A 57,671-nucleotide genomic window follows, 5' to 3' on the forward strand; every position below is an offset into this window, starting at 1 on the left:
CCGGCGGTGCGGGACGAGGGTGTGACCCCGCCGCGCATCCCGACCGAGGAGTCCGGACCGCAGCAGCCACAGGCCTCGGCCCCGCAGAGCGGGGAGGCGGGAAGTGGCTCCCAGGGGCCGGGACAGGGTTGGGGCGGCTCCGGGTTCGCGACCGAGAACGGTGGTCCGCCGGTCACCCGTCCCGTCGACGGCCCCCCGAGCGAATCGGGAGCGACCGCGGCTGAACCGCCAGGCTCCTTCGGCCACCGAGAATCTGGCAGCGACTACGAAGTTTCCTCCTTGGGCGGCAGCACGCTCGGAGACGACCGTGCATCCCTGCCGAGCGGGAGGGACGACGGTTCGTCCACCGGGAGCAGCTCAGCGGGGGAGGGCCCGGTCGGGCTGCGCGGTGGAGGGGGCGAGGAGTTCGGCAACCGGACCACGACGGAGAGCGACGGCGCGTCCCGGTTCGGCAGTGGCGACCAGGTTTCCATCATTCGTCAGGACGGTCTGACGGACGATGCTTCGTCCCTTGGGGACGGGGCCCGCGTCGACAACGCCAGCACGGTTTCGGGCATGTCGGCCCATGATGAGCACATAACCTACGCTCCTCCCGCGGCCCAGCCACCGGCCGGACGGTCCGGCACCGAAGCGCCGTCCGGAAGCGCTGGGCGGCAGGATTCGGGAAGGAGCACGGAGGGGGCGCCGCCCGTCCTCAGGGGATTCGAGACGCCTCCGATCTCCGAGTCGTCCGGGGTACCGCGTACGGAGCAGCTTGGTCCGCGGCCTGCTGATGTGAGGGGTGAGGTCGAGACCCCGACGCCTGGTATTGAGCAGGCGCCGACACGGCCCGAGGGCCTGGAGTTGCCGCCGCAGCAGGACATTCGCGGCCAGCTCCGCAATGTCGAGTCGGGGCCGCCTGAGTCGTCGTCATTCGGCGAGCCCGGTCTGACACATTCGGCTGACTCGCCGGGTCCGATTCACCAGGGCGTTCCGGAGCGTCCGGCGGAGAGGGCGGGGCAGGTTCCTGAGCATGTTGCGGAGGCGCCGCCACGGCTCGACAGCGCCAACCTGGAACAGGCGCAGCAGCCCGGGGGACGAAACGTTCGCGACTGGCTCGATCAGGTCGAGTCGGGGCCGCCTGAGTCGACGCACCCGGCGGAGTCGCTGGGGCCGATTCACGGGGGCGTGCAGGAGCGTCCGGGGGACTCGCCGGGGCAGACCCCTGAGCATGGTGCGGAGCGTCCGGCGGAGTCATCGGGGCAGACGCCCGAGCCCGGCACCGCCGGGCCGATCCGGAATCTTCACGAGTCCGGCACGGACGTACAGACCCCTCAGCGGTCGGGCGAGTCGGTCGTGCGGCAGGGGCCCGAAGGCGCCCCGGAGGCAGCAGGTTCTCAGCGTTCCGTTCTGCCGGTTTCCGACAGGAACGGCATCCCAGGCCCACACGATGTCCGGACGACTGGCCGATCCGAGGAGATCGCCCAGGGTTCGCAGTACCGGGACGAGGCGCCTCCCGCCGCCACGCCGGAGGAGTCGGCCACGCCGCCGCTGGACCGGACCGGCTCCGAGGACTCCTCCCCGGTCACCCCGATCCCGGCCGCCCAGCCGGCGGGGGCGGGGGGGCATGCCCTCCCTGGAGGGGTGGTGCGTGGCAGTGCCGAAGGGCAGTCGCCGACCGCCCCGAGGCCGCTGGTGGCATCCGAGGGTGGGAACGTCCAGAGGCCTGGAGTAGTACGGGAAGGGGCAGGGCCCTCTGAAGAGGTGCTGTCCCCGAGGCCGGCCACCGAGAACGCTGCTCCCAAGCCGACGGCAGGCCGGTCGGCCGCGGACGCCGCCTCTTTGACGAGCCGCGACGGCGTACGGCCCGACGGCGTACGGCCCGACGGCGTACGGCCCGACGGCGTACGGCCCGACGGCGCCGGGCAGACCGCCACGGCCCAGTCGTCGGTTGCCGGGCCCGCCGCGGAGCGCTCGACGTCGACGGCGGGAGCGGAGCGCTCGACCGCGGGAGACGGAACATCCCCGCCGCCCCGGCCGCCCGGCCCGCGGCCGGAGGTGCGTCCGTCGGAGCCCGGGCACGAGAACCACACCGGTCCCGCGGAGCCGGAGACAGGTTCCACGGAGTCGGCCCCCCAGCACGGGCCGCCGCTTGCCCATGAGAACGCGCTTGTCCAGGAGGCGCGCTTCCAGGCGTGGAGTCGTGCCAAGGACGAGATCGTCCGCACCACAGAGGAGAGGTTCACCGACGAGGAACAGAAGGCCCAGCAGCAGGAGAAGGCCGACCAGGCCCTGAACGCGGCTCACGAGGCGTACCAGCTGGAGAACACGCACGGGGTGCCCGAGCCTCGACCGGACCGCCCGTCCTGGCGGCAGACGGTCGAGACCCGTTTCAATGAGCGGTGGCAGGCCGATCTGGAGGAACTGCAAGGCGGCCTGATCTCCAGGGAGCAGTTTGACGAGAGGTTCGGGCGCCTGACCAGGGCGCTGCCGGACGACTTCGAGATCGCCGCGGCGGCCGACAGCGCGCGGATCACGGCCGAGCGGGCCTTCGACACCGCTATGGACCAACCGGACGGGTCGTCGGTCAGTCTTCCGAACACCGTGCGGGATCGGGCCCGGGCGGAGTTCGGCGAGGAGGCCGCGGCCGAGGTGTACAAGGCGGTCGCCGGCTTGCGGCACGGGCGGATGGATCTGGCCACCTGGGACGAGGTGCACCAGAGGGGCAATGAGCAGCTCGAGGAACTGAATCAGGGGCTGCGTACCCGGCTGGAGCTCGAGGCCGCAGCGGATGAGATTTTCAACCGGGCCGGTGCCCTGTCGGGCGTGGATCCGAAGTATCTGAGTGAAGTGCGGACCGAGTTCGCCCGGGATTTCGCGGCGACCACCCGGCAACTGCCGGACTCGAGCGGCCCCGAGACGCGCAGGCTCCCGCATGACGAGTGGACGCGGCAGCGCCACCAGCTCGAACCGGCGGTGGACCAGCTGATCGACCGCTGGCGTGGGCGGTTCGACGCCAAGGTCGTCGAAGACGGTCTGCGGTCGGAGACCGAGCGGAGTCTCACGCACTACAAGCCTTTCTGGCGCGACGTCTCGCGGCACGACGACCGGCTGTTCGACAGCGTGGACGACGCCGAGGTGCTGGCCCGGTACCACGAGGATCTGCTGGAGGCGGCGGAGGGGGAACAGGGTGCGGGCGCGCCTGGGCAGCGGTCGGCTCAGGAGTGGGCCGACCACGTGAACCGGCTGAATGGCGCGCAGGAGCGGATGAACGGCCAGCTGCGCGCCCGGTTCGAGAACGAGGCGGGTCTGCTGCGGCAGTTGCGGGAGGCGGAAGGCCGGTTGCGGGACCTGGACGCGAGTGGTGCGGCCGCGGATCGGGTCCTGGAGGACCTCCGTGGGGAGCTCACCCGTGGTTACCGGGAAAGGGTCGGCTGGCCGGACCGGGGCGTGTGGCCCGAGGAGCAGCTCTTCGAACGTGAGCTGCTGTTCCGCAGGGATGTTTTCGAGCCTGCCGTCCGTTCGCTGCCGGATCGTCTGCAGTTCGAGCGAGGGGCGGAGCAGGCGTTGCAGGAGGGGGCTGTCCGGCTCCATGACGTGACGTCCACCCTCAGCGAGACCGGTCACGTCACCAGGAAGCACGCGGTGAGTGATGAGACGTTCGACGAGCTGATGCAGGGCGCCCGTACCGAATTCGCGACGTCTTATCACGAGATCTACGGCCCGGAGCAGCAGCGTGACGTGCATGCCTGGCTGGACGCGGAGAAGAACGGGGACGACGCCTTCGGCAGCGCGCTGGCCCGCAGGGCGGCGGAGGCCGAGTACGAATCGCCGCAGGCGGTGCGGGCAAGGGTGGATGAGGCCGCGGCACAGGCCGCCTGGCGGGAGGGGTTGCTGCGGAGCTACCGCGAGCTCGCCGGCAAGGGGTGGGCACTGGAGGACCTCCAGAAGTCGGTCGGGCTGGATCCGGAGGGGCTGAGGTCGCCTCAGGCGCGCAGGGGTTATGAGCAGGGCCTGGAAACGCTGCGGGAGGAGTTCTCGGCGAGCTGGGACACGGCGCGGCAGCAGGGTCCCGATGACGCCGGCGCTGCCCGTCAGGAACTGGTTCAGGAGACCCGGGAGCGCTGGGAGGCCCTGGCGGAGGAAGCCAGGGCGAGCGAGGAAGCGTACCGGCAGTGGCAGGCGAACCCGGCCTGGACGCTGCGTTACCCGAAGCTGGACATCAGCCGTGACGAGTTCCGTGCGTCCTTCGCGGAGGAGGACGCGCCAGGACCCCAGCAGGCCAGGGAGCAGCTGCTGGTGGAGGAACCGGCGGGTCACCTGGGGGCCGAGCAGCTCACGACCCACGCGCCCGAAGAACCCGCCGCGGGCACCCGCACGGATACTCGTTCACCGGCCCGTTCGGCGGCCGACGCCGCGGCCGTCGAAGAGCTGGCCGCGATGCGCGACACCGTCGAGGCGCGTGACCAGGCAAACCAGTATTTCGACTCCCGTCGCGATGTCTTCCCGCACTTGCGGAACGGTGATGCGGCCCGGCACCTGGAGCCCCTCCGCAAGTGGTTCGCGGAGACCAGGTCCGGGTTCCCGCTCACGCACGGACAGCCTGAGCCGGACGAGCAGCTGGGCCGGGAGCTGGATGAGAAGCTGCGGCAGGCGAACGACGAGCTGGCCGCGCTTCAGCACACCCGTAGCCTCTTCGACCAACACGTCGTCCGCGGCTCGTCGCTTCTGCAGTCGGTGGAATTCCGCAGGACGCCGCAGTTCTCCCAGCTCGTGGGGGACTTCCAGCAGGCCGTGATGGGCGAGGCGGGCCCCATCGGCGCCGAGTCGATCACGCAGGTCGAGCCGGACCCCGCCCTCATCGAGGAGTTCGAGCGCCGGTACGCCGAAGCTCGCAACGCCTTTTTCCGTGACGCAGCATCGTTCGCCGAAGCCCTCCGCACCGGTGGCGAAGGGCCGACCCCCGACCTGGTGGCCCCTCGTGTCACCTGGAACGGTCCGACGCGGGCGTGGTACGCGGGGCAGCTGGACGGACTTCGGCAGCAGTATGAAGCCGAGGCCGCCGCGGCGGCTTCCCTGCCGGACCAGGCGAATGCGCTGCACCAGTTGCAGGAGCAGGTCAGTGAGACGGCCAAGCACCTGCGGGCACGGGCCGAGTGGGCGGCTCACCTCAGCGACGAGCTCGAGCAGCACTCCGCGCTGAGGTGGTCCAAGAACGGTGCGTGGGACCACAACCTGTCCTCGTGGTACGACCGGGAGAAGGCGGCCGTTGCCGAACCGCTGCTCCGTCGGCTGGCCGACCGCGGGCCGGGCGTCCTGGAGGACGTCAGGGCGGAGCTCGACCGGCGCGTCGGTGCACTCACCAAGGTCGCCGAGTCCAGGCACATGATCTACCAGGACTTCCAGGGGCTCCTCGCCGACGCCCCCGAAGAGCAGATCCCGCTGTCTTCGCCGCACACGGTCGGCTGGGCCAACGAGCAGATCGACGCGGCGAGGCAGGCTTACGTCCAAGCACGTGAGGCCGCCGCGGCGGCGGACGGTGCGTTCGTTCCGGCTCCGTCCCACGTCCCGGCGGCTGATTGGCGGACCCGCACCTGGGAGACCGATCAGGAGCAGCTCCGGGCCACGTACGAGCAGCGGCTGGCCGAGGCAGCGGCGACGGAGGAGTTCCAACAGCAGCGTGCTGCGGAACGGCAGGCCTTCGACGGACTCTTCGACGAATGGGCCGTCGGCAGCCGTCATGGATTCGACGCCGCGCGGCTTGGCCAGATCCGGGATCGGGCCTGGGACAGCCAAGGCCGTTGGGCCGACGCCGACTCCGGTGTCGCCCAAAGCCCCTACCAGCGCGCGCACGCGGCCTTCGACGCGGAAGCCGTACGCCAGACCGCGCTGGACAGGGGGCAGGCCGAGTACAACGCGAGCTTTCAGGAATGGCTCAACTCGCTTCACGACCCGACGGACCTGGTGCGCGAAGAAGAGGCCCAGCACATCGAGGCAGTGTGGAAGCAGGTGGGCGCGCGCTTCGACGAGCAGCTGCTCGCGTCCGTCAACCGGATCTTCCCGGATAGGTCGGACATCCTCGGCGACCTGAACGCGAGGGTGGAGGAGGCCGAGAACCTGCTGCCGTCGATGGTCGGCGATTCGCTGTGGAACCAGTTCGCCCTGCGCCTGGGTTACGAACAGACGCAGTCGCGTCTGGAGTCGGATGTCAACCGGCTTGCGGACTCCTACCAGGACTCCATCGGCCGTGACGGCCGGGCGCTCCTCGCGGCTGTGGGGATCACCGACGAGAGCGGCCGGGGACTGCGCGGCTCGATGTCCGAACCGGTCGGCGAGATCTCCGCCGCGGGCAGGCTCGCCGTGCTGCGCGAGGCACACAAGGCTATGGACGAGGCCTTCACCAAGGAGATCGGCCCGGCGGCCCGCAGGCTGTGGCGCCGGACGGGGGACGAGGAACACCCTCCGCGGGGCGATGTGTCGTCCCTGCTGGAGTCGTGGTACTCGCGCATGGCAGCGGGTCTGCCGGCGCAACTGGCCGTTCAGGCGGCCCGCGAGCAAGCGGTGCGAAACGCGCTGCGGGACACCGAGGCCACCGTGGACTCCTGGGCGGCCGAGCCGCCCGCCCTGAGCGAGGCGTTCCGGGAGCGGTTCGACATCCCGTCCGGCAACGTGCCCGCGCCCTTGCTGCGTGGCTTGCAGACCAGCATCGCCGCCCACCTCAATGCCGAGTTCGGCAGGATCTTCAGCGGCGATCGTCCGCTGACGGAGAAGTTGGGCGACTGGACGGCCGCGTACGACGACATCACCGCACCCGACCGGGTCCACGCGCTGCTTCTGCGGCAGCAGGCACGCGGCGCCGCGCTGAGGTCGGCAGCCGCCGTCTTCGACGAGCAACTCGAGGCATGGCAGCAGGACAATCCGGACCACCAGCTCTCCGAGGCCGACGTCACGCGGGCGCGGTCGGACTGGGACGAGCGGACGGCGTCCGCCTTCGACCTGGTCTTCGGCGGTGTCGGGTCGCCGAAGGACATGACGGGGCGCCTCTGGGCGTGGGACGCCCAGCAGTCCCGTGAGACGGACCTGTTGCCGGCGTACTTCGCCTTCGAAGCCGGTGTCGCGCAGGTGGTGCGGGGCGCGGCCGACTCCTACGACGCTCTCAGCGCCGGTCACCGCCTTGACGAGGATCTGCGGGATGAGTTCCGCGGCGATTTCATCGACTCGTATCAGCGCTGGTTCGCGCCGCAGCCGGTCTCGGGACTCTGGGCGGCCCGCGTGGCCGCGCAGGCCGATACGTTCACCACGACACGCCCCGAGAACGCCTCCCAGGCCGGGGACGACGCCGCTGCCCTCCACACTCCGCAAGAGCCCTCCGAGACCGTCCAGGAACCGTCGTCGGCCGCCCCCGGGCCCGTGGCGGATTCGCTGGAGGACAGCGGCCGTCCGGCGGACGGCGCGATCCAGGACTCGCCGGCACCGCAGCCGCACCTCCCTGGGGAACTCCCCGTTGTGGAAGCCGACGAGGTGCTGTATCGGGCCCTTGCTCCGTATCTGCCGCAGACGACAGAGGCGCCCGGCTCTGACGGTGCCCGGTCGGGGTGGATACCGGCCTCCGCGGTGGTGGATCACGCGCGGGCCTGGTGGTCGCAGATGGGGGTCGCGCCGGCGACGACTCCGGAGGCGCTGGCGGCGGCGGCGCAGCGGGTGGCCGACCGGTTGTCCCGCGGCGAGTCGCCGGTGCCGTACATGCTGGAGGACGCGACAGGAGGTCTCGCCGACCCGCTGCGCGGTGGGCTTGTTTTCGGTGTCGAGATCAAGTTCGAACTCCCCGCGGACCTCACTCACGAGCAGCGGAAGGACGCATTCGCCGCGATCATCAGCGATCTCCGCGCGGCCGGGCTGACTACGCAGACCGCGATAGGCGAATACCACGACGCGGCGGGGCGGGGTTATACGGAGGCCAGGGACGGGTGGTTCCTGGAGAAGGACCCGTCGGTGCCCGCGGGCGCTGAGTTGATCAGCCCCCTTATGCGGGACACTCGCACGGGGTGGCAGGACCTACGGACCGCCCCGGGCATCCTGCGCAAGCACGGCGCGACGGTCACGCGCAGGACCGGCGGCCATGTCAACGTGAGTACTCGTCAGTTCGGTACCGATGTGCGTCGGTACGACGATCTGCGTCAGAGGTTCTCCGGGAGCCATGCCGAGCATTACCGGACGTCGAAGAACCCGCAGTTCGAGGCACACCGCGGTCAGAAACATGCCCGGCCGCTCCCTGAGCAGGCGCCCGGGGGATATCACGCGGTCTGGGACACCCCCAGTGGGAGGAACGAGGACGCGCTGAGCTTCAAGCGGGTCGAGGGCAAGGGCACCGATCATGTGGAGTACCGGGCGTTCGACGGGACTCTGGACGAGGGGAACATCCAGGCCAACATCAAGGAGGCGTTGGGCGAGGTATACGCAGCGCTGCGGTTGGCTGACGACCCGGATCGGCGGGCACCCGCCTACGCTGCGCCTGACAGCCACGCCGACGTGGTGCAGCCGGTGCTCCGTGCGGGGAACGGGCCGGGCGAGGTCACGGTGTTCGGGCCAGACGCGCCGGAGGTCACCCAGCGTTTCCGCGACAAGCTGGACACATACTTCTGGCGGGCTGAGGACCGTGAACAGCAGATGGCCAAGTTCGCGGTCACGTCCTGGTACGGCGGCCTGGGGACTCGCCAGTCCGATGACGCTGCTGCCGGCCTGCTGAATCCGGTCCGCGTTCCGGGCCTGGAGAAGCTGACTTCCCTGGGCAGTGTCTTCGTGAAATCTCTGCCCGGCGCCGCGGTGTTCCGGTCCGCCGAGGGCCTGTCGGACCGGGGGGAAGCCGCGACGGCGGACAGGCTGCGCGCCATGTTCGAGGGCGGCGACGCCTTCGTGGCGCTGGTCGCGTTCAACCGCCCGCCCTATGTGCCCAACGCCTTCGGTTTCGGGGGAAGCCAGCGGATGGGGGCCGCGGACTTCATCACCATGCTGCCCCACCTCGGCTGGTCGCCGGGGACTCCACTGGTGATCGCCCACCCTGTCGAGGACACTCCCGGATCTCTCGTCCAGTGGAGTTCCGACGTGGCCACCGAACTGGGACAGCCGGTCTATGTCCCGGCCAGCGCCGATGAGTACGCCGGCGTGGTGGAACTGCCCTCGGGCCGGTTGGCCGGCATCCCGGGCCTTGAGGTGTTCGGCCCGGTCGGTGGCACGGTTGACGACGACGGCGACACGGTCACACTGCCGCCGACCGCGGTGCTGAGGGTCCGGCCCGCGGGTGCCGTCGGTGCCGGGCCGGCCGAGGCGTGGCCGGCGGGGACCGGGTATGTGCGCTACCCCTGGGGAGAAACCCCGGCCGACGACACGCAGACCGACATCGCGCCGAACGGTGCGGCGCTGACCGCCGACAGCGATGCGAGCACCCGGCTCCCGGTCGACCTCCAGCCGTCCGAGGACACCCAGCCCGCGCCGGACTTTGAGCGTTGGGCCAACGCCCCGGACGCCGACGATGACGCGATGTCGCTGTCTTCGGATGAGGGCCAACTGTCCGCCGCACCATCCACCGAGCGGCAAGGTATGGCTGGGCCCCCGCAGTTCGCGGTGTGGGGGGCCGACCCGGCTGTGTCGGCGTTCCCGGCTGTCCATGAGCCGAGGTATCCGGGCCTCTACGCCGGGCCCTCGCCGGTACACGACGAGTACGTGCGGCGGTCGGCGGACTACGGGCGTGCTGCCGCGAAGGTGCTGGCGGCCGATCCTCTGGTGTCCGAGTACGCGCGGGTGGCACTCGGACGAATGGTGGGCGACGTCCAGCGACGGTTTGCCGGCGACAAGCGTGCGGACGCCTTCGCGCCCCACCTGTGGGACCCCCGCTTGGACGAGAAGAACCCGGCTCCGTTCGACTCGTTGATGGCAGGGATCGAGCAGCTCGCCGCGGTGTACGCGCAGGAGCTGGAGGGGTGGCCGGCTCCGGTTGGTGTGCGGCCGAGGAATGCCGCGTGGGATGCCGCCATGGAGCGGCGTGGGTATCAGCCCTATGCGAAGCTGACGGAAAACGAAAAGCAGCTTGAGCAGGCGCGGCAGATCGAGTTGATGATCGGCGTCTACCGGCATCTGAAGGTCCCGCACGAGGATGTGCTGGAATTCCGGGAAGCGCTGGCGGGATGGTATCTGCAGAATGAGAACGCGCTGCCGTGGGAGTGGTTCCTGGATGTCTCGCATCACGCCGGAGTGTGGGACAAGGAGGTGGAGCCCGATCCATGGCTGACGGATCTTTCCCGGGTGCACGGGTGGATCCATGGCGTACTCGACCCGATGGATCGGTTGCCTCATGGGTCGCTGAAGGACGATCGGGCGATATGGGGCGTGCTGGCGCAGTTGCCGCATGTCCCGGTATACGAGCGGATGACAGAGGCGTTGCTGAGCGGGGAGGTCACCGGTCAGGGCGATTGGGTCCACCCCCTCCGCGTCCTGGGTAAGGGGCTGAGCCACCAGGCCGATCCGGGCGCTGACGTGGATCTGTGGCGGAGGCGTCGGGAAGCATTGCGTGATCTGCTGGACCATAACCCCGGGGCTCTGCATGCGCTGAGAAATGTGAAGCCCGGGCACGCGATGGCGTTGACGTTGGCCTCCGGTCAGGACGCGACGTTCTTCGAACCGAATCTCACGCTGAATCGGCTTCGAGCGCTGATCCGTCTGGCGGGGCAGCGTGCGAAACCTGACGATCGGTCGTCGTGGCCGGCACTGATGCTGCGTGATCCCGCAATCGATGCGGTGGTTGAGCGGTCCGGAGCCGCGGCGGAGGTGAAAGCGGCGGTTGACGCTTTCGCCGACTCGGTGGACGAGCGGATGCTGGCCGAGGTGCGCGGGCACATGTCGATGGGCGAGGAGGCGATGGAACTGCTGCTCGCCGAACCGGCGGGCGGCGGTTTCCTGTACTATCCGCGGTTCTTCCCTGGCTCGTTGTTCGGAGGTCCGAAGCCCTATGCGGCCGAAGACAAGGAGTCCAGGTTCGCGCCGTTCGAACTGGGGACGTCGAACCGTGATGTCGCCATCGCGACACTGAAGGAGCGGGCGGAGAACCTGGACCTGAGCAAGTGGCATCCGGCGCTCGTGAAGGTCAAGAACCAGGTGTCGCTGTTCAAGAATTCGATTTTCTCTCGGACGCCCGAGGCGTTTTCAGTGCAGACGCCTTATCCGATGTGGGTGCGGAACATTCCACAGGAGGACGGTCGTACACACGGTTACTCGTGGAGTGCGAAGCATGACCTGTGGTATTCGGAGATCACGGTCGCAGAGGTGGAACGGCCGTCGAAAACCCCGTGGGACAACGATATCCTGCTGCGAAACGTCTACTCGGAATCCGGCGTATTGGTCGGGCTGAACGGCTTCAACGCCCGGGACGCTGCCAGAAGGCGAATATCGACCGCGTACTTCCCGAATTTCCCCGGTTACGTGGTTGCCGACCGGCACATGAATACCGTGGGCCCGCTGCAGCCCTGGCCGCAGCCGATGACGCAAAAACGGGGCGCCGGACCTGTGTTTGTTGTCAAGGTCTCGCACGGCCTGGAGCACTCGACAAGCGGATTGGGACGGTTCGGTCCGAAGCGCGTGAGCGGTTCACAGGACGGCCGCTCCACCGCACGATGGATGGCGGCCGCGGGGATGTCCGAGGCCACTCCCTTGCTGATGTGGCCCTGTTTGGTCGGCAGCGAGGTTCCTGGCGTGGAGCCAGTGGCGCAGTTGTCGGCCAATGAGCATCCTCCGCAGCGACTCATCTACGCCGCGAACGTGCCCACGGGCGATCAGAACTTCAAGAGAATGGGCACGGTGGGGAATCCCTACCTGCAGCCCGGTTGGGGGGCCCCCGAACCCCGGGTCGCGCCGTTCCTGTCGCGGCGCCACAACGGTTCGGGCGCGCAGGCAAGGGTGACCGATCCGTACTTCGCCGGTCAGTCGGCGCGCTATGGCACCGGTTTCGCGGAGTGGGCTTCGATCGCGGCGGATTACGAGGGGGCGCTGCGAGAGCTCTGGTCGAGCGATCCGGTGGCGCGTGAAACCTTGCGAGACTTCGTGTCGGCGCTGTCCGCAAAATACTCCCCGGCCCTCGACCGGAGTGGACTGGCGGGTCTGTCGTTGAATGAGCTGATGGTCGCCGCCGGTGGCGTGCTGTCGGCGGGCGGACATCTCAAGGATCAGACCACGCTGGCTGCTGACGAGGCCGACAAGGCGCGACTCCTGGGTGAGCGCGGGATCAGGACAATCAGCGGCCGGGCGCAGAGTACGCAAGAGTTGTACCGGAAGTACGCGGAGCTGGGTCTGGACAGCGCCAAGTTCCCGTTGTTCGTGAAGGGCGTGCTCGGCTGGGGCCTGTCCCGCTATCCGCTCTCCACGCTGCTGAGCGATCTCCACGCGTCCGGGATGAGTGCCAATCAGGCCGCGCTGACCGCGGCGCTGGCCGGAAGCGCGGTGCACCTGTACGGCTTGGTCGACACCGTGTTCGCCCCACGGGACGGACTGCCTGCCGGCCCTCTCGCGAACCGCTTGCGCCCGCCGCACTGGCAGTTGTACTCCAGGCTCCTGTCGTGGCCGGAGGCCGCCGGCGGTATCCGGGTGCCAGATGGTCTGAGGATGTCTGTGCGGGTGCTGTCGATCGCCGACGACCTCCCGCTCATCCCGGCGGGTTCGGAGGCCGTTTTCGGCGCGAGCACATGGGCGGCGAGGCACCAAGCGGTTCGTGACGCCTCGTGGATCGGCCCGGACTCTCCGCTGGACGGGCTGGATGCGGCCCACGTGAGCGCTTTGTTCGCGCTCAGTGACGATGCGAACGAACCGCTCTTCGGGGCGGGACTCGAAGATCTGCCCGGCGCCGAGCGCGAGCAGGAGCTGGAAGAGGTGGTGAAGGATCAGCTAGCCGCGGCGATGGGCGGCGCGCGCCTCCCGTCCCCGCTCCGGCAGTCGGAGATCATCGCGCTGGTCGAGGCGGCGGCAGCGGCACGCGAGCAGCAGGACAGGGTCCGGTTCGGCGAGATTCGCGACCAGTTGATCGCTCTCATCACCCCGCTGGCTCGGCGGCTTGCCGTCATGATCCCCGTAATTGCGGGGCTGGCGACGGAGGGGCTGGCGGCACTGCCGCCGGTGAACCGCCCGATGTTCATCGCCTTCCCGGTCCCGGGCGATGAGGCCGTGTCGAGCCTGACGGCGTCGCAGCTGCGGCCGCGCCAGCGGGTCTGGCCGGATCCGGAGGCGGCGCTGGCCGATCTCGAACCGGTCCCGCACGGGTGGCAACGGGGCGTGGTGATGGTGGAGAAGTCCTCCGCCCACGACATGACCCCGCTGGCGTACGACCCGAGCAAGAAGCAGATCCGGTACGCCACGCCGCCGGATCTCCTTTACCAGTCGCACGGGCTGGTGAAGGACCCCGCCGGTAACCCGTACGCGGCGTTCCGGGCGGTCGAGGTGCCACTCGCCGACCCGCTGGCGGCGCTGAACGCGGTCAAGGCCGTCGCCAACGCGGCCCAGGTCCAGCCAAGGGCGCGACGGGGTACCAACGCGAGCACCCAGCGTCCGGCTGAGACCCGGTCGGCCGAGGACACCCGGCCCACGCCGGCCCATCCCGACTCCCTTTACCGCAACTCCTCCGACCTCCGGGGGCCGGCAGCCGGGGACCACAGCGGGGCGCCCAGCGCCGACCGGACCGGCGCGCCCGCGGCCGAGCAGACCACGTCGGAGCCGCAGCCGGACGAGGCCAGGGACGTCGCCGAGCCCGCGACCCCGATGGCCGGCAGGCTCCGGCTGCCGCCGTACGTGGAGTCGATGGAGAGTGCGGGACTCGGCGGTCTGTCAGGGCTCGACAACCTGGGGTGGGTCGCCGAGCGGGTAAGGAGGACGACCGCCGGCGGCGATCCGGGGCCGATCATCGCCGAGCTGAAGTCCCGCACCGGCGCCTTCCTGGGCGAAGGCGTTCCCTTCCAGGTCCTGGGCGGGGACCGCAGGTATTACGACGTGACGGTCTCCATCAGGCGCGCTGCCGACGAGCCTCGGCCGCTGATCGACCTGCTCGGCGACGAGAAGACCAAGGACAAGGACGTGGCGGGTCTGCACTCGCTGTCGTCGTCCACCTCCCGCTCGACGAAGTCGACGCACGGCTGGGCGCTCAAGGCGACCGGCCTCGTCCTGCTTCCGACGCCGAAGCCGGGCGTGCTCGCCGGCGCCACGGCCGAGATCAACTGGTCGTTCGGCCGGACGTCGAGGGAGACGAGCTCCCAGGAGACCGCGTCGTACAACCGTCTGCTGTCCAGCCTCGGCGGCTCGGTGGACGTACCGCGCAAGGTGACGGTGACTGTACGGACCCAGAAGGCGGGCGTCCCGGCGGCCACGGTCATCAGCGGGAACGCTTCGGCGAGGACCCGGGTCCCCATCAAGGAACTGATCCCGGACGGTCCGAGGTCGTGGGACCGCCCGCTGGAGGGGCTGTTCGCGCGGGCCGCGCGCGCGGTGCAGTTCGCCGAGTCGCTGGACGTGCTGGCGGTGACCGAACCCGGTGGCCAGTTCGAGGGCGGCAAGGGTCTGTTCGACGTCATCCGCTCGGCGCTGCACCCCGCGGTCACCGCGCCTGGTGCCCCGGGCCGGTCGGCGGCGTTCAAGGACGGGACAGCAGCCAAGCTCACCGAGGACCTGCACGCCTACCTGAAGAAGTGGACGCCGTCCGGCGAGCTGCTGAGCAAGGACGGCAGCGTGCACGGTGCGTACCGGGCGCACGCCGAGATCCTCGCGATCACGCCGAGCCATCCCGTCGGCGACATGTTCTCCCGCCCCTCTCGGCAGTCGGACCGACAGCAGTCGACGACACGGACTCACGGCCTCGGCGGCCGCTTCGGGCTCGGCCCCGCCGTCGGTCTGCTGACGATGCCGGGTGGTCCGCGGCTCCGGCTCGCCGTGTGGCCCACGGCGACGGCGGGATCCAACCGGCTGGTCTCCTCGTCTTCCTCCGTCACGACGGTGTCCGGTCGGCAGATCACCGGGCCGCGGATTGTCTACCGGGCCCGGGTGCGGGTGCACGTGGAGGGCACCGGCGCGCGTTCCAGGGCGATGCGGGCGGGGCGGGGCGGCGGGCCGACGTACACGGACGTGACCGCCTGGCTGAGTCTGCGCCCCGAGGAGGCGGTGTCGCTGATGCTGAAGCTGCTCGACGGCATGCCGACGATCGCCCCTCTGCTGCGGCAACCGGGGTACGAGCGGACGCTGCCCTTCGGCCCGTCGAGCGCGAGTGTGGGGCCGGGGTACGAGCGGACGCTGCCCTTCGGCCCGTCGAGCGCGAGTGTGGGGATGTCCTCGGTGGACACCGCCCAGCTTCTCTCGGAGCTTGAGAAGCTCTTCGCGGACGACCCGCGCCTGGCCGGGTTCCTGCCCGGGTTCGGCGCTGCCAACAAGTCCGGTCTCTTCACCAGCCGTTCCGACCAGCAACGGCAGCGTCACAACTACCGGGTCCTGACTGACGCGCTCTCGCCCGACAACGTCTCGGAGCGCAAGGGCACGGGGTTCAGCACGGGCATCCCCGTGCGGCTGCACCGCAAGGGCAGGCTCGACAACGAGTACGTCCTCGTGCGGGTCAAGCTCCGTGAGGAGACGAAACCGGATTACCGGGGAGACATAGCCGACTGGAAGCAGCGACACACCGCCAAACTGGCGAAAAGCGGACAGAGTGGCCACAGTGTCGAGGACGGCTTCTCGGTTAACGGCACGCTGTCGGCCAAGCCCGTTCCGGGACATCTCTACCTGACACTCGCCGCCGCTCTCGGCTGGTCCAGCGGCCGGGCCGGCCAGGGCGGTCCGAACACCGAAGTCCGGAAGTCGACCACGGGGTCACCCGACTCGAGCGTGTTCGGCATGACGGTCGGGTTCGACGTGGAGATCACCTTCGTCGAGCGGGAAAGGAACTGGCGGCGGTACGCGCTGCCGGGCCGTCCCGGCCGGCAGACCCCGCCCACGACGACGGTGGCCCGCACCGGCGCCGCCGCCGACGCGGCGGACGACGTGCGCCCGTTCGACGTCGACCCGGTGAAGGTGCGGCTGACGACCCCGACCGCCCTCACCCTGTCCCCGTCCCAGCGGCATCTGCCGCACATCCCGGCGGAGACCCGGGACGTCCCGGTGCCCGAACTGACCGGCATCAACATGATGTACGACCGCCAGTGGGCGGCTCCGGCGCGTGAGAAGCGGGAACTGAGGCAGTGGCTCGCGCTGGAGATCGTGGGCCTTGAGGGGGAAATCCCCGAACTGGCCCAGCAGTTGCTGACCGAGGCCGCCGACGGCGACGACGTGTTCACTGTCCCGGGTCTGGAACCGGCGCTGTGGATCGAGGAGCGACTGGGCTCCGACGCGCTTCCGGCGGGTCTGGAAGAGGGCACCAGGAGCGCCTGGCTCGTCGACGGGCTGCGCTTCGAGCGCCGGTGGGACACCGTGACCGGTTCGGTGGGTACCCGGTTCCATGTGCTCAGCCCTTCCGTGATGGAAGTGCTCGACGGACCGGCCACCGAACAGTGGCTCAGCGGCGGGCATCAGGCCGTCGGTGTCAAGAACGAGGCCAGGTTCGTGAGGACCTCGCTGATGGCCGCCGGTGCCGGGACTCCCTCCGAGTCGACGTGGATGCTCGGCGGCCTGGCCCCCAACTACGGATTCAACAAGTCCGCCCAGTCCTCGCTCATCTCCGCCGGTTTGATCGACCGGATCAGCTATACCGAGGCCGATCACCGCCTCGTGCTGCTCCAGGCCGACGTCGAGGTCCTCATGGCCGCCGAGGCGAAGGTGGGCTTCGACGCCGCGAAGCTGGAGACCGGTGGCCGGCTGCTGTCCCGGGCCGGCGCCGCGCTGGTGACCGAGGAGTACGCACGCGCCATCGGTCTCGGAGCGCAGGTCGACGAACGTCTGCGGGCCAAGGGGATCACTCCGCCGGTGCCCGTCGCCGAGGTCGCCGAGGTCGCCGAGGACCGGCCCGAGTCGGCTGCCGCCGCCTCCCCGGGGAGGCGGACGGCCGAAGGCCCGAGGGACCGAGGGTTCATTCCGTTGCCGACCATCGCCGAGGTCGCCGAGGACGGGCCCGAGCCGGCTGCCACCGTCTCCACGACGGAACCGGCGCCTGCCGCCGCCGAGCCCGGGACGTCGGCGTCTTTGGCTGAGTCCGGGACATCGCTGTCCCAGGCTGAGCCAGAGACGTCGCTGTCCCAGGCCCAGGCCGTGACGTCGAAGACCGCCCCCGATTCCGCGGCCGGGCTGCAACTGCCGGGCAACGGACCGCTGGGGCTGGGCGACATCGAGCACGCGCCCGACTTCCTGCGGCTGCTGCCGGCCCTGCGCAGTCGGCTGGCCGACAGAACCGGCACGGACGCCGAGGAGTCGCTCCCCGACGACCTGCTGCCCGAGCGGTTGCTCGACGACAGGCGGCACAACACCGAACGCCTCGGGAATGTGCTCAACGGCGCCACGAGTCTGCTGGCAAGCCTGCTGGACGGCAGCGTGACGGTGGAGCTGTTCCGGCAGGACAAGGGCAGGCGCACGTTCTGGGCCGAGCTGGTGCTGAGCCGGGAGGAGGGCTCCTTCGACAGCCGTCCCCAGCAGGGCCGGGCGATCTCCTTCACGACGACGGCCGTGCTCGACGATCAGACCGCCACGTCGGAAGGCAGGGGCTCGGGGCTGGACGTCCCCCTGTTGCTGCTCGGCGCCGAGAGCGGTGTGGCGGGGGTGCCGGCGGTGGGGAGCGCCGCCCAGCATTCCTTCGGCGAAACCGTGCGCAACGCGCTCATGGCCAGCGTGACCCTGACCATCCCGGACAAGGCGGGGATGGTCAGGGTCAGGATTCCGGTGTCGGCACGGTTGGACCTGTACGACGGGCCACCGGAGAACACCGCTCCGATCGCCACGGTGGAATTGGAGGCGCCGCCTGCCGCCGAGGACGGCTCCACGGTCGACGACGACCGCTACCTGCTGTTCCGTCTTCCGGAGTCGGATCTGCGGGCGCTGGCCGGTCTGCGTCCGCCACGGGCGCTGCCCCCGCTCGGCGGGCGGTCCGCGCCGCTGGTTCCGCTGCCGCAGTGGCGCGTCGCAGGCGTGCAGCTGCCGTACGAGGCGCAGGCCTACCTGTTCCAGGGTGCTCCCCGGGTAAGGGCAGGAATGGCCGCCTTGGCGCGGAAACTGGGGGCGTCCTCGAACTTCCACGCCATCGACAAGTCCGCGGCGTACACCGTACGGGAGGAGGTGTCCACGGAGTGGCTGCAATCGGCGCTGCCGGTGGGGTCCACCACCGGGATCGGGTTGCCGCCGACGTTCGTCAAACGGTTCTTCGGCACTGAGGACCTGGACGTCGCCCTGTACACGCGATTCACCCACGGTGAGGTGCTCGCAGCGGGTGAGACGGCGCTCTTCGAGTCGGTGTCGGGTGCCGAGCCGGGCACGATGGCGATGTCCGAGCAGGGGCAGGGCGGCACGTTCGGAGAGAGCGGGGGCGTCTCGGGGCAGGGGCTCCCCGTGCCGGCCTGGATGAACTACGCCCTCACCAACGTGCACGACTACGAGCCGGGCCCGGTCCGCACATCCGCTCACGCGGTCAGCGGGGCCTCGCAGCGGACCGCCGGAAACGCGACCGCACTGGCCTTCGAGGGGCCGTCCGCGCTGGTGCAGTTCACGGTCGATCTGCGGCTGGTCGCCAAGCGCCGGGACAACGTCGGGCACGCGCTGGGGTTCAAGGACACCCAAGCCGAACTGGACGTGCCGATCGCGCACCCCGTCCCGATCCGGCTCACCCGGGCCTCGGCGGAGCTGATGCTGGCCGCGGGCGCCATCACGGACCCCGACCACCACGTGCTGCGCTCGCAGATCAGGGTGGAGAAGGTCCTTGACGGTGAAGGGCGGCCCTCGGGGCTGACGTCGTTCACGCCCGAGGAGGGGTACCGCAACGCCGCGTACCGGGATGTGGCGACGTACCGGGAGTACACGCAGTGGGGGAAGGACGCCGACGGTAAGCCGGTCCCTGCGCAACGCCCTCTGCCGCTGGCGCCGGACGCGAAGCTGCAGGTCTGGGGCTCGCACGGCGACACCGGTGGGCGTTTCAAGGGAGTCACGCAGGACGGGAAGACCCTTTCCTTCGACGCGGACGGGCTGGGGGCGATCCTCAAGGCCGAGCTGGCGGCGGACACCACGGACATCCTGCTGGCACCGTGCGTGAGCGGTTGGGACCCCGAGACGCTGAAGGAGACGGCGAAACGGATCCGCGAGCGGACCAACATCGGGGTGCACATCTCCGATGGCGGCGATGTGACGGTCAGTCCGCCGGAGGGCGACGATCCGGGCCGGATCCACACCCACCCGAAGCCCGACGGCAGCCCCGCGGACTTCATGTCCGACATCCCCGCAGGCCGCCCCCCCGTCCTCCTGACGCCGGTGGCCTCGGCGCGCCGGCCCGCCTACCCGCCGTCCCGGTACCGCAATGCCACCGGCCCGCAGGCCCAGCACCACCCGTCGGTGGTGGTGGCCGAGGGCGGCCCGCGGCGGTTCCCGTTCGGCGAGGCCTACGTCGTCGAGTTCGGCGGCGACGGCAGGACCGTAGGTCTCCCGTTGAGCAGCGCCGACGCCGACGCCTTCTCCTCCGCGCTGGCCACGCTGCCGCCGGACGCGGCGGTGGTCGTCACGGGCGCCGACCTGACGGGCGAACCGTCGCAGGATCCGCTGGTGTCGCCGATCGCGGGCCAGGACCTGTCCAACCGCTCGAACCGGTGGATCTGGGCCACCAGGAACGGACAGGACCCGACCGGGGCCGACGAATGGGTGGGATTCCGTCCGGAGCCGACGAACGAGGAACTCGCCTACGCGGCGCAAACACTGACGGGCGACCAGGGCCGCGCCGCCGATGTGCTGAGCTGGAGGCGGGTGATCGGCCTGGTCTACGGGCCGCTGCTGGAGAACAACGGCCAGGCGTTCGGGGCGATGCTGCGCGTCATGCGGATTTCGGAGCAGGAGCGGCTGGCCGACGAGAACCACCTGCCACTCACCTGGCAGAACCTGCGGGGAGAGATCTCGGGGTACTACAAGGCGCTTTCCCAGCCCGAGCCGGAGCTCGCACAGGCGCTGCCGACCGTGCTGCAGGGGGTCGTGAACCTGTACGGGACGGACCTTGAGCTGCCCTGGGACGCATTGGTTCCCGAATACCACGTCGACCCCAGCCGGTTGGCCGTGCGCTCCGCGGAGCAGGCCGGCGAGGCGGAGCTGCCCGCCTCGGCCGATGAGTCGCTCGGACGGCCCGCCACCACGCCCACGCGGGAGCCGTACCCGTCCCCCGAGCCGTGGAACACCTCCTTGGCGTCGTCCGGGGGGACGCACGTCTACACGCCGCGTTTCCCCTCCTTCTACGACGATGACGCATGGGAGACGAGGAGCGCCAACCATGAGCGTGCTGTGGCCAAAGCCCAGGAGACGAATGAACATGCCGGCCTGCGGGCCCAGCAGGGAGTCCGGGAGCTGCACCGGAGGCTGCGGCCATATGCCCGAAACCCTCGCCGTTTCTTCTTCTCGCCGGAGGACCCTGACAACTTCGACTGGTTCGGGGAAATGGAGCGTTTGCTGGACGAGAGGGGGAAGCCGCCGCTCCACGACCTGATGAAGGCGTTCGCGCAGGCCGCAGCGCACTACATGGAGGAGGAGGGACTGCCGGAGAGCGGTTCGCCGGCGGCCGGCACCACCGATGACGCGCAGCTGCGGGCGCTGGGATACCGGGTCGTCGGGGACGGCCAGGAAGCCGAGGACCTGTTCCGCGTCTACCAGGACATCGGCCTCGATCCGCTGCTCTTCCGAGAGGCAGTGGTGTCCTGGCTGGTGGGCCGGGAGGACGGCCCGTCCCTGGTGGTCGTGATGAGGGCGGCGCAGCACTTCGGACGCGGCCCGACGGAACCCGACTTCCTGAACATCGCGACGTCCCGATTCGACGCCTCCCGGTTCTATCCCTGGATCGATGCGGCCTTCGACTCCCGTAGGTGGCTCGGCACAGCGGTGGGGGTACTGGACCCCGATCTGCGCCAGCCGCACGAGGAGATGTACCGGGCATCCGTGGACTGGCTCGACGAGGATCTCACCGGAGTGAGCGACCCGGTGGGCTCCATCGAGTCCTTGGCGGTCCACGGCGCGGGCACAAGCCAGACGGCCAGGGGCGCGACTCCTTCGGTGGTGGCCGAGTGGCGGCAGCGCCGTGCGGCCGTGCGTGACTGGCACCTGCGCTACGAGGCCCCCAGGCTGCTGATGCGGAACATGCGCTCCGGTCACTGGGCGGCGCTCTACCTGGCCGGTGGCCCTGACGGCAGGCTGCTGAGCGTCTGGCCGGACGGACGGGCACTGCGCCAGGTGGTCCGGCAGGTGCTGGATGACGCGTTCCAACCGGACGGTCGGCACGACGCGCTGCCCCTGCTACTGCTGCGGGACGAGCGTTTCCGGCAGTTGGTGGAGGAGGCCGGAGACGACCTCGGGCGGGCCACTTCCGAAGCGCGGGAAGCCATCCGACACCGTGCCACGGAGCTTGTCGACCAGATGGGCGACGAGCTGACCGGGCATGCGCACATGCTCGAAGAGGCCACGCACTTGCTGCCGCCTATGACCGGTCAGCGTGCGATGTGGTCGTCGTGGGCGCCCGGATCGCTGGAGAGCCGGCGCGCTTACCTGAGCAGGGGCGAGGTGCATGTATCCGCCCGGCACCGGGCGACGGCCAGCACGGACGCGGCCTTCCGTGAACTCGTGAACTCGGCCGAGAGGCACGGAGCTGCGCATCCGGAGCTGTTCGAGGTCGTGGAGCCGGAGCGGGAGCCGGCCACGACGGCCCGCGACATCTCCCTCGCCGCCATGCGCCCACAGGACCGCAGGCTCGTCTACCCGGCGGCGGCCGACTTCCGGGTGATCAACGAGGAGGTGCGTTACCACCCGGCGTTGGGTGGTAACTACGCGCATGTCACGTTGGTGGAGATACCGGCACCCATCCCGGAAAAGGTCTGGGACCGGCCGATCGTCACCCTTCCGCTCCTCACCGAAAGTGGTCGGGCTTTCGGCCTGACCAGCGAGAGCGTCCTCGAGATGGCCGCTCACGATCGCCTTTTCCACTGGGACCGCGTCAGTCACTACCGGAACTGGGACGCTTCGGCGGACAAGGCAGTGGGCCCGTCCAGGCCCGTGGAGTGGAGGCAGGGCCGGCAAGGGGCGAGTCAGGACGCTGCCGGTCACCCCTCGGCCGCCTACTGGATGGCGCACGGCGAGCCTCAGAAGTACTCCGTTCCTTCGCCTTACGGGGTCAAGGCCGCGCTCGGCCTCGAGGTCGGCCGCTACCAGCGTGAGCTGTTCCGCCGGATGGGCGTGCCCGAACAACTGCCGCTGGCGCTGATGACGTGCTCCCCGGCGAAGGAGAAGCTCGCCCAGACGACAGCCGATCAGCACGGCGGGCGCCCGCTCTACGGCGCAACGGACGTGGTCACATGGCAGCTGCATGTCGGCTCCCCATCGGTCAATATCATGATCAACCGCAAGCCGACCGAACAGGACAAGACCTTCCTCGCCTTCAGGGCCCGGGACCCACAGCAGATCCGTGCGGACGAGGTGAGCGCCGCCGCTCACTTCAGCGGACAGGCGGCGCGCTACGGCCGCCTCACCACCCTGCCCGACTGGCTGCCGGCCACTGTGCGCTACGACCGGGCGTTCGGCGAAGCGGTCAGCCGGTCCGCCGGGCCGCTCGCCGCGGCCCGCCAGGTCCTCCAGGCTCTGCGCGCCGGCAAGCAGGACGCGGAGTTCTTCCGGGGCAACAGCCTGGTCGGGCCCGAAAAGGCTATGCAGCGGCTGCTGGACCAGAACGGCACCGCCGACCTGCGCGAGGTGATGACCGCGATCGACGAAGCGGCCACCGGCGGGCGGATGTCGCCGTACATACTCCCCGGCGACATGGACATCGACCATTCGGACGGATTCGTTGAGGCGGAGGGCGGGTTCAGAACCCTCTCCACCGAACTCACTGATCCGATGGACTTGTTCGCTGCGTTCCGCGATCTGGACCTGACCGATGAGAGTGACCACTCCTTCCTGCTGGCCGTCATCGGGTGGCAGCTCACCCTGCCCGACGGCGACTACTCGCTGGCCGACATCCTGCGGGCGTACGACTCCGACCGGCCAGAGATCAGGGCCGCCCTGACCAGCGCGGTCGACCTGTACGGCTGGGCTGATGCGATCGTGCGCGGTGATGTCCTCGGCGGTGACATCAGTAAGGACCTCGTCGCGCGCCTGGAGCCCCCGCACCACCGGGTATACCGAGATGCCCACCGCTGGCTCGGCCAGTGGGCGACGGACGAATTCCCCGCACCGCCGGGGCTGCGGCTGGCCCCCGGACATCGCGCCGCGCTCCCGCTGCTCAGCGGTCCCGGCGCGGAGCTGATCCAGGAGCGGTTCGCCGCCGACGGCCCGGCCACCTCGGCCCGGAGCAGGGAACTGCTGAGTGAGGCGGTGCGCGGCGCCGTGTCCCGGGCCTTCGACTCGGGCTCCCACACATACCCGCGGCCGTTCCTGCGGGACGGGCGGTTCCAGGAACTGGCCGACGACGCCCGGGCCGGCGAAACGCCGCAGGAGTGGCAGGCCGACATCAGGGAACGGCTGCTCAACCGTGCCGAGCAGTTGACCGACACCCTGCACATGGAGCTCCCCGAACACCTGGGGATGAAGGCGGAAGTGCTGGCTCTGTTGCCCTCCGCCGACACGCCGGCGGCCTGGACACTCTGGGCGCCGGGCGACCTCGCCGACGGTCTACCGGGCACCCTGGACGCTCTCATGGTGCCCAAGGGCCAGCGGGCGGGTCTGAACGGGGACACCGTGATGGAGTCCCTCGTGAACATGGCCTCCGAGTCCCGGCCCGGGCAACACCGGGTGGTCGTAGAGGTAGAGAAGACCTCCGGCCGCGACGTGTCGGGCGAGCAGGCGACGTACGCGGCCGACACGGTGGCCTTTGTCAAGCGCCGGGCCCTGGCCTATGACGAAAATGACCAGCCCTACGAGTACCTGCTGGTGTCGGAGGCCGATCGGGACAGCGGGATATCCGGTAGTCGGACACCCGGGGAGTCCGAGCAGCAGGAAGACGAGGAACTGTCTGACTACACCTCGGAGAGTGACGCTGAGTCGTCTGACTCGATGGATTCGCTGGAACGCGATCTGACCGCGGCGCTCGAGCAGCAGGAGGACGAGGACTCGGAGTCCCGGGCATCGAGCCCCGCGATGGACGGCGAGGCGGAGCCGGCGCCGCTGATGTTCATGGGCTCCCTCCAGGACGGCGACCCGCCCCGCTACCGGGCATCTTCTTCGTCCGCGGGTGCGATCAGCCGGGGCCGCCGGATGAGCGTGGCGCTTGCCGGAGTCTTTGCCTCCGGCAACTCCCGTCAGCTCCTCGAGTTGGCACAGGTCTCACAGAACAGGCGGCATGAGGCGATCGAGGAACTGCTCCGCGCGTCCGCCGCGCGGGTGCGCTACGAGGGGGACCCGGGCTCTTATGCGGAGGTGATCAGCGGGAACGGTTGGCCGCAGGCCGCCGGGGAATACGAGGCCGGCGCGGCCTCTGTCTTCGCTGTGCAGCGCAACGTCGAAGAAGCGGCGGCGCGGGCCTTCGAAGCGTTCCGTGCCTGGGAGACAGCCCGGACCACTTTCGCGGCGGACCGAGGAAACCGAGGTTTCGTTGACAGGGTGCTGGGTCGTGGCGGGCCTGACATGGAGTCCGAGTCGACGGCCGCCAGGCTCCGGGAGGACGCCCCCAGCACACGGCTGGTGTACTGGCTGGGCCGGCTGGAGGGCTACGGGAACTCGGCGCCCGAGTTCGAGGCCGGCTGGCCGTCGACGTTGGCCGAGTTGGGGTATATCCGGAGCGGAAGGCCTCAACTCGATCTGCCCACCAGGCTGATGGAGGTCTACCGGCGGCTCGTCATCAACGACACGCTGCCGAAGGATGACGTGCCGTTGTTCCTCAAGGCGTTGATGGCGGGGATGGTGCATCTGCTTCCTGAGGGTGCGGGCCTGGCGCGGTTGTCGATGTTCGAGATCCTGTGGTCCGCCCGGCTGGCGGGGCTCGGTGACGCGGCTCTGGACCGGAGCCTGAAGCAGGCTCTGGTCCAGGGCGCGCCCGGAATGTACGAGTGGGTCGACAGGGAGCTCGAGCCCTGGGCCGGTACCGTCGATCCCCAGGGACAGCGGGCGCTCACGCCGCCCCATCTGGCACTGCGCTACGACGCCGCCTTCGCGCCGCTCCGGCTCACCCCGGAGGAGGAGCAGGCGGGGCGCGAGATGGGCCTGGACCCGCGGCACGTTCACGCCCTGGGGCGCCAGCAAGGAGCGCGGGATGAGACGAACCCCCGGTGGCGGGAGGACAGGTCGCTCGTTGACGCCATGCGGGAGAGGGCATTCCGCATGCTCCCGCCTGTGGAGCGGACGGTGTACTGGGCGTCCGTGCGCACCCGTCCGGGTTTCCCGCTCGCCGGCGCCTTCGACGAGGAGGTCCCGGACGAAGTCTTCTTCTCCAAGGAGGACGCGGTCCGAGCGGTCAGGGTGGGCCCGAACCAGGACCTCGTGCTGTACCAGGTTCCCGCCTCGACCGCTCGTGATGTCACCCGCCTGGCCGACTACGACACTCCTGTGGCCCGTTACCTGCCGGGGACGAATCTCAAGGGCCGCTACGACGGCTTCGAGAGAGTGGGGCCCCTCGGCCAGGTGGCGCAGGTCGTCTCAGGCGTCGAGGTCAGCCCGATGCGCACGTGGCACGCGGAGTGGCACGCGGAACAGGTGGTGCGGCGGGACATCGTCACGCGAGACGGTGTCCGGCGGATAGGCGAGACGTACTACACCGCTGCCGACCAGGAGTTGCGGGCGCCGTTCCTGAGGGACCTGGAGGATGTCGACGAGTTTGAGGTCTGGGCTCACGACAAGCAGGGGCGGTTGGGCACTGCGACTTATGGTCTGCCGGGCGCGGAGGCGACCTACTTCCACGTGTTCCAGCACGGCAGCGACTTCTTCGGGCCCGGTGGTGATCGGGCCCTCGTGAGGCCGCGCGCCGAACAGGCGATGCGGCGCCTCAAGAGGTTGGGTGCCACTCACCTGTTCCTCCAGTACTGCGGCGACGAAAGCGGGCGCCCGATACGCGAACTCGCCGAGCTCGCCGACGATCTGGAAATGGAGATCATCGGGTACTCCGGCCCGGGCGCGCTGGCAAGGTCGGGCCCTGGCCGCGCCAAGCTGCACCTCCTTCTCGACCGTAACAACAACCCGTCCCATCTGTGGCTTTACCACGACGAAGGTGACGTGGAGGGGTACCCCAGGGAGCGGCCGAGCTTCGGGGCGCGAGGGGCAGACCGGGAGTTCGGACAGCTCACCGGCTGGGAGCTCGCGGAGCCGAGGGGACTGGAGTATCCGGACGCCACCCTGGTCAACGCCGGCGGCTCCGCCTTCGGCGGCGCCCGTCGGGCACAGCGACAGGCGGAGGCGGAGGCGGAACGGGCACAGGCCGCACAGGCCGAGCGGCACAGGGCATTCGAGGCGCTGGCGAACTCGAACGCGGACAGCCACGCGGAGTCGATCACAGGGGGCAGCTGGGGAGACGTGGCGGGCGAATACGAGAGTGCCGCGGCCTCTGTCTTCGCCCTGCAGCCGAACGTGGCAGAGGCGACGAACCGGGCCTTCGAAGCGTTCAGCGCCTGGGAGGCAGCCCAGTCCGCTCCCGCACCGGAGCGAGGACAACGTTTCGCCGACAAGCTGCTGGGTCGTGCCGTGACCGGCCAGAACGTCGACGCCATGCTCCAGCGGCAACCGGACCTCAGCGAACGGATGGTGTACCGGCTGACCCGGCTGGAGGGCTACGGGGACTCCGCGTTCGAGTTCGACTCGGGCTGGTCGCCGCTGCTGACCCGCTTGGGCTATCTCTGGAGACGAGACCACCAACTCGATCTCCCCACCAGGTTGATGGAGGTCTATCGGCGGCTCGTGCTGGACGGGAAGCTGCCGAAGAGTGACGTGCCGTTGTTCCTCAAGGCGTTGATGGCGGGCATGGTGCATCTGCTGCCTGAGGGTGCGGCCCTGGCGCGGTTGTCGATGTTCGAGATCCTGTGGTCCGCCCGGCTGGCGGGGCTCGGTGACGAGGGCCTGGACCGGAGCTTGAAGCAGGCTCTGTCCCAGGGCGCGCCCGCAATGTACGACTGGGTCGACAGGAAGCTGGAGCCCTGGGCCGGTGTCCGCGAAGCCCGGGTACAGCGGTCACTCACGCCGCCCCGTCTGGCGCTGGGCTACGACGCCAACGTCCCGATGCGCGGCCTCACCCCGGAGACGGAGCAGGCGGGGCTTCAGCGGGGCCTGGAGCCGCGGCATCTGGATGTCCTGGGGATCCTCGGGACCCACCGGATACCGAAGGCCGAGCGCTACGTACGTGAGATGGGGGAGAGAGTCTTCGTCGCTCTGCTTCCCCCCGTCGACCGGACCGTGTACTTCGCGCGCATCCTGTCTCCGAGCGACGCCGGCATCAACAGTGGCCTCGGCCGTCTGGCCACGGAGAAGGCCTACTTCTCCATGGCCGACGCGCTGCGCGAGCTGAAGGACTCCGGGGTGCACCTCCGCAGCCTCGCGCGTGGCCAGGCGATCGTGCTGGTCGAGGTGCCGAAGTCGGCCGCTCGTGATGTCACCGGGCTGGTCACCGGTGACACTCCTTCGGCCCGTTACCTGCCGGGTACTGAGTTCCGGGTCGGTGGCCGCCACTCCCGCGCCATGCGTATAGGCGACCTGGAGGTGATGGTCGCCTCAGCTGTCGAGAGCACGCCGATGCCCACGTGGCGCGGGGAGCGGCACGCGGACGAGGTGGTGCGGCGGGACATCGTCACGCGAGACGGTGGCCGGCGGATGGGCGAGACGCACTACAACACCGCGGACCTGGACTTGCGGGAACCGCTCCTGTCGGATCTGGCGGATATTGACTCGATCCAGGTGTGGGCTCGTGACCAGGCGGGACGTTTGGGCGCGGCGACGTGGGAGCTGCCGTTCCCGGAAGATGAGACTTTCCACGAGTTCGGGCACGGCCGTGTCTACGCCGGGCCGGGCGGTCTGAGCCTCTTGAGGTCGGACGCGCAAAAGGCGGTACGGCGCGTCCAGGCGATGGGGCTCAGTCACCTGTTCCTCCAGTACTGCGGTGACGAAAGCAACCGCCCGGTGCTCGAACTGTCCGAGGTTGCCGTGGAATCGGGGGACACGACGATCGTCGCGTACTCCGGTCCGGGCTCGCTCGCCCCGGCTGCCGCGGCCCAGGCCCGTGCCCAGCTGAACGCCCTTCTCGACGGTAACGGCGCCCCCACGCACCTGTGGATCTACCGCCCCGACGGCGAGGTGGAGGCGTACCCGAGCAGGCCGCCGGGCACGGGGCGGAAGCAAACGCTGCAGGAGGGACAGCTCTCCCGGTGGGAGCCCGCGGAGTTGCCGGGTGCGGAGTACGTCAACCGGCGTCCGGGTGCGGCTGCTCTCAACTATCGGCACGAGGCGCTGTTGGCCGCGATCAGCGCGAGGGCCGGCGATGACGCGCGGGTGCGGTTCGAAGAGTTGTATCAGCACCCGGGGGAATGGGGTGCGGACACCTTCGTGGTGAACCGGCAGACGCATGCCGTTGTCGACGAGCAGACGCTGCACGAGCCGGCGCAAGCGCAGGCGCTGGACGAGCCGTTGGGCCGGCAGTTGCTGGACGCGGGCATAGAGCCGGTGGAGGAAGAGCCGTCGCTGGCGCTTTTCTCACCCGAGGTGTACAGCCACGAGCTGTGGGGTGACGCGGCCCGCCGGTATGACCGCACGTTCGCAGAGGCCATGGGTGGTGTCGAGGATGTCCTCGGGGCGGTCGAGGACGGCTACGAGGCGCTGCATGACCTCCTTGTGCCGCTGGTGGATCCGGATTCCGCGCAGGAGCTGAACCTTCGGCGGGAGCAGCTGGATACGGACAGCGTGGCGGAGCTGGTCGGCGCCTTCCGGCGGACGGCCGTGGAATACCGTGCGGACCTCGCCGAACTGTGGAACGACGTGTCGCCGGTCGAGCGCGGGCCGGTCGAGGATGGCTGGCGCGAGGCGATGCGCGAGCGGGGTCTGCGTGCGGGTGTGGCGGCCTCGGACGATCTTGGCTGGCTGTTCGTGGTGCACCGGGAGCTCGGGTTCGACGAGCCGGAGCGGCTGTTGTTCCGGGAGGCGGTGCTGGCCTACATCCTCGGGGCGGGGCTCCCCGCCTTCGACGTTCTGGAGGCTTCGCACCTGGCCGGGTTGGGTGACGAGTACGAGCGGTCCGTGGTTTCCGGGAGGGGAGAGGGAGTCGAGCTTTACGGGCTGCTGGACAAGATGATCACCGACCATGAGGAGGACATCGACGCGGACCTGTGGGACGACCTGGTGCCTCCGGACCGGGTGATGTACGGCCAGTTGGGCGGTGGCTATGAGATGACGGCGGGCGCCACGCGGGCCGCCCGTGACCTGAGGCTGCCCCTGCATAACGCGTCCGCCCTGGTCCGCCTCGATGAGCTGCCCGAGATCGTGGACGATGACAGTGCTGCTCTGAGGGGCCTCATCCGGGGTCTGGCGGCCGAGGGGCTGGAGATGCTGCCCGCGGCCGGCGTTGAGGCGTGGGTGGCGGTCTGGATGCCCCGGGAAGTGGTCTTGGAGCTCGGCGACGTGGCCCCTGTAGGTGCCGATTTCGTGCGCCTGCGGGTCTCGCGGGACGACGCCGGCCGGATGGCCTTCGGTGAGCCGTCGGACGAGTCGGCCTTGATGTTCTTCCGGGTCCTTGAGTCCGCTGCGCGTGACGTCACGTCGCTGCTTCCGCCTGGCACGATGCGGACGCTCAGGTATCCGCGGGGGGTGCCGGCCGAGATCACCCGTATCCGGCCGGAGCCGGATACGGGCAGCTCTGTGCTGACGCTGAGGGAGGTGGATCCGCGGCCTGCAGCGGTCGACGATGAGTCCGAGGCGGGCTCGGTGTCGGACGACGGTGTGACGCAGGAGGCGCCGTCGGGAGACGGTCCGCTGCCGCAGACACCGGTGCGCTATCCCGAGCTGTACGACGATCCGCGGTGGAAGGCTGCGGTCGCAACGTACCGTCGCGCGTGGGCGACGGTGTGGCGTTCCGATCGGGCGGTGATCGACGCCCTCCAGAGGAGCCTCGCCGAGCTGCGTCGCAGTGTCGGCGAGGAGTCGGCGGCGCCGGAGCAGGGCCTGCCGACGAGGCTGGGGGCTTTGGTAGAGGCCTTCACGGATGTGCTCGCGGACCACAGCCAGGTCTTTAGGGAGCTCTCCCACTACCGTGAGGGACGCGATGCCGAATGGCTTCGCGTCATGGGTGTGGAGCGCGGCCTGGATGCGGCGGAGGGTGCTCCGAGCTATCTGGAGCAGCTGTTCCTGGTACACCGGGAGCTTGGCTTCGACGAGGCCGACCGGTTGTTGTTCCGCAAGGGGCTGCTGTCCCACTACTACGCCATCGACCATCCGTTCGATGTGCTGCGGGCCTCGCACTGGGCGGGGTTGGGCGACGAGCGTGAGCGCGCTGTGCTCGCCAGTGAGGGCGTCGAGCTGTACCGGCTGCTGGATGAGATGCTCCCCCCGCGCCGGAACATCGCCCCGGCGCTCGGTGAGGATCTGGTTCCGCCGCATCTGGCGGTGTACCGCGAGTTGGCCGGTGACGAGTGGGTGGACGCAGCTCGTGCGGCCGCCCGGGAGAGGGGCCTGGCGCCGGAGTATGGCGCTGCCCTGCGAGGCATTGTGGCCCGGGATGTCGCCGATGACGGTGAGCTGCTGGAGACCCTCGGACGCGGTCTGGCTGCCGAGGCGTTGGAGTTGCTGCCGCCGGTCAACGAGGCGGCCTGGTGGTCAGAGTTGCTGCCGGCTGACCATGAGATCGAGACCGGCACGGAGATCGTTCACGGGGACTTCATTGTCGCGCGTCCCACCATGGGCGACGCCGTCAGGGAAGCCGGTGCCGTGCCGGAGGGGCAGCGGCGGACGTTCCACGGCGTCCCGGTGTCCACCGCGCGTGAGGTCACCGCACTGATGGGTGGTGGGCGGCGGCTGCTGATGTACCCGCCCGGCGCCAGGCACGGGGCCATGAACTACTCGCGGGTTCCGTCCGGCGACGCGCGTGCGATGTTGGAGGAGTTGGCATCGCGGCCGGTGTCCGTCCTGAGCCGGGAGGATGATCTTCCTCGGTTGCGCGAAATCCGTGACGAGGATGACGACCTGACCGGCTTCGGGTACTTCCCGGACGCGGACTGGGCGGTCCGTGCACCGTTGCTTCGGCGGGTGCCCGAGGTCCGCACGATGTGGGTGTGGCGTGAGGACGATTCTGGTCGGACCTGGCGTGCGCGCGCGGATGTGCCGACGGCGGCCGATGCTCCGGTCTTCTTCTACGCCACCCATGGCGACACGCTGAACGAGCGCACCGTCGTCAATATGGCCAGGTTCGCGGTCAGTGTGGCGGCCGGGGCCGAGCAGGAGGGCCCGGTCCAACTGTGGGTGACGGCGTGTGGCCCCGATGTTCAGCGGCCCGCGTGGGATGTCCTGGCGAGCCATGCCCAGCGTCTCGGGATGAGGGTGGTTGAGTCCGACACCGGCGTCTCCTTGGCGATAACCCCTGGGGAGAGGGCGGACAGTCCCCCGGAGATCCATGTGTTCCCGTCTCCCGGTGGTGGGCCCGGTTCCCTGCGGGTGCGTGAGCCGGACGGCCGGGTGGTGTCGTATCCGCGGCAGGGCCAGCTCACGTCCCGGTGGGAGCTCGGCGAGTTGCCGGGTGCGGAGTACGTCAACCGGGACCGGAGCTCCGCCCGCGCCATCGCGGCTGGTGTCCAAGAGAGTGACGTGGAGGCGGAGGGGGACGAGAGGTCGCTCCAGGAGCGGGTGTTGGAGGCAGCGGCGGCCGAGGTCGCGGAGTTCCGGGAGCGGGTGCTGGATGAGCTTCCCCGTCAGCCGGATGTTGTGGAGGAAGAGCCGTCGGACGACACCGAGCCGGAAGAACCGGCACTGATACAGGAGCCGATTCGCTATCCCGGGCTGTACCGCAGTGAGCAGTGGAAGGCCGCGTCGGAGCGGTACCTTTCCGCGTTCGCGGCGGTCACGGGCGGGGCCCGGGAGGTGAACGAGGTTGTCCGCGAAAGCCTTGCCCGGCTGAACCGCACTGTTCTGGCACTGCCGGAGGTCGCGCGGGACGGCGAAGCTCCGGAACGAGGCATGGAACGCCGGCTGGAGCAGGAGCAGCAGCTGTCCCTGCCTGAGATGATCAGGCACTTCCGACAGACCCTCGATCGCCGTAGTGAGGAGCTGGCCGGACTGTGGAACTGGTCCCCGGTGTTCGCTGGGCCGGGTGACCGGAACTGGCAACGGGCCATGGAGGACGAGCGCGGCCTGCGGGTGAGCCGGCCAGATGTGACGGATGGTCTTGGCTGGCTGTTCGTGGCGCACCGGGAGCTCGGTTTCGACAAGCGGCAGCGGCTGTTGTTCCGCGAGGCTGTGCTGGCCGCCGCCCCCTGGGTGTCTCACTCTTACGGCGCCTATTCCCTCTTCAGTGCTTTGGAGGCTTCGCACCGGGTTGGGCTGGGCGACGAGCATGAGCGGGCTGTGGTCAGCGAGAAGGGTGAGGGCGTCGACCTTTACCGGTTGCTGGGAGAAATGGTCGCCCCGTATGCCGATGACCTCACCCCGGAACTGAGGCGGGGCCTGGTACCGCCGGAAATCGCGTTGTACCGCGAGTGGGCCGATGCTCCTCAGCTGGACCAGCACGGTCGCCGGACCGCGCAGGCGATGGGCCTGACGATGGAGCACGCCGGCGCCCTGGCCGGCCTCAGCAGGCCGCTCGAGCGCGGCGAGCACGGGGAGGTTCTGAACGCTCTCGCACTGGGACTGGCGGCAGAGGCGCTGGAGCAGCTGCCGCCGGCCAACAGGGAGCTCTGGTTCGCGGAGCAGCTACCGGATCCGGACTCCATCGGCCTTGGCACGGCTATGGGTTTATTTATGCTCAGTGTGCTGAGTCCCTCGCGGGAGGACGCACAGAGAGTTCACGCAGACAGGGAGACGCAATACGCCGCGGCGGGCTACGAGCCGCAGCAGGGGCCGTTGGTCTTCTACCGGATGCCGGCGTCTGCTGCGCGTGAGGTCACGGGGCTCGGCGGGCGGCTCCCGCGGTTCAGGCCTGTTGGCAGCATGTTGGAGGTCACCGATGTTCGGCATGAATCGGATGCGGGCAGCTATGTGGTGACGCTGCAGGAGCAGAGTCCGCAGCAGCCCGCACCTGCCGGGGGGCGGCTTGACGATGTGCGGCGGCGCCAGATCCGCGGCACTGACGGCGAGTTGGTCGGCGACGGGTACTTCAACGACCATGACTGGGCGATTCGGGAGCCGGTGTACCGGTGGCTTCCGGAGGTCACCAGGCTGAGGCTGTGGCGTGAGGGTGCGGGGGCGGTCTGGGAGCGCGCGTCCGTGTCGGTGCCGTGGGGCCGGGATGCCCGGGTCCGTTTCTTCGCCGGGCACGGTTCCGGGCTCGGCAGCGCTGAGGGCACCGGCAGGATCATGTCATGGCGGGCCATGGACAGGGACTTCACCGATGTGACCCTGCTGGCTTGCGGCCCGGGTGGGATGACCCCTGAGTCGGAGACCTTGCGGACTGCCGCCCGTGAGTACGGCGTGGTGATTCACGAGATCCCGGTGGAGGTGTCGTACGGTCCGCTTCCTGAGGAGGGTGAGCCCGGGGAGATCGACGTGCTCCCGGGCGAGGGCGGCGTGTCCGGTTTCCTTCGTTCGTATCATCCGGATGGCCGGGTGGTGCGGACGCCGGCGCAGGAGCCTGCCGAGTGGGAGGTGGCGCCGCGTCCGGATGCGAAGTACGTCAACCGGGACCAGCGTTCCGGCCGTGCCGCTGCCGCTGCGGCTGCGGCTGCGATTGCGGAGGAGCTGGAGGGCGGCGAGGACCGTGCGGCCGCGGTCGAAGGGGCGTTGGGGCTCCGGGACGGGTTGTATCTGCGTCACCTCGTGATCGATCCGCGCGTAGGGGCCGTACTGCGCGATGCCGATGAGGAGTCCTGGTCCGACTCGGACTCGTCGTCGGACGAGGAGTACGACTCGGACTCGTCGACGGACAGCACGGCAGCGGCACCGCGGGGAATGGCGCCGCTGCGGCAGACAGCGGTTCGTTACCCCGGGCTGTATGACGTCGAGGGGAACTGGGAGGGCCTGCGGCGAACGTATGGCGACTCCTTCGGGAAGGTGATGTCGGCCGCTCCGGAGGTGATCGACGCCGTTCGTGCCGCCCTCGCGGAGCTGTACCGCACCGTCGCCCGGCTGAACCCGGATCTTGAGGAGGACGTAAACCGAAAGCTGGTCCAGCTGACCGAGGACCGGCCCGAAGATGCCACCGGTCTCCTTGACAGCTTCAGTGAAGCGGCCGACGAGCACAGCAGTCTCCTCGCCTCGCTGTGGCGCGAGTTCTGGAGCCCGCGTGAGCCGCGCGACGAGGAACTGGTCGTGGCCATGCGCGAGCGCGGCCTGACGGTGAGCCTGTTCCCGTCGGACGACCTTGAGCGGCTGTTCGTGGTGCACCGGGAGCTTGGGTTCGACGAGCGGCAGCGGTTGTTGTTGCGCAACGCGGCGCTGGGCCTCTACGTCGGCTCGTACGACCTGCCGTTCGATGTTCTGCAGGCCTCGCACTGGGCGGGGCTGGGTGACGAGCGCGAGCGGGCTGTGCTTGCCGGCGCTGAGGGGGTCGAGGTTTACCGGTTGCTGGACGAGCTGATCGCCCCGTATACCGAGAACATCGGCGACCCGCTGCTGAGGAATGGGCTGGTGCTTCCGCACCTGGTGGCTTTCCGCGCGTTGGCCGGTGATGCGCTGGTGGATGAGACCAGGCAGGCCGCCGCGGAGATGGGCCTCAGCCCGGAGCATGGCGCCGCGCTGCGCCGCGTCGCACAGCTGGGCGGGACGGCCGACGATGACGACTCTCTTCTGAACACTCTCAGCCGGGGTCTGGCGACCGAGGCGCTGAAGATGCTGCCGCCGGTCAATGAAGAGGGCTGGCGGGCAGTGTGGCCGCCGTCCGTGACGGTCACGCGTCCGGTCGGCACGGTGCTTCCGCCCCTGAAGGGGTTCTTCAAACTGACTGCCTCGCGGGAGGACGCCGCCCGGACAGCCGACGGCGTCCCGCGGGACGGGGCGCTCCTGCAGTTCTACCGGGTTTCCCGGGTCACTGCACCTGAGGTCACGGCGCTGGTTTCGCCCGGCGGGCAGCGGGTGTTCATGTATCCCCCTGGGATCAGGTACGAGGTCACCGACGTCCGGCTGGAGGCGGACTCGGGTAACCGATCGCCTTACGGGAACGTGATGACGTTCCAGGAGGTGAATCGGACGTCCGTCCCCGCTGCGGAGGGGGGCGACGGTGTGCGGCGCCGTGACATCCTCGATCGGAACGGTGAGCTGGTCGGCGACGCGTATTTCAACGACGCCGACTGGGCGGTCCGGGAGCCGGTATATCGGTCGCTTTCGGACGTCACCGAGTTCGCGGTGTGGCGTCAGGGCTCGGGGCCGGGTCTGGAGCGCGCGTCCGTGTCGGTGCCGTGGGGCCGGGATGCCCGGGTCCGTTTCTTCGCCGGGCATGGTTCCGGGCTGGGCTTCGCTGACGGCACCGGCGAGATCATGGCGGAACGGGCCGAGTCGGCCGGGTTCACCGATGTGGTACTGCTGGCCTGCGGCCCGGGTGTGCGGGGGCCGGGGTCGGGGATCTTGCGGGAAGCCGCCGGTCAGTACGGCGTGGTGATTCACGAGATCCCGGTGGAGGTGTCGTACGGTCCGCTTCCTGAGGAGGGTGGGCCCGGGGAGATCGACGTGCTCCCGGGCGAGGGCGGCGTGTCCGGTTTCGTGCGTTCGTATCATCCGGACGGCCGTGTGGTGCGGACGCCGGCGCAGGAGCCTTCCGAGTGGGAGGCCGTCGAGTCGTACCCCGGTGAGGAGTACGTCAACCGGTACCAGCGTTCCGCCCGTTCCGTTGCGGATGCGCTTGCCAGGGAGCTGGAGGGCGGCGAGGACCGTGCGGCCGCGGTCGAAGAGGCGTTGTTGGGGCTCCGGGACGGGTTGTATCTGCGTCACCTCGTGATCGATCCGCGCGTAGGGGCCGTACTGCGCGATGCCGATGAGGAGTCCTGGTCCGATACGGACTCGTCGTCGGACGACAGTGCGGTGGCAGGGCCGGAGCAACTGCCAGGAGACGGCCCACTGCCGCGGACACGGCTTCGTTACCCCGGGGTGTACGCCGAACCGCGGTGGACGGAAGCGACGGACAGGTACAACTCCGCGCTCAAGCTGATCTTGTCGGACGATCCGGTACTGAGCGATACCGCTCGCGACGCCCTCGTCGAGCTGTACGGTGCCGTCGCGCGGCTGGACCCGGGTTCGGCGGACGAGGCGAGCGAAGGTCTGCGCTTGCTGGAGCAGGACCGGTCTCGGGGCCTGTCTGATCTGATCCGGGAGTTCCTGTTTACGTTCCAGCTGTACCGCGACGTCCTCCCCGTCCCGCGGCCCTTGCGTGCGGAGCTCGACGAGGGCTGGCACCGGACGATGAATCACGAGCGGGGTCTGGCGACGGCGCGGCGGGCGCCCGACCACCTCGAGGGGATTTTCGCCATGCACCGGGAGCTCGGATTCGACGAGCGGCAGCGGCTGTTGTTCCGTGAGGCGGTGATGGCCGCCGCCGCCGACCTCTCGGGTGGCTACCAGCCCTTCGATGTTCTGCGGGCCTCGCACTGGGCCGGGCTGGGCGACGAGAGCGAGCGCGCCGTGCTCACCGGGGAAGGAGCCGACCTCTACAAGCTGCTGGGGCTGATGATCGCCTCGCGTCCCCGAACCATCGCCCCCGAGGTGATGCGGGACCTGGCGCCGCCTCAGGTCACGCTGTACCGCCGGCTGGCCGGTCCCCGTTTGGAGGGCGTCGAGGAGGCCGCCCGCGTCATGGGTCTGCCGCCGTCGTTCGTCGACGCCCTGGCCCGCTCCCGACGGATGGTCGCCGGCGCCGTCCTGCCCGGCGATGACTACCTCCTCGACACTCTCATACGGGGTATGGCGGACGAGGCGCTGGAGATGCTGCCGCCGAGCAACCGGGACGGCTGGTGGACGGTTCAGGAGTTGGAAGAGCCGCCCGGCGAGGGCCTCGCGGTCGGCGAGAGGATGCGCCGCGGAACGGGCGAGGCCCTCGCGGTCTCCAAGGTCGGCACCGCCGGTCCGGCCGCTCCGGGATGGCGTCACGTGCACTACCGCGTCCCGGCGTCCACCGCCCGGGACGTCACCGCGCTGGGCTTGGGGCTCATCTACCCCTCGACCGTCGAGCACGAGGTCACCGCGGTACACCACCTCAGCACACGCGACGAAGCGGGGCGCGTCGTCTCCGAAGACCTGGTGACCGTGCAGGAGGTCGACGCGCGGCCACAGAACCCTCCGGTGTGGAACGACGGCGTGCTGCGGCACGACACCCTGAATCCGGAAGGTCAGTGGATCGGTGACGCGTACTTCACGGCCACCGAGTGGGCGTACCTCGAGCCGCTTTACCGACGGCTGCCGGAAATCACCAGGATGGCGGTACTGCGCGAGGACGGAACGGGCCGGCTGTGGCGCGCGTATGCTCCGGTGCCGTCGGGCTTCGGTCCTGGCGCCTCCTACTCCTCAGGACACGGGTACGCGCTGGGTGACGTGGAGCGCACCGCCCACCTGATGGCGTGGAACGCCGCGGCGCGCGGCTTCACCGACGCGGTGATAGTGGCCTGTGGCCCCGAAGCGGTGACGCCCGAGTCGGACGTCCTGCGAGATGTCGCCGGCCAACTCGGAATATCCATTCATCTGTTCAGCCCGATGGCGGTCACTCCCGGCGACGACGAAGACGCACCCGGGGAGTTCGCCCTCCTTCCGGCTTCCGCCGGCGGGATCGGGGGAGTGCGCAGCTACCGGCCGGACGGCCGGGTCGAGTCGTATCCGAGGGAGAACGAGCTCTCCGGCTGGGCGCCCGCGACCGCGCCGGATGCGGTGTACGTCAACCGGCAGGCGGCGCCTGTGGTCAAGCGTCCGGAAGAGGTCGCGACTGAAGGCGAGTTGAACCCGCGGCCCGCGCCCCCTCTCATCGGGAACGACGCAGTGCCGAGGGGCGCCGCGGGGCACGTGGCGGGCTGGCGTACGGCGCTGCTGCGCGACTCGCGCCGGGAGGAGCTGGCGACCCGGCACGAGCTGGCCATTGTCGAGGCCCTGGGCGATGACCCCCGGGTGCGGGAGACCGCTCTGCGCGCCGTCCGTGCGCTGGACACCAAGCTCTCCGCGGCTGCCGACGCCATGGCGCCGGCCCGGGTGGCGAGGCGGAGCTTCCTGACCGACCTGCTGCAGCCGGACTCCGACCCGAGCACCGCGGAACTGATCGACGCCTTCGTCAGGAACGTGCTGACCGCCAGTGAATACTCGTGGGCCCCGCTGGACACGGAAGGCGACTACTACCGTCAGGTCCACGTTGAGCGCGGTATCCGGGTCCGCCAGGGGCCGCGGAAGGTGATCGGCAAGATTCTGGACGCCTTCCTGGCGCTTCCGGAGGTCACCGCGGCGGACTTGCCGCGCTTCCGTGAGGCCCTGATCGCCCGGCTTGGCCACGACTACTCATTCTTCGACATGCTCCTGGGCTCCCGCCAGGTCATGGAGAGCGCGGCTCCGCCCGACGCCGTGGAGCGCGCCGCGCTGGCCGGGGACGCCGCGGAGCTGCATGTGCGGCTTGACGAGCTGTTCCAGCCCCGTGCGCGTACTGCGGACCCGGGGTTGCTGGAGCGGCTCAGGCTGCCGCACGAGGTGGTGTACGCGGAGCGGACGGCGCATCTCACGGAGCCGAATGACGTACCCGTGCCCGGCCTGGATCTCGGCCACGCGGTGGCGCTGCGCATGCTCGACCGGCTGGACGAGGCCGGCCTGCTGGCTCGCTGGATCGACACCGGGGGGCGGATCGGTCGGCGGGAGTGGGGTGCCGGGCTGCGCGCGGAGGTCGCCCAGGGGTTCGCGTCGGGCAGGTTCGCGTTCCCGGCGCTGCTGACGGAGCACCCCCGCTTCCGTGACGTGGAGGGGCAGGCTGAAGCGCTGGACGCGGTGAAGGAGATCCTGAGAGATCTGCGGACCCGTATGCCGGAGCACGTGGGCATGGCCGCCGAAGGGGCGGAACGCCTGGATCCGGTGAACGCGCGGATCCTTTGGGTGGGCCCACAGCCCGCCGACGACGTGTTCGCTCTGCCGCAGTTCCACAAGGCGACGATGGACGAGGAGACGGCCCTTCGGGACCTGGGCTGGGTGGCTGATGCCGGCGCGGAGCCGATGCTCTTCGAGATGTCCGTGTCCACCGCCCGCTCCATGGCCGGTTACACGTCGACCCGGACAGCTCAGTCCGGGGAGGTGCGGTACCCCCACGAGACGTGGGTGCGTCGGCTGTCGGTCGATGTGCGGACGGACCAGGCGGGGCGGTCCTACCGCGTGGCGCGGGTGGAGGAGACCGAACCGCCGGTGCCCGGACCGCGCGTGGTGCAGCCGTCCGGTTGGGATGACCATCGGCCGGTGGCCCGTGAGATCAGGGACGGGAACGGCCTCTGGACCGGTGAGGCGGTCTTCGACCGGACCGATCACAGGCTGCGGGCCGGGGCACTGACACGGTTGCGGGATATCACCGCGTTCAGCCAGTGGCGGGGGTCCGGCACCGACAGGGTGAGTGTTGAGCGCGCGATGCCGGTCGTTGACGGCACCACCGCGTTCTGGGTGGGCCATGGTCCCCGGGCCGGCGATCCGGTCGGGGTCGAGCGGTTCGCGATCAAGGTCGAGGGGATGGCGGCCCGGGTGGTGGCGGCAGGTTTGACGTCGATCACCGCGCTGGCCTGCTTCACGCCGGCATCGCTGGCCGAGGCGGCCGACCGGCTCAGGCCGCTCGTGAACAGTACGGACCTGACGGTCTATCTGCTGGATTCCCGGGTCGCGGTCGTCCCGGGGGAGGGTGACGGGCGGGCCCGTATCCATGTGGCTCCGGCCGAGGGGGGCCGGGCCGCCGGCTTCTTCGCTGTGCGGCCGGGCGTCGCGGGCTACGAACGGGTCCCCGCGACGCTCGCGGGAGCGGCGGACGCGCCGCTGACGTCCCGCTCCTACCCGGCGCCGGCGTACTGGAACGACGAGCCGGATGCCACGTGGGCCCGCTTCACCTTCTACGGCACCGACGCATGGCAGGACGCGGCGGAGGCGTGGGAGGTGGCCGTGGCCCAGGGACTGGCCGGCGATAAAGCGGTCGTCCATGGCGTGAGAATAATCGCGGAAAGGGTCCGCCGGTTCCTCGCCCGCGTCCAGGGCGATGTGGGCGCCGCCCGGGCGTTCCTGCCGGGCGAGAGGGCCCGTGCGGCGCACGGCGTTCTGTGGGACTTGCTGACGGCCCCGGTCATGACTCGTGACATGCTGCGGCGCCTGGTGGACGGACTCGGGAACGCCGTCTACGCCAACCCGGACCGCTTCTTGACGGCGCAAGCGCTGATGGCCAGGCACCCGAAAACGAACGTTCACGGTCTGCCTGTTGATGTCCCGAAGGTCATCCCGTACCCGGACGGCATGCGAGCCGAGTGGGGTGGCCGGCTGGGGTACCGGCTCGGTAAGGGTCTGCCCGAGGGGCCCGGCCTCTTGCTGCGGTTCGCCGAGGTGCTCGCCGACGACGACCGTCAGTTGATGCGGTTCCGGGAAGGGCTCTTCGCCGCGCTCGTGGACGGTGGCAAGGACAGTCCGACGGCGGCGGACCTCTTCTCCGCATTCCAGGGCGTGGGCGTGCGGGAGGAGCATGAGCCGGAGATCTTCGCTGTCGATGCCTCCCGGTGGTACAGCTGGATGGAAGCGACACTGGATCCGGTCGGTCGGTCAGGCTCTCGAGTGTCGAGGGCGGATCTGGTCCTGCCGCATGCGCGGGTGTATGCGCGGTGGGCGGCGAAGCGGCTGGTGGACCCGGCGCTCCCGGACGTCGTGGCCACCCTGATCGACCCGTATACCTCCAAGGCCAACTGGGCGGCCGGGCCGGAGCGTCGGGCGGCGTTCCGGCGGTGGATGCTGCGGCAGCGGGTTCCCTACATGTTGGACAACCTCCTGCCTGCCCATCTGATCGCCCTGCACCTGGCCAGCAGTGACCATGGGCTGATGGATCCGCGGTTCACGGAGTCCACCGATGAGGCCAGGGCTCTGCTGCGTGAGCGGGTTGAGGGGATCGTCCGGCAGGAGTTCGAGGCAGGCACCCACGATTACCCGCAACTGCTGGCGAGCCATCTGATGTTCCAGGAGACGCTCAAACGGTTCGTCCGTCAGGAACTGGCGTCGGTGCCGGACGAGTTGCTGCAGGTGGCGGGAGATCTCGCCGTCGGTGAGCCGCATGCTGAGTTGCCGTCGCACACGGAGATGGCGATCGAGGGGCTCGCTCTGCTGCCGGGTGCCCGGCGCGTGTACGAGGTGAGCGTGGAGAGGGGATTGCCGGACGACCCTGACGCCCTGAAGGAGGCGCTGTTGAAGCGCGCCGCCTCCGCGGTGGGCCCGATGCACCCCACCAGGGTGAGCAGGGAGGCCGCCGTTGACGCGCTGTCGAAGGATCCGGCAGACGGGTTGCCGGTGCTGTGGGATGTGGAGAATTCCACGGCGCGGGACGTTTCCTGGATCGCGACGCGTCCGCAGGACGCGCTGGCGCTGTACGAACGGGCGACGCGTTTTGAGGGTGTTGAAGTCGAGCTTCCCGGCGACGGTCGCCCTTACGCGCGTGTGGTTCGGCGGGAACTCCCGCGGCCGCTGGAGCCGCAGGCCTGGAACCGCCCCCTCCTCAATCGGACCGTCACCGATGCCAGTGGCTCACTGGTCGGCATCACCAGCCTCCCCAGCTACCAGATCACGGACGCATACGGCCGCGGCATCCACTCGCGGTCGATTTACCAGGACGCGCGGACCGACAAGTCCGGCGAGGTAGTGGACCGGGGCATACCGAAGGCCGTGCCCTGGACGGGGAAGACGTTGTCAATTGTCACGCACAGTGACGGTTACTTGCTCTGGTCACCCACGCCGTATGGTCTGAAGTACGTCGACCCCTTTGACGGGAGCCTGTATCTGGCCCAGCTGATGGCCAGTACGGGTAACGGCTTCCAGCGTCTGCTGTCGTTTCCGTGCTACAGCGGCTGGGACCGCAGCGGCACCGGCTCGGTGAGCCAGTGGCTGAGCTACGGGACGGGGCTCGGAGCCCACGGCCCGAACGTGCGATCCGGGTGGTCGGATTCCGGCCGCCGCACGGAGCTGCTCAGGTTCCCGGGCGAGCACCCTGCTGACTGGGTGGCGTCCGAGCCGTGGAGCCGGGTGGAGTGGGCGGAACGTGTCCGGCTGGTGGGGCGGGACGTCGCGGGCCATGTGACGGGCTTGCGTGCGGAGTTGCAGCGCGATCCACGCTGGCCGGAACTGGCCGACAAGTACGAGAGTGCCTTCGCTGAGGCCATGGGCCGTGACATCCGGGTGCGGCAGCTCGCCTTGAGCGCCGCTCGCTGGCTGAACAGTGAGATTTCCGCTCCTGCCGACCCCCTGGACCTGTGGCGGACGGAGGGCCGGAAGGCCCTGTCGGACGTGTTGCGGCAGGACTCCCCGAACACCCGTGAACTGGTCGACGCGTTCGCCAGGAACGTGCTGACCTACAAGCAGTACCGTCGGGCCCCCGTGGATACGAAGGGTGACTTCTTCCAGCAGGTCCACCATGGGCGCGGCATCCCGGTCGTCCAGGGCCGGCGGTCGGCGGTCACCACGCTTCTGGACAAGTTCCTGGCGCTGCCGGAGGCCACCGTGGCGGACTTGCCGCGCTTCCGCGAGGCCCTGATCGCCGGGCTCCCCGACTACTCCCTCTTCGACATCCTCCTGTCCTCGCTCCCGGCCATGGACCAGGGGCCGACCTTTCCCCCTGATGCCCTGGAGCGTGCGGCGCTGGCCGGGGACGCGGTGGAGCTCTATGCGCAGCTCGACCACCTGTTCCAGCCCCGCACGCGTACCACGGACCCGGCGCTGCAGGAGCGGCTCAGGCTCCCGCACGAGGTGTGGTACGCCGAGCGGACAGCGCACCTCACGGAACAGAACGCAATGCCCCGGTCCGGCCTGGGACGTGGCCACACGGCGGCGTTGCGCATGCTCGACCGGCTGGACGAGGCGGGCCTGCTGGCCTCCTGGGTCGCTACCGGGGGCCGGATCGACCGGCAGAGGTGGGGCGCCGCGCTGCGTGCGAGGGTCAGCCAGGAGGTCGCGGCACGCGGCTTCGCGTTCCCGGAGCTGCTGATGGCCTACCCCCCCTTCCGCGAGGTGGCGGAGGAGGCCAGGGCGAAGGACAGCCAGGACGTGACCCCCGTGCTGGACGAGTTGGAGAAGATCCTGAGGGATCTGCAGCCTCGTATGCCGGAGCATGTGGGCATGGGCGCCGAGGCGCTGGAACTGCTGGATCCGGTGGACCAAACGGTGTATTGGGTGGGTCAGCTGCCCATCGGGGGTCTGCCGCGGTTCCACGCTGCGACGACGGACCGGGAGTGGGCCCTGAAGGAGTGGGGCCGGGTGGCTGGTCGCGTCGATGAGGGACCGCGGCCGGTGATCTTCGAGATGGATGATTCCACCGCCCGCTCCGTGACCGGCTACACGTCGACCCACTCGACCCGCCCCGGTCAGGTGCGTTACCCCCACGCGACATCGGTGCGCCGGCTTTCCGACGTACGTCCGGTGGAGCATGCCGGGCAGTCCTACCCCACCGTGCGGGTGGAGGAGGCGGAGCTGCCGTGGCCGGCGCTGCGTCTCGTCCAGCCGTCCGGTGAGCATGCCGGTCAGCCGGTGGCCCGTGACGTCACGGACGTGATGGGCGCCTGGATGGGGGAGTCGTTCTTCGACCATGTCGACCAGGCGCTGCGGTCCCCGGCGCTGCCACGGTTGCGGAATCTCATCCGTTTCACCCAGTGGCAGGGGTCCGGCACTGACAGCGTGGGTGTTGACGCCGGGATGCCGGTCGTCGACGGCACCACCGCGTTCTGGGTGGGCCATGGTCTTCGGGCCGGGGGCCCGGCCAGGGTCGAGCGGTTCGTGGACCAGGTCGCGGGGATGGCGGCCCGGGTGGCGGCGGCGGGCTTCAAGTCGATCACCGCGCTGGCCTGTTCCACGCCGGCGTCGCTGGCCGTCGCCGCCGACCGGCTCAGGCCCATGGTGAACAGGACGAAGCTGACGGTCTATCTGCTGGATTCCCGGGTCGCGGTCGTCCCGGGGAAGGGCGACGAGCAGGACCGGATTCACGTCGACGCGGACAAGGACGGCAAGGCCGCCGGCTTCTTCGCTGTGCGGCCGGGTGTCCCCGGCTACGAACGGGTCCCCGACACGCTCACCGGGCCCGCCGCCGAGCCGCTGACGTACCGCTCCTACCCGCCGGAGGCGTACTGGAACGATGACACGGCCGACGATGAAGCCCTCCCGCCGCGTTTCCCGGCCTTCTACGGCCCGAAGCCCGACGGCAGCCCGAGCCGCTTCGACGAACTGAGCAAGGAGTACGAGCGGTCGCTCCGCGAAGCGCTTTCCTTCACCAGCGCGTTGATCACCGAAGCGGCGAAATCGGTCAAGGTGCTGCACGCCTACTTCGAGAAGCACATCGGCCTGCGGAAAGCCGACCGCCTGTTCGCACGCAGTAGGCGTTCCGAGTCCGACTACGCCCAGGTCGCTCGCCTGGTGGACGAGTTCTCCGACGCCACCTTCGAGGAACGTATGGAGGCGTTCGAGCGGGCTGCCTATGCGCACCCCAAGTATCCGGAGGCGTTGCGCCGACTGTGGAAGGAGAAGCCGCGGCTGAAGCCGGAAGGGCTGCGGGGCGTGCCCGACCTGGTGGAGCCGCACTCGCGCAGGACTCGAGCGCGTCTGCATGGCCAGTACGGCCTGAGGCTCACCGACGGCCCGGCCGAGAGCATCACCTACCTGATGCGTTTGAGTCGGGTGCTGCAGCTGTCGGACAACTCCGTGGGGGACTTCTGGCTGGCGCTGATCGGCTGGGGTCTGAGGCGCAACTCGCTGGTGGAGGTCCTGGCGGCGCTGCGCAAGGCCGGGGTGCGCGATGAGCTGGATCTCCCCGAGCTCGTCGACGCGGCACGGCTCTACACCTGGAGCGACTCCATGTTCGCTCCCCGCCGCCTGATCATGAAGGAGTCCGTGCCAGGTTCCCCCCTGAAGCCGGGTTCGCCCGCCTGGGACTCGCTGCGGTTGCCGCACGAGCGGTACTTCCGCGAGGAATGGGCCCGATTCCCGTCCGCGGTTGAACAACGCCTTGCGGAGATCGCGGAGCTGGCCGGACTGGAGGGCCTGGCGGGGCGTTACGTCGATCCCCGCCTCAGCGTGGATACGACCCTCACTCGTCGTCGGGTGGCCTTGATGGAGATGCTGGAACACCAGCGCACCGAGGATGGAGTGCACAGCATCAGGACAGGGCATCTGCTTGGCCTGTATCTGGCCGGCGGTCCGGACCGCCACCTGATGAAACTCCTGGTGGGCACCGGTCGGCAAGACGAGGACGAGACGGTTCGGCTGCTCCGGGACGCGGCGCGCGAGCTGGTGTCGCAGGCGTTCGGCGAGGAGGTGTACGAGGAGCACCGGTATCCGCTGGTCTTCCGTATGGACTCGCGGTTCGGGGAACTGCTGAGGGAGGCCGCGGAGCTTCGAGCGGAGGGCGTACCGCATCGGAACCGTCTGGCGCAGATGCGGGATCGGCTGGTCCGTCGGGCAGAAGACCTGGCGGAAGAGCGGCTGCCGGAGCTGATCGGCTACGCGGAGCTGGCCGTCGAGGCGGTCGAGCTGCTGATGCCGGTCAACGGACCGGTGTACTTGCGTACCTTGGCGAACGGGGCGCGTCCTTTGGACGCCGCGTCGACCGACCGGCGGTCCGTGCTCACCGAGGTTTTGCGGGGTGCCGGGGAAGGTGGTCGTGGGGAGCTCCCGGTGCTCTATGAGGTGGAGGAGTCCACCCGAGCGCGGGTCATCGCCCCCTTCATTCGCAACGCCGGCGAAAACTGGGGCTTTGCCCTGTACCCGGAGGCTGTCTCCTACCAGCCTGGCAAGCCCCGGGTGGAGCGCGACGAGAGCACCAACCAGAGGTATGTGGTGGTTCCCCTCAGGGAACGGCCCGTGGAGAGTTCCGAGCCGGTGTGGAACAGCGAGTTCATGAGCCGGGTGCTTCGCAAACCAAGCGGTGGGCCGGTCGGGGCATTCTTCGCATCCATATTCGACTGGGTCAAGGGTGGCATTCATCTCCGCGCTGTCACTCAGACGACCAGCTATTACGTTCTCCGTGAAAGAGTGAATTCCGTTAACTTGATCGAGGACCGGCCGCGCGTGCTGCCCTGGACGCCCGGGAACGTGGGCTTCCTCGTCATGCACGCGAATGTCAGCGCAGCCGTACCGTCCCGTTATGGAATGAAGAATGTGAACGGCCCTCAGGTAGGTGTCTACGCGGCGGAGTTGCTGGACCCTGGCGCGGGCAGAAAGGACTTCCGGCTCGCGCTGGTCGCGTGCCACGCCGCAGATTCCCATCGGGATGTTCCCCCGCTGGTACAGGGCGTGGCCGACTGGAGCAAATGGGTCACCGCAGGCGCCTCCGGCTCCGTCCAGACCACGATGGACGAGATCCAAACCGTCTCGGGTGCACGAGTGAAGGACCGGAACGCGTTCATACTCGAACCCACCGCCGACGAACCGGAACCCAGGTTCGATACGTTCAAGCCCTGGCCGCGGAACAGTCTGGCGCCACGCCCTTGGTCGTTCACCCAGCGGGGTCATCGCCTCAAGGGCCTGACGAAGTTGCCGGAGTGGCCCAAGAGGGCCCTGGAGTACGAGACCTGGCTGGGCATGGAGCTGGCCCGGGACGGCGAGGCGCTTGACGCCGCTGGGCGCGCCGTGGAGGTGGCCACTGGTGTCCGGCCTTCGCGCTTCGCGGACCTGTCGACACTGATGCACCAGTTCTTCCGGTCGGCCCTGCCTGGTGAGGTGAATGACTACGACCGCATGCTGATCTCAAGGGAGGAACAGGCGGTTTACGACAACGCCGGTATCCGGCGTATCCGAGCGACGGCCGTGCTGCCCAGGGAGTTGCTCCAGCGGTACCAGGATCTGATCGGCCCCAGTCATGCCCAGCTGCTGGCCTTCCGGAAGGCGGTGGTGGGCTGGCTGGTCACCCGCTCCTCGCCGTACGTTCCCCACTACTCGCTGTACGAGGTGCTGGATGCCTCGGACCGCGCCAGTGCGGTTTTCTTCGATGTGGAGGAAGCGGTTGCTCTGAAGGGTGTCGGGACGCATCTGTATCTCTGGGCGGACCGGGCTTTGGCGCCCCGGACCGGCGGGCCGCGGCCGGCCGGTGTGCCGCTTCCCCCGCACGTCGCCGTCTACCGTGACAGCACCCGTTGGCTCGTTCCCGAGGTCACTGGCGACGGTGTCGTTCCCGAGGGGATCGTCGACGCGCTCACAGGAAGGACGGCGAGCCCCATTGTCCCCCTTACGGGGCTGCGCGACAGGCTGGAGGCGTCGGAAGCGTGGCGCCGGCGTCAGCCCGGACGCCATCCGCTGGACGGGCTGGACGACGCGCATGTCACGGCCCTCCAACTGGTGACCGGTGGAACGGACGCGGCCCTTTTCTACTGGATGATGACCGCCGGCGACCAGACCGTCGATGAGCTGCGCGAGGCCGTGGCCTCTGTCATCGAGCACCTGTTTGCCAGGGGGAAGGCCGACTTCCCGTGGCTGTTGATGAAGTACACGAAGTTCAACGGGATCGCTCGCGCGGCGATCGCCGCGTACGGGACCGACTCGGAGGCGGTGCACCGCGAGCGGGTGCTGGACGCGGCGGAGAGCGCGCTGGACGCGGTCCGAGGCGAGATGCCGTGGCACCTGGCGATGGCCTATGAGGCGCTGCGCAGGCAGCCCGGTGTGGGTGAGAACGTGTTCTGGGCGGTTCGCGAAGCGGAGCCGCTGACCGGTGAGCCTGGCGATGAGCCGCCTGGTGAGCTGGACGTCGTCCGGGTGCCGGCGCTGCACGAGGCACGGCTGAACGAGGAAGCGGCCAGGAAGTCGCCGTTCTATGCGGGCGGTCACGCGAACCCCCATGGTGGCATAAGGCTGTTCGAGGTCATCGGGTCGAAACGGGCCCGCGATGTCTCGCCGGTCGCCCGCCGTCCTGAGCTGGGTCAGGTGTTGTTCAGCCGGGAGACGTGGCTGGACGTGGTGTCCCGTCGGATACGACGCGACGCCAAGGGCCGGCTCTACGAGCACACGCTGCTGCGGGAGAGGGAGGAGTTCGGGCCGGCGCCCGCGGTGCCGGTGCCGGAGCCGGTGCCGGGGAACGGGCGGCGTTCGGCGACGTATCCGATGCGGCCGGCCGAGACCGCTGGGCGGGAGACCCACCCCTCCCACAGGGGAGAGTCCCGGAAGCCCTCGGTGCACGAGGAGACCGATCGTGGCCGAGCGCGCCGGGAGTCGGGGTCGGCCCGTGCGGAGGGCCGGGGGGCGAGGCGTGACAACCGGACGCGTAGGGGTTCCGCGCCCCGGGCGGCTGTCAGCCCCACCCGGTATCGGGTCGCCCCCGGCGGCCGTGGCGTCGGGCTGTTCCACTTCATGCCGGAGGACTGGGCGCCGCGTCTGGCGCCGTACCGCAGGCTGGCCGATGCGGTGCACTTCGTGCAGTGGGCGATCGACGAACGCGGCAGCCGGATCGCCCGCCGGTGGCAGCTGCACCGCGTCATCCAGGGTGGCATCGTGTTCTACGGTCGGCACGGGAGCGATGTGACGCCCCCGAACGTGGAGAAGATGCGCCAACACCTGGACTTGGACAGTGTCAGGAACGTCGTCATGCTGGAGTGCGGTGAGGGGCTGACCCCCGCCACCGCCGCCGGCAGCCGTCAGGGCCGTCAGGCCGGCGCTGTGGCCAGGGCGCTCGGAAAGTGGGTGTGGATTCCGCCGGGCGGGGTGGCGGCCACCCTGGCGCCGGGCAGTGACAAGCCGGAGATTCACCTGCGAGAGGACGGGCGGGGTCGGTCCACGATCTGGCTCGCCTTCAGCCCGGTCACGGGCCTGCCCACACAGCCCTCCGCCGACGGGATCCCGGGCGAGGAGGTGACGGGCGTCGCCTTGTACCCCGCCCCCCAGGACTGGAACGCCCGCACGGCCGAGTCCCGCACGGCCGAGTCCGCCACGGCCGAGTCCGCCACGGCTGAGTCCGCCACGGCCGACGACGCCGCCCTCCCGCCGCGTTTCCCGGCCCTCTACGGCCCCAACCCCGACGGCAGCCCGAGCCGCTTCGACGAACTGAGCGAGGAGTACGAGCAGACGCTCGGCGAGGTGATCCGCAGCGTCCACAACGTGCACTTCGAGCTGACGGAGTCACTCAAGGCCCTGCACGCCTACTTCGTGCAGCACATCGGCCACCATGATGCCGACCGCCTGTTCACACGCAGGGCGCGTCCTGAGTCCACCGCCCGCCAGGTCGCTCGCCTGCTGGACATGACCTCCGACGCCACCTTCGAGGAGCGTATGGAGGCCTTCGCGCGGGCGACGTTCTCGCACCCCAGGCGTTCGGAGGCGCTGGGCCGGCTGTGGAAGGAGCATCCGTCGCTGAACCCGGATGGGCTGCCGGGTGTGCCCGACCGGGTAGTGCCGCACTCGGACGACGCCCGCGCGCTTCTGCATGGCCGGTACGGTCTCCGGCTCACCGACGGCCCTGCCGAGAGCGTCACTTACCTGATGCGTGTGCGCCGCATGCTGAAGGTACCGGGCGGCTACGCGGGGTACTTCCAGCTGGCGCTGATCGGCTGGGGCCTGAGGAACAACTCGCTGGCGGAGCTCCGGGCGGCGCTGGACAAGGCCGGGGAGCGCGGTGAGCTGGATCCCCCCGCGCTCGTCGACGCGGCGCGGCTCCACACCTGGAGCGATTCCCAGCTCAATCCCTACAGGTTGATCCACGGCAACCCCGAGCTCGCTGACCTGTTCGGTCCGGGTACGCGCGCCTGGGGCCTGCTGCGGATGCCGCACGAGCGGTACTTCCAGGAGGAATGGGACCGCTTCTCTCCGCTGGTCCGCCAGCGCCTTGCGGAGATCGCGGAGCTGGCCGGGCTCGAGGGCCGGCCGCTGTCCTTTGCCGTTCCCCGCGACGCCGAGGACGCGACCACCTGGCATCGCCGGCTCGCCATGATGGAGTTGCGGGAAAGCCAGGGCACCTCCGCCGGGATACAGAACATCAGGGCCGGACACCTGCTCGGCCTGTATCTGGCCGCCGGTCCCGACCGCCACCTGCTGGAACAGCGCTTGGCGCACCCGGACGGACCGGAGGCGCTCGGGCTGCTCCAGGACGAGGTCCGCAAGTGGGTGGTGGAGGCACCCGGCGAGGACGCGCCCCCGCACTTCTTCCGTATGGACCCGCGGTTCGGCGAACTGCTGGAGGAGGCCGCGCAGCTTCGGACAGCGGAAGGCGAACCTCGCCCGAACAGCTCGAAGCGGAACGAGGAACAGCTGGCCGATCGGGCAGTCGCGCTGGTCGAGGAGCGGCTGCCGGAGCTGACCGGGTACGCGGAGCTGGCCGTCGAAGCGGTCGAGCTGCTGATGCCGGTCAGCGGGGCGGTGTATGTCGGCTTCTTGACGGACGGGCAGATGGACGACCCCCGTAGCCATGGCCTCGGCGAGCGCGTTCTCCATCTGCCGCGCCTGTCCGCCGTGTCGGTCGACCCGGAGTCCGTCCTCACCTGGCTGTTCCGGAGGGACGTGGAGCCGGGGGAGATCCCGGTGCTGGGGGTCGTGGCCGAATCCGATGTCGCCCGGGTCGTCGCTCCCTTCAGCGGCGACCTCGACCGACACCCGGGAATGGCTCTTTACCCGGTGGCTGTCGACCTCTGGCCCGGCACGCCCCGCGTGGTGCGCGACGAGCGCACCTACCAGAGGTATCTGCTCTTGCCCTTCGAGGAACGGCGCGCGGAGGTTTCCGAGCCGGCGTGGAACCGCGAGTTCGCGGCCCACACGATGCGCACATCAAAGGGCACGCCGATTGGGCAGGCACTGCATTCCGCGAGCGACTGGGTCAACCGCCGAACCGCTTTGGGCGACCTCACCAAGAAGGCCACCACTTACCGTGTCCAGACCGGCACCGCGAAGGACGGCAGCTGGGTCGTCACCGGGGCACGCGCACTGCCGCTGCGGCCCGGACACACGGCCTACCTCTCCGCGCACTCCAACTCGCGCACCATGGATTCCCCGTCGCGCTACGGCATGAAGAGTGCGAGCCCCGCCCAGGTGGGTAGCTGGGCAAAGCGTGTTCTGCACGACATGAAGATCCCCGGCGAGTTCGGGCTCACGCTGATCGCATGCGATTTCGCGGGGACCGCGGCACAAACCATGACCGACTGGAGCGAGCGTGTCAGCACTGCCGCCACCGGCGGAGTCAACCCTGCGTCTACACGCCGGATTCACAGCCCTCGTGTCCAAACTCGCTCGGGGGCGAAGCTGACGGACCCGCTGGTCGTTCTCGAACCCACCCCCGACCACCCGGAGCCCAGGTTCCACGTGTTCGAGCCCCGGCCGCGGACCCGGCGGGGGCCGCTTCCCTGGTCGTTCACCAAGCGGGGCCATAGCTTCATCGGCCTGGTCAAGGAGGACGAGTGGGACGCCCGGGCCTATGAGTACGAGACCAAGCTGGGGCTGAGGCTGAGCCGGGACCTCGACGCTATGCGCCACGCCGTGGAGGTGGCCACTGGCACCCGGCCTTCGCGCTCCGCGGACCTGCCGACACTGATGCACCGGTTCTTCTACGCGGCCCTGCCCGGCCGTGAGGTGAATGACTACGATCGGCTGCCGCCCTCCAGGGAGGAACGGGCAGCTCACGACGAGGTCGGTATCCGGCGTACCCGAGCGACGGCCGAACTGCCCATCGAGTTGTTCCAGCGGTACAACGAGCTGGTCAAACCCACCCACGCCCAGTTGCTCGCCTTCCTCAAGGCAATGGTGGGCTGGCTGGTCCCCCGATACTCGCTGTACGAGGTGCTGGACGCCTCGGTCCGAGCCGAGGTGGGCTTCGACGGGGAGGAAGTCGTCGCGCTGCAGGGTGCCGGGACGCATCTGTACCTCTGGGCGGACCAGGAGCTGTCGCCCCGGACCGGCCGTCCGCTGTTCCCTCCGCACACCGCCGTTTACGGTGACAGGACCCGGTGGCTCGTGCCGGAGATCACCGGTGACGGCCTCGTTCCCGAGGGCATTGTCGACGCGCTCGAAGGAAGGACGAACAGCCCCGATGTCCCGCGCAGGAGGCTGGAGGACCGGCTGAACGCCCTGGCCGCGTGGCGCGGGCGCCACTCCGGGCATCCGCTGGACCGGCTGGGCGACGGGCACATCACGGCGCTCCACCTGGTGACCGGAGGAACGGACGGGTTGCTCTTCTTCTGGATGTCGACCGCCGACAGGCCGACCGTCGACCTCCTGCGTCAGGGCGTGCGCTCCGTCATCGATGACCTGTTCTCCAGACAAAGCATCCAGTTCCCGCGGCTGCTGATGAAGTACGGGAGCTTCAACACGACCGCCCGTGCGGCGATCGACGCGTACGGGACGGGCCAGGATCTGGCTGTGCACCGCCAGCGGGTGCTCGACGCGGCCGAGAGCGTACTGGACCGGGTCTTCGCCGAGCTCCCGCAGCACCTGGGGATGGCCCATGACGGGGTGCGCAGGCTGCCCGGTGTGGGCGAGAACGTGTTCTGGTCGGTTCGTGAAGCGGAGCCGCTGACCGGCGAGCCTGGCGGTGAGCCGTCTGGTGAGCTGGACGCCGTCTGGGTGCCGGAGGGGCACGAGGCGCGGCTGAACCGGGCAGCGGCCATGAAGAGCCCGGTCCTGGCGGGCCATTCGAACCCCGCAGGTCGGAAAAGGCTGTACGAGGTCGTGCAGTCGGAGCGCGCCCGTGACGTCTCGCCGGTGGTCCGCGACCCCGACTTGGGCCAGACGTTGTTCGACCGGGCCACGTGGCTGGACGTGGTGTCCCGCCGGATACGCCGCGACGCCGACGGTGAGCTCTACGAGCACGTCCTGCTGCGGGAAAGGGAGGATTTCTGGCCGGTCACCGCGGAACCGGAGGGTCGAGGCGCCCGGCCCGCTCGTCGGGCCACTGGTCCGGCGGCCCCGGAGCCGGTGCCGGGGAGGGCGGAGCGTCCGGCCGAATCCGCCGGGCGGGACCGCCATGGCTCCGGCAGGGAGGGAACCCGCGAGCCCCGGGTGCACAAGGAGGAGACCGATCAGGGCCGCGCGTCCCGTGAGCAGAAGCCGGCCCGCCAGGCGGACACGGAGGCGGGCCGGTCCGCGCCGACGCAGGCCGGGCCCGCGCCCCGGACCGCCAGCCCCAACTGGTACCGGATCGCCCATGAGGGTCGCGGCGTCGGGCTGTTCCACTTCACGCAGCCGGAGTGGGTCCGGCGCGAGCCGCCGTACAAGCTGGTGCACGCCGCGAAGCACTTCGTGCAGTGGATGCGCGACAGTGACGGCGACCGGTTCGGCCGCCGGTGGCCGTTGAAGCGGGTGATCCGAGGTGGCATCGTCTTCTATGGTCAGCACGGGAGTGAGGGGGCGGCTCCGGATCTGGAGAGGATGCGCAAGCACCTGGACCTGGACAGTGTCGAGAACGTCGTGATGCTGGAGTGCGGTGACGGGCTGACTCTCGCCAACGCGGTCGGCCGCCCGCAGGGCAGGCAGGCCGGCGATGTCGCCAAGGCGCTGGGCAAGTGGGTCTGGATACCGGAGAACGGTGTGGCGGTCAAGGCCGCGGGCAGTGCCGAGCCGGAGATCCACCTGCGAGAGAACAGCCAGGGCCGGGTCAGCAGTTGGCTGCGGTTCCACCCGGAGACGGGCCTGCCGTCGCGGCCCCCGGGGCCCTCCGCGTTGGGTATCGAAGCCGAGGAGTTGCCGGACGGCTCCACCTACCCCGCCGCCGAGGACTGGAACGCCCCCACGGCCGACCCTCCCCTGGCAGACGCCACCACCCTCCCGCCGCGTTTCCCGGCCCTCTACGGCCCCAACCCCGACGGCAGCCCGAGCCGCTACGACGAACTGAGCGAGGAGTACGAGAAGACACTCGGCGAGGTGATCCGCGGCGTCTACAGCGTGCGCTTCGAGCTGGTGTTCTCGCTCAAGAGCCTGCACGACTACTTCGTGCGGCACATCGGCCAGAGGAAGGCCGACCGCCTGTTCGCACGCAGCGGCCGCCCCGAGTCCGCCGCCGACCAGCTCGAGCGCCTGCTGGACGAGCACTCCGATGCCACCTTCGAGGAGCGTATGGAGGCGTTCGCACGGGCGTCCTACTCGCACCCCAGGCATCCGGAGGCGCTGGGCCGGTTGTGGGACGAGCATCCGTCGCTGAACCGGGATGGGCTGCCGGGTGTGCCCGACCGGGTAGTGCCGCACTCGGACGACGCCCGTGCGCTTCTGCATGGCCGGTACGGCCTCCGGCTCACCGACGGTCCGGCCGAGAGCATCACGTATCTGATGCGCGTGCGCCTCATGCTGGAGATGCCGGACGGCCTCGAGAGGTACTTCTGGCTGGCGCTGATCGGCTGGGGTCTGAGGCGTAAGTCGCTCAGGGAGGTCCTGACGGCGCTGGACAAGGCCGGGGTGCGCGATGAGCTGGATCCCCCCGCGCTGGTCGACGCGGCCCGGCTCCATGCCTGGAGCGACTCCCTGCTCAATCCCCGCCGCATGCTCACGAGCGAGTCCACGGCCGATTCCCCCCTGGGTTCGAGTGCGTCCGTCTGGGACTTGCTGCGGTTGCCGCATGAGCGGTACTTCCGGGAGGAGTGGCACCGGTTCCCTTTCCCGGTGCGACAACGCCTTGGGGAGATCGCGGAGCTGGCCAACCTGGAGGGCGGGTCGGAGTACTACGCCGATCCCCGCGTCAGCACGGATGCGACCCGTGAGTATCGCCGCCTCGCCTTGATGGAGTTGCTGGAACACCAGCGCACCGATGACGGTGTGGGGAACGTCAGGGCCGGACATCTGCTGGGCCTGTATCTGGCCGGCGGTCCGGACCGCCACCTGCTGCGGCCCCTGGCGGACTCCGGCCGGCGGGATAAAGCGGAGACGCTTCGGCTGCTCCGGGACGCTGCTCGTAGGCTGGTGGTGCGGGCGTTCGACAAGGCGGAGCACGAAGAGCACGGGTATCCGCTGGTCTTCCGTATGGACTCGCGGTTCGGGGAACTGCTGGAGCAGGCCGTGGACCTTCGGGCACCGGAGGGCGCACCGCGCCGGACCAGCTTGAAACGGATGCGGGATCGGCTGGCCAATCTGGCGGGAGTGCTGGTTGAAGAGTTGCTGCCGAAGCTGATCGGGTACGCGGAGCTGGCTGTCGAGGCGGTCGAGTTGCTGATGCCGGTCAGTGGGCCGGTGTACTTGCGCACGTTGGTGAACGGGGCGCGTCCTTTGGATGACGTGTCGACCGACCGGCGGTCCGTGCTCACCGAAGTGTTGCGGGGGGCCGGGGAGAACGGCCGTGGGGAGCCCCCGGTGCTCTATGAGGTGGAGGAGTCCACCCGAGCGCGGGTCATAGCCCCCTTCATTCGCAACGCTGACGAGGACCGGGGCTTCGCCCTGTATCCGGAGGCTGTCGCCTACCAGCGCGGCAAGCCCCGGGTGGAGCGCGACGAGAGCACCAACCAGAGGTATGTGGTGGTTCCCCTCAGGGAGCGGCCCGTGGAAAGTTCCGGGCCGGCGTGGAACCGCGAGTTCATGACCCGGGTGCTGCGCACACCAAGCGGCAGGCCGGCCGGCGGATTCCTCGCATCCCTGAGCGACTGGACCGACGCCGATATCCCTCTCCGCGCCGCCGCCCAGGCGACCCGCTACTACATTTCCCAGGGAACCAGGAGGATGGGAGGGAAAAAAGTCGACGTCGTCGAGGACGGTTCGCACGCGCTGCCCTGGCCGCTCGGAACCCCTCTCCTCGTTCTGCACAGCAGGGTCAGCGGGACCGTACCGTCCCGCTCCGGAACGAAGCGTGTGAGCGGCCCCCAGTTGGGTGTCTACGCGAAGGAGCTCCTGGCCCCCGCCGCGGGGAAAGCCGACGACTTCCGGATCGCGCTGATCGCGTGCCACGCCGCGGCTTCCCACCAGGCCGTTCCCCCGCTGGTACGGGGCGTGGCCGACTGGAGCGAGTCGGTGACCGCAGGCGCCTCCGGCCTCGTCACGCACCCGTTGGACGAGATCCGAACCGTTTCGGATGCGCGGGTGAGGGACCGGGTCCCCTTCCTGCTCGAACCCACCGCCGACGTACCGGAACCAAGGTTCGATGCGTTCGCGCCCCGGCCCCGGAACAGTTTGGCGCCACGCCCTTGGTCGTTCACCCTGCGGGGCCATCGCCTCAGTGGCCTGGCCGGGGAGCCGAAGTGGTCCGAGAAGGCCATGGACTACGAGACCGGGCTGGGCCTGGAACTGTCCCGGGGCCGCGACGCGCTTGACGCTGCTTGGCACGCCGTGAAGGTGGCCACTGGCACCCCGCCTTCGAGCTCCGCGGACCTGTCGACACTGATGTACCAGTTCTTTGGGCGGGCCCTGCCCGGCAAACGGTTGGAGGACTACGACCGGATGCCGCTCTCCGGGGAGGAACAGGCGGCTTACGAGGAAGCCGGTATTCGGCGCACCCGAGCGACGAGCGCGCTGCTCCGGGAGTTGTTCAAGCAGTACAAAAAGCTGATCGACCCCAGCTACGTCCAGTTGGTCGCCTTCCGTAAGGCGGTGGTGGGCTGGCTGGTCCCCCGCTACTCGCTGTATGAGGTGCTGGAGGCCGCGGTCCGAGCCGAGGTGGGCTTCATCGACGTGGAGGAAGTCGTCGCGCTGAAGGGCTTCGGGACGCATCTCTCTCTTTGGGCGGACCGAAAGCTGGCGCCCCGGACCGGCCGTGCGCTGGTCCCTCCGCACGTCGCCGTGTACCGCGACAGGACCCGTTGGCTCCTCCCGGAGGTCACCGGTGACGGCCTCGTTCCCGAGGGCATTGTCGACGCGCTCGAAGGGAGGACGAACAGCCCGGATGTCCCGCGCTGGGGGCTGGAGGACCGGCTGGACGCCTTGGCGGCGTGGCGTCGGCGTCACCCCGGGCATCCGCTGGACCGGCTGGGCGACGAGCACATCACGGCGCTTCAGTTGGTGACCGGGGGAACGGATGCGGCGCTCTTCTACTGGATGACGGCCGTGGACAGGCCGACCGTCGATGACTTGCGCGAGGGTGTGCGCTCCGTCATCGATGACCTGTTCTCCAGGCAGAAGGATGACTTCCCGTGGCTGTTGATGAAGTACAAGAAGTTCAACAGGGTCGCCCGTGCGGAGAGCGCCGCGTTCGGGACGGGGCGGGATCTGGAGGTGCACCGCCGGCGGGTGCTCGATGCGGCGGAGAGTGTGCTGGGCGATGTCTACGGCGAGATGCCGTGGCATCTGGGGATGGCGTATGAGGCGGTGCGCAGGTTGCCCGGGGTGGGTGCGAACGTGTTCTGGTCGGTTCGTGAAGAGGAGCCGGTGACCGGCGAGCCTGGTGATGAGCCGTCTGGTGAGCT

The 57,671-nt window shown here is 69.6% G+C and carries 1 protein-coding gene (running past one end of the window); it reads left to right on the forward strand.

All coding sequences use genetic code 11. The features are described 5' to 3' along the window. Window positions 1-1,743: 1,743 nt before the first annotated feature. Window positions 1,744-57,671, forward strand: the 5' portion of a protein-coding gene (locus tag M2271_RS38500; protein WP_280892114.1) for a hypothetical protein. It continues 6,592 nt past the right edge of the window; 55,928 of the gene's 62,520 nt are visible here — the first part of the coding sequence; its start codon is at window positions 1,744-1,746; its stop codon lies off the right edge, out of view.

This window comes from Streptomyces sp. LBL (assembly GCF_029893585.1).
In the GTDB taxonomy this organism is placed as follows: domain Bacteria; phylum Actinomycetota; class Actinomycetes; order Streptomycetales; family Streptomycetaceae; genus Streptomyces.